Source organism: Phreatobacter oligotrophus (genome assembly GCF_003046185.1).
Classification (GTDB): domain Bacteria; phylum Pseudomonadota; class Alphaproteobacteria; order Rhizobiales; family Phreatobacteraceae; genus Phreatobacter; species Phreatobacter oligotrophus.
On the sequence record NZ_PZZL01000002.1, the window covers coordinates 278,912 to 335,369 of the forward strand.

The window sequence follows — 56,458 nt, forward strand, 5'->3', positions numbered from 1 at the left end:
CTGGGTCGGGGCGATGTTGTAGCGCGGCGGGAAGTTCGGCCGGTCATCGTAACCGAAGGCCTGCTGCATCACTTCCGGGATCGTCTTGATGGCGTAGCGCCCGCACATGAGGTCCTCGCGATCCGTCCCGCCTTGCGGTTCTGCCGCGACGGAAGGGCTTTAAGCCTTCCTTCACCGCACCCATGGCTCATAGACATCTAGGATCGGGGGTTTTCACTGTCTATGCTCGACGTCGTTCGCCAGGAGGCCGATAGCGCGTTGACGCCGGAACGGCTGCGCGCCGCCAATATCCATCCGGATACGTGGCTGGCCACCGACTACCTGAACCATTTCAACGAGGTCATCATGCTGCTCGAGCTGGTGCCCTCCATGCCCGATTGCCTCGAGGACGTGCTCACCTGGGAGCCGGCGACCTACGAGGAGCATTTCGTGCGCTCCAGCTATCGCGACAAGGACCTGGTGCTGGCCGCCTTCGCGGCGGCGCCGCCCGGCCCGAAGCGCCGTTTCCTCGTGCTGGTGGCCGAGATGGACACCATCATGCTGGATGCGTTGGCGCAGCTCCGGCTGCATGGCGGCACGCCGCTCGGCGGCGCGGTTGCCGAGGAAGCCGCCCACCTTCTCAAGCATCTCGTGACCCGCGCTGCCGGTGTCATGAACGGCATTGCCGGCGCCGACGAATCCTCGACCCAGGACGCGGTCGACGCGCTGATGACCCGGTGAGCACCGCCGCCGGCTCGGCCATGGCGGCCGATCGCGCCTATCCCGCCCGCCCCATCCTCGCGGTCTCAACCGCCGTGGTGCGCAACGGCAATGTCCTCGTGGCGCAGCGGGCGCGGGCGCCCGGCGCGGGGCTCTACAGTCTGCCGGGCGGGCTCGTCGAGGTCGGCGAGACGCTGGCCGAGGCCGCCGCCCGCGAGCTCATGGAGGAGGTCGGCGTGCTGGCCAGCCCGATCGGCCTGTGCGGGGCGCGCGACATCATCGCCCGGGACGCTGATGGCCGCATCGAGCGCCACTTCGTCGTCCTCACCTATGCCGCCCATTGGGAAAGCGGCGAGGGCCTGCGCTCGGACGAGGCGACGGACGTGCGCTGGGTGACCCTCGCCGGGGCCCGCGCCCTGCCGACGACGGACGGGCTCATCGCGACGCTCGAGGCGGCGATCGCCCTCGCGGCGCGCTGAGCGCCACCGTCAACCACCGGCGGAGCTTTTCGTTGCGGCGCGGCCCGGCCTGCCGCATATCTCCCGCATGACCCGGCTTCTCGCCACCCTCGCCATCGCGGTCCTCGCCAGCGCGCCGCTGGCGGCTCAGCCGGCCCGCGCGCCGGCGCCCGAGGCGGCCATGCCGCCTGCCGCGCTGCAGGCGCCCTACGAGCCGCAACTCCTCCGCCTATCCGAGATCATCGGCGCGCTGCACTACCTGCGCACGCTCTGCCAGGGGCCGGAGGAAGGCGCCTGGCGGCGCGAGATGCAGGCGCTGCTGGATGCCGAGGCGGCGGGCGGCGAGCGGCGTGAAAGGCTCGTCCAGGCCTTCAACCGCGGCTATGGCGGATTCGAGCAGACGCACCGCACCTGCACCCCCGCAGCGCGGGTGGCGACGCGCCGTTACGTCACCGAAGCCCGGCGCATCGTCGCGGACCTCACGAGCCGCTACGGCAACTGACGGCGTTGTACACAGGAGACACCGCCAGATTCTTCACGCACGTTAACCTTCTGGTCAGAAACGGATGCCGCCCGGGCGCCGCCATGCTACGGTCCGTGGACGAGACAGGCCCGATCAACGGGCCCGCCAGTGGACGTGATGATGTACATTTCTCCCGCGACGCCCGCCCGCTCGGCCGAAGCCGAGGACCAGCGCCACGCCGCCATGGGCTACGTCTCCGAGGCCTTCGCGGAGGCCCGGCTCGACGGGCTCGACATCGATTGCATCGCGCAGGCGGCGATCTTCGCCTCCTTCGTGGAAATGGTCGCGACCTATGGCGAGGAGGCGACGGCAACCTTCGCCGACCGTCTCGCCGAACGGGTGCGCGCCGGTGAGTTCACCGTGGACCGCTCCTCGCACTGAGCTGGTCTCGCTCCCCCAACGGCAGAGGCTCCGGGACGCAACGTGGACCCTCGCAGGCTGGCTCTTCTCACGGGACTTGTGACGACCGTGGTGCTCGGCGTCGCGGTTATCCGGATCATGCCGCGCGAGGCGCCGCGAATCGTCGAGCCGGCCGTCCCGGCGACGCCGCTGCGCGCCACCATCCGTGACGTGACGCCCGGTCCGGGCGACCCGCCGGCCTCATCCACCATCGCCGCACAGGCACAGCCCGCCCCGCCGCCGCCCCCCGCGGCAACGCAGGCTCCCTCGGCACCGATCTCCCCTCCTCCGGCAGCGACGCCAGTGCCGGCCCCGCCGGCGGCCAGCGCTCCCGTGCCGACGCCCAATGCCCGCCGCCCGGCCCCGCCGCGGCCGGCCTCGGTCGAGGTGCTTCCCGACAATGAGGACCTGAGGGAGCGCGTCGGATCGATGCGCGAGCGGCTGATGCTCGCGGCGCGCTCCGGCGATATCGGCCGGCTCGGCGTCGTCTTCCAGATGAACGAGACGCTGCCCGTCTTCACCCGGGGCGGCGAGCGCGACCCCGTGGCCTTCTGGAAGAAGGCATCAGGCGACGGCGAGGGCCGCGAGATCCTCGCCATCCTGCTCAACATCCTCGACCTGCCGCCCGCCCTCATCAACAAGGGCACGCCGCAGGAGATGTATGTCTGGCCCTATCTCGCCCATGTGCCGCTGGCGGACCTCTCGCCGCGCCAGTCGGTCGATCTCTACCGGCTGATGACGGCGCAGGACGTGCGGGACATGCGCACGCTGGGATCCTGGGTGTTCTGGCGGCTCGGCATCGGGCCGGATGGCACGGTCCACTTCTTCCTCGCGGGAGAATGACGGAGCGTTAACCCTGCGGATGACCTAGGGTCACGTGACGTCCCGGCGGCGGTCCCGCTTATGATGGCGTTAAGGGCCCGGGAGGTAGGTCGGTGGGGTCCGGTCGCACGCAGCGGCCTCGCGGGAATGCCGACATGCCCGATACATCGGCCCGTCACGTCATCGACGACATCGTCGCCCATCGCGCGCGCGAAGGCCTCACCGACAAGGTGAACCGCCTTATCGACACCTTCGCCGAGAACGCCGACAGCTACACGGCCGAGCAGGCGGTGACGGTGGACGAGGTCATCGCGCGGCTCATCGTCGACATCACGCCGGAGGGGCGCATCGCCATCGCCGAGCGGATCGCCGGCGATCCCAAGGCGCCGCGCCTGGTGATCGAGCAGCTTGCCGGCGACGACTGGGCCGAGGTGGCCTCACCGGTGCTGATGAAATCGCCCCAGCTCTCGGACGAGACCCTGCTGAAGATCATCGACAGCAAGGGTCACTCCCATCTGCTCGCCATCAGCCGTCGGCGGAGCATTACTCCCGCCGTGGCCGAAAGCCTGGTCGAGCGGGGCAACCGCACCGTCATCCGCACGCTCGCCCGCAACCCCGGCGTCGCGCTGTCGCCGCAGGCCCGGCATGACCTTGAAAAGCGGCAGAAGGCGCGGCTGGAAGAGTTGCGGAAGGCCCCGCGCAAGGCGGTGGAATATCCCGCCGAACTCCATCGCGAGGACGGCGAGAAGCCGGTGCGCTGCCGGCTGATCGATATTTCCAAGACCGGCGCGCGACTGACGCTGGCGGCCATGGCCCGGCCGACCGGCCGCCTCGTCCTCAGCTTCGCCAGTGCGGCCGTTCAGCGTCCCTGCGAGCCCGTCTGGCAGGATGGCCGCGACATCGGCGTGCGCTTCGTCTGACGCATCACGCCGAGGGCGAGAGGACCAGCACGGACCAGGTGACGCCCGGCCGCCCGAACATGTCGGGGCGGCTGGCCTCGAACAGGCTGCCCAATCCGCAACGTGACGCGAGCGCCACCGTCTCCGCCGCCGACACCTCGAACATGCGCCGGCCCTCAGGGATGGGCCCGTGGCGGAGCGTCATGACGATGCGGGCGCCCGGCTGTGCGAGATCGGCGAGCCGCGCCATGGCCTGCTCGCGTTCGGCGGCGTCGAGATGCATCCAGACGGCGGTGAGGAGGATCAGGTCGAAGCGCTCGGCCCGTCCGGCCAGCACGGCGAGATCCGGCAGGCCGTCATCGAGCCAGGTGATCGGCCGTCCCGCATGGATCCGCGCGCCGTGGGCACGCAGCTCCGCAGTGGGCTCGACCGCGACGACCGAAAAGCCGCGCGCGGCGAGCGCCGCGGCATCGCGGCCGGTTCCGGCGCCGATGTCCAGCGCATGGCCCGGCGCCTCGGGGAGCAGGTGCAGGACGGGGGCGTGGACCTGCTCGAAGGTGATGCTCTCGTACTGGACCGCGAGGTGATCCGCCTCGCGGCCATAGCCCGCCGTCGAGGCGGTGGTCACGGAGCGCGGTCCTGGAAGCGCACGGCCTCGCCGCCCGAGGGGGTCACCAGCTCGCCCTCCCACATCACCCGGCGGCCGCGGATGATCGTGCCGATGGGCCAGCCCTGCACGGTCTTGCCGTCATAGGGCGTCCAGCGGCTCTTCGAGGCGATCCAGTCGTTGGTGATGGTCACCTTGCGCTTCATGTCGACGATGGTGAAGTCGGCGTCATAGCCGGCGGCGATGCGGCCCTTGCCGGCGATGGCGAAGATGCGGGACGGGCCGTGGCTGGTGAGGTCGACGAAGCGCTCCAGCGTCAGCTTTCCGGCATTCACATGGTCGAGCATGGTCGGCACCAGCGTCTGCACGCCGGTCATGCCGGAGGGCGAGGCGGGATAGGTCTTGGCCTTCTCCTCCAGCGTGTGCGGCGCATGGTCCGAGCCGAGCACATCGACCACACCGTCGACGATGCCGCGCCAGATGCCGCGGCGGGCATGCTCGTCACGCACCGGCGGGTTCATCTGGGCGAGGGTGCCGAGCCGCTCGTAGCAGTCGGGGGCGACGAGGGTCAGGTGATGCGGCGTCGCCTCGCAGGTCGCGACGTCCTTGTGCCGCTCGAGATAGTCGATCTCCTCGGCGGTGGAGATGTGCAGCACGTGGATCTTGGCGTTGTGCCGGCGGGCGATGGTGACGAGCCGCTCCGTGCACATCAGCGCCGCGGTCACGTCGCGCCACACGGGGTGGGAACGCGGGTCGCCCTCGATGCGCTCGCCCTTGCGATCCCGCAGGCGATACTCGTCCTCGGAGTGGAAAGCCGCGCGGCGGCGGGTGTTCTTCAGGATCGAGGAGACGCCCTCGTCGTCCTCGACCAGCAGGGAGCCGGTGGAGGAGCCCATGAACACCTTGATGCCGGCTGCGCCCGGCAGGCGCTCCAGTTCACCCACGTCCTTGGCATTGTCGTGGGTGCCGCCGACCCAGAAGGCGAAGTCGCAATGCATCCGCGCCGTGGCGCGCTTCACCTTGTCGGCGAGGGCCGCCTCGGAGATCGTCAGCGGATCGGTATTCGGCATCTCGAAGACAGCGGTGACGCCGCCCATGACGGCGGCGCGCGAGCCGCTTTCGAGGTCCTCCTTGTGGGTCGGACCCGGCTCGCGGAAATGGACCTGGCTGTCGATGACACCGGGCAGGATGTGCAGGCCGGTGCAATCCACCACCTCGCCGGCCGAGGACTGCGACAGGTCGCCGATGGCCGCCACCTTGCCAGCCGTGACACCGACGTCGCGCAGCGCCGCGCCGTCCTGGTTGACCACCGTGCCGTTCCTGTAGATGACGTCGAAATTCGGCATGGCGCGGCTCCCGTTCTGCGCGCCGGACCTTGCCGCCGGCGCCGCCACGCTTATGTCGAAGAACCTGAGCCCTGCCAAGCAAGCGAATGCCGCATGCCCATGACCGGCCAGCGAGGACCATCGATGCCGAGCGCGTTCCTGTCTGATCGAGGTGTCGTCCGTGTCAGCGGCGACGATGCCGCGCGCTTCCTGCAGGGGCTGGTCACCTGCAATGTCGAGACGCTCCGCGCGGGCGAGGCCCGCTATGGGGCGCTGCTGACGCCGCAAGGCAAGATCGTCGTGGATTTCCTCTGCATCGGCGTCCCTGCCGACGAGGGCGGCGGCTTCCTCCTGGACACGCCGGCCGTGCTGGCGGCCGAACTCGCCAAGAAGCTCGGCTTCTACCGGCTGCGGGCGAAAGTCGTGGTCGAGGACCTGTCGGGACCGCTCGCGGTCACCGCCTTTTGGGGTGACGCGGCGCCGCCTGCGGCCGAAGGTCTCGCGGTGCGTGATCCGCGCCATCCGGCGCTCGGCTGGCGCGTCATCGGGCCGAAGCCAGCGGAGCCGCCTGCCGCGACCGGCGACTATGAGGCGCATCGCATCAGCCTCGGCATTCCGGCCGGCGGCCGCGACTTCGTCTATGGCGATGCCTTTCCGCATGAAGCCGACATGGACCAGCTCGCCGGCGTCGACTTCGCCAAGGGCTGCTATGTCGGCCAGGAGGTGGTGAGCCGGATGCAGCATCGCGGCACGGCCCGCACCCGGGTCGTTCCGGTGACCTTCGCCGATTTCCCGCCCATGGAGGGGCTGGACGTGATGGCGGGCGAGAAGCAGGTCGGCGTCATGGGCTCCTCTGTCCACGGCCGCGGCCTCGCCAAGCTCCGGCTCGACCGCGTGGCGGAAGCGGCGGAGGCCGGCGAGCCGATCACCGCCGGTGGCATTCCGCTGGTGCCGGTGAAGCCGGACTGGGCCAGGTTTGCATGGCCGGGCGAGGCGGAGGCCTGATCAAAGGCCCCACCCGCACCCTCCCCTCTGGCGAGGGGAGGGAGACCACGGTGCCGAGGCTGTTCCGACACGGTGGGGCCTGGCCCAGCCGGTGCCGTCAGTAGCGCGACGTCATGGTCCCCTCCCCTCGCCAGAGGGGAGGGTCAGGGTGGGGCATTCTTTTCCATGCTCACTGGTGGGGCCGTCCTGCCTCACAGGAAACTCTGCGGGTCGACGTCGATCTCCAGCCGGACATTGCCCCGCGGCGCCTCGACCGAGGAGAGCCAGCCGCGCATCCAGCCCGAGAGGTCGAAGGCCCGTGGCGAGCGCGCCAGCAGGCGGACCCGGTGGCGGCCACGCACCAGCGCCAGCGGCGCTTCCGCCGGCCCCAGCACCCGCACCTCCGGCGTCGGCGGCACGGCGCGCACCAGCATCCTTGCATAGGCCTGCGCATCCCCCAGCGCCTCGGCGGAGATGACCAGGGCGGCGAGCCGGCCGAAGGGCGGCAGTTCCGCAGCCTCCCGCATGGCGATCTCCGCCTCGTAGAAGCCCTCGCGGTCGCCCTTGACGATGGCCTGGATGATCGGGTGCTGCGGCTGGTGGGTCTGGATCAGCGCCCGCGAGCCGTCCTTGGCGCGGCCGGCGCGGCCGACCACCTGCTGGAGCAGCTGGAAGGTGCGCTCGCCAGCCCGCGGATCGGCATTGGAGAGGCCGATATCGGCATCGATGACCCCGACCAGGGCGAGGTTCGGGAAGTTGTGGCCCTTGGCGACGAGCTGCGTGCCGATGACGATGTCGGCCTCTCCGCGCGCCACCGCCTCGATCTCCTGCCGAATGCGCTCGACGCCGCCAGCCATGTCGGAGGACAGCACCAGAAGGCGCGCCTCGGGGAAGAGCGTCGCGCATTCCTCGGCAAGGCGTTCGACGCCCGGACCGCAGGCGACGAAGCTGTCGACCGCCTGGCATTTCGGGCATTGCTCCGGCGGGGCGGTGTTGTAGCCGCAATGGTGGCAGACGAGCCGGCGGCGGAAGCGGTGGTCCACCAGCCAGGCCGAGCAGTTCGGGCACTGGATGCGCTCGCCGCAGGTGCGGCAGAGGGTGAGCGGCGCATAGCCGCGGCGGTTGAGGAAGAGCAGCGTCTGTTCGCCGGCCTCGCGGGTGGCGCGGATCTCGCGCTCCAGCGCCGGGGCGATCCAGCGCCCGCGCTCGGGGCCGGCGGTGCGCAGGTCCACCGTGGCGATCTTCGGCATGGCATGGCCGCCGAAGCGCTCGGGCAGGACGAGGCGGCGGTAGCGGCCGCGGTCGGCATTGACGCGGCTCTCGACCGAGGGCGTCGCCGAGGCGAGCACGACGGGGATGGACTGGAGGTGGGCGCGGACCACCGCCATGTCGCGGGCGTGGTAGTGGACGCCATCGTCCTGCTTGTAGGCGCCCTCGTGTTCCTCATCGACGACGACGAGGCCGAGGTCGCGGAAGGGCAGGAACAGCGCTGAGCGGGCGCCGACCACCGCCTGGACCTCGCCGGAGGCAACGCCCGCCCAGACCCGGCCGCGCTTCGTCACGCCGACGCCCGAGTGCCAGGCGGCGGGACGATGGCCGAAGCGGGCGGCGAAGCGGTCGAGGAACTGGGTGGTCAGCGCGATCTCGGGGACGAGGATCAAAACTTGACGGCCGCGGCGCAGCGCCTCGGCGACGCCTTCCAGATAGACCTCGGTCTTGCCCGAACCGGTGACGCCATCGAGGAGCTGGACCGAGAACCGCTCGGCCGCCACCGCATCGCAGAGGGCGAGCGCGGCGGCGTGCTGGGCATCGTTGAGGGCGGCGACCGCATGGTCCGGCTCCAGCCGCGCCAGCACCTCAGGCGGCAGCAGGATCGCCTCCAGCACGCCTTCGTCGACCAGGCCGTCGACGACAGAGGCCGAGACGCCGGCCTCGCGCGCCGCCTCGCCCTTGGCGCGGGCGAGGCCATCGGCGAAATGGGCGAGGAGGCGGCCCCGGGCAGGGGTCATGCGGCCCGGGGTCTCGCCCGTGACGCGGATGCCGACCCGCGGCTTCGGCGGGGCGAGGTCATCGGGATCGCGCAGCGCCATGCGCAGCACCATGCCGCGCGGCGCCAGCGTGTAATCCGCCAGCCAGTCGCAGAGCCGGCGCACCGCATGCGGCACGGGCGGCACGTCGTAGCGCTCGGCAATGTCCTTCAGCCGGTTGTGCGAGACACCGCCGGGCTCGTCGCGCAGGCTCCAGACCGCGCCGATCGTGGTGCGGTTGCCGAGCGGCACGGCGACGACGTCGCCGGGCGCAAGCGTCATCCCCGCCGGGACACGGTAGCTGTAGGGCCGGTCGACGGCGACCGGAATCAGCACGTCGGCATAGAGCGGCGCGGTCATGGGGATGGCCTAGCGCGGCCGGGCCGCGAAGGGAATGGGCGGCGATGTCCGGCCAGCACCGGCGACGGACACCGGCGTTTCACCCTGGAATGTTTCCAATGTTTTCCCAACGGATTGCAGCCAGCGGTTGGCCGGAGTAAATAGCTGACTGTCGCAGTCAACTTTGCGGGCTGCGCCGGAGTTCGCCTTTGATCGTCTGCCACTGCAACGTGCTCAGTGACCGCGACATCCGCGCCTGCCTCGGCGACGGCCCGGACTGCCCGCGCGCGGTCGGCGAGGTCTATACCTGCCTCGGCTGCAGCCCGGAATGCGGGCGCTGCGCCCGCACCATCCGCGCCATCCTGCGCGAGGCCGGCGTCGGCGGTTGCGGCACCTGCCCGGTGGGCGATTGCGCCGGCCATGACGAGGCCGCGCCTGCGCTGATGATCGCCGCCGAGTGAGGCGACGCCAGGCCGCGGTGCGGCGGGTGTCCACCGGCTTGTCACATGCTTCTGGAACGGTGCTAGACTGCGGCGCGTTGGGTGCGACCGCACGACGTTGCACAGCCGGAGCAGGACCATGAAGGGCGACAAGAAGGTCATCGAATATCTCAACAAGGGCCTTCGCAGCGAGCTGACCGCGGTCAGCCAGTACTGGCTGCACTACCGGATGCTGCACAATTGGGGCTTCCTCGACCTCGCCAAGTACTGGCGCAAGGAATCGATCGAGGAGATGGTCCATGCCGACAAGTTCATCGACCGGATCCTGTTCCTCGAGGGCCATCCGAACCTGCAGGTGCTCGATCCGCTGCAGATCGGCCAGGATGTCGGCGAGGTCATCCAGTGCGACCTCAACGCCGAGATCGGCGCCCGCGCCCTCTACCAGGAGGCCGCGTCCTATTGCGAGACGGTGAAGGACTACCCCTCGCGCGACCTGTTCATCGAGCTGATGACCGACGAGGAAGGCCATATCGACTTCCTCGAGACGCAGCTCGAGATCATCAAGACCATCGGCGTCCAGCTCTACATCCAGAAGCACATGGGCCCGGTCGGCGGGGATCACTGAGGCGACGGGCTGCCGCCGGATCAGGACTGACACGACCATCGTCGCGTCATGCCCGCCCTTGTGGCGGGCATCCGCGATGAACATCCCGCGCGTGTTCCGCCCCCTCACCCGTCACCCCCGGCGAGGCCGAAGGCCGAGGGAAGGGGGTCCAGGGGCAGAGGCTATCCAGCCCTTCCAGTCTGCGGAGTGGGTAGACCGGTTCGGCGAGGGCGGTCCCTCGGCCCCTGGATCCCCGTCCCCTCACTTCGCTCGGCCGGGGATGACGGGATGAGGGACCGGCAAGGCCGCTCGTTGTCCGATGGCCTGGCCCCCGTTCACCGCCCATGAACCCGCGCCATGGCACTCTTACCCCCATGGCCGCCCCCTCCCCGCTTTCCCTCGCCATTCCCGGCGCCGCCGGCGACACCGCCACGGCGCTCGGCCAGTGGCTGCAGCACCTCGCCGCCGAGCGCGGCCTGTCGCCGAAAACGCTCGAGGCCTATGGCCGCGATGCCCGGGGCTTCATCGCCTTTCTCGCCGAGCATCTCGGCGGGGCCGTGACCCTCGGTGCGCTGGAAAGCCTTCAACCGCGCGACCTGCGCGCCTTCATGGCGAGGCGCCGCGCCGACGGGCTTGATTCCCGTTCCATTGCGCGGGCGCTGGCGGCGGTCCGCTCCTTCGCCCGCTTTCTCGAACGCGAGGGCCGCGGCCGGATGGCCGCCTTCGCCGCCGTGCGCACGCCGAAGACGGGGCGGCGCCTGCCGCGCCCCCTCGCCGTTGCCGCGGCCCGTGCCGTCGCCTCGGCCGAGATCCGCGAGCACGAGGACCAGCCGGCCTGGGTGCTGGCCCGCGACACCGCCGTGCTCGCCCTGCTCTACGGCTCGGGCCTGCGCATTTCCGAGGCACTGGGCCTCAGCCAGAAGGACGCGCCGCGGCCGGGTGGCGACGGCCAGATCACCGTGCTCGGCAAGGGCGGCAAGACCCGCCAGGTCCCAGTCATCGCGAGGGTGGTCGCCGAGATCGACCGCTATCGCGGCCTCTGCCCCTGGACGCTCGGGCCGGACGATCCGCTCTTCGTCGGGGTGAAGGGCGGGCCGCTGTCGCCGCGCATCATCCAGCTCGCCATGGCGCACTTGCGTGGCGCGCTGGGCCTGCCCGAGACGGCGACGCCGCACGCGCTGCGCCATTCCTTCGCGACGCACCTGCTGGGGCGCGGCGGCGACCTACGCTCCATCCAGGAACTGCTCGGCCACGCCTCGCTGTCGACGACGCAGATCTACACCGAGGTGGATACGGCGGCGCTGCTCAGGATTTACGAGAGCGCGCATCCGCGCGCGTAAGTGACGCTCAGGCCTTGCGGGCGAGGAGCAGGGCGCGCTCCTGACGGACCCGGCGGAAGCGGCGCAGCAGTTTCAGCGCGCGGTTGGCGCGGCCGCCCCGGATAATGCGCAGATGGGCGCGGATCCGCCGCTTCACCGGGTCGACCAGGCCATGGGCCCAGGCCAGCCAGCGGTTCCACGTCGCATAGAGACGCACGAAAAGCGGGATCTGCATCAGCTTCGGCTTGCAGGTGTCGAACAGGAAAGCCGTGACGCCGACGCCCACCACCTTGGCAAGGACGAGGACGAGGCCGCCGAGGACCAGATGGCCGGAGGCAAGCAGAGCAAGCGCCGCCAGCTTGAAGGGGAAGAGCAGCGCGGCCGGAATGGCGAAGACCGCCAGGGTCGCATAGGGCGGCAACCGCTCGATGCCGTCGTGGATCGCCTGCTTCAGCGCCGCGAAGGGCAGGAGCGCGACGATCCGGCCGATGAGCGGGCCGATGCGCTCCCACAGCCAGTTCTCCACCAGGATGACGATGGCGGCGAGGACGATGAGCGGACGCAGCAGGCGGTAGGCGGCGGGCTTCACGCGGATCTCCCGTGACACGGCGACAGTGCCGGCGGATCGTGGCGAAATGCCGTCACCGCTTCATGCCGTGCGGACGAGAAACGCGTTTCCTCGCGAGCGGCGCGACAGGGTCTCGTAGCCGAGGGCGGCGAGGCGCGGCCTGACATCGCCCTGCCAGTCCGAGGCGAGCTCGTCCTCCATGCAGATGGAGCGCGGCCAGAGCCCCTCGGGCGCGGTGTCGAAAAAGGCGGAGAGGACGCGGTCCTCCATGCCCTCGACATCGATCTTGAGGACGTCGATGCGGTCGAGCCCGGCCTCGGAGACGATGGTGGTCAGCGCCTTCATCGGCACGACCAGGTCCCCGGCCGCATCGGCGCGGGAGAGGGCCGTGTCGGCGGCGTTCACCGCGAAACGCAGTTCGCCATCGCGGTCACCCACCGCGCATTGAGCGAAGGTGATGCGATCGGAAAGGCCCGAGAGTTCGGCATTGGCGCGCAGGCGCCGCATCGGGTTGGCCGTCGCCTCCACGGCGACGACACGGCCAGCCGGGCCGACCGCCTCGGCGCCCACCAGCGTGTACTGGCCGACATTGGCGCCGCAATCGATGAAGACGCCGCCCGGCGGCAGGTGCGTGCGGACGAAATCGAGGCTCACCTGCTGGTAGAGCGGATCGAGCAGCAGGCCGACCTCGGCGGCATTGTCGCGAGGATCGAGCCGGTAGCGCAGGGCGCCGCGGGCGACGTCCACCGGGCCGGGACGCAGCGCCGAGACGAGCCGGGCCAGCGGCCGGCGGAAGGCGCCACGCCGCAGGATGGGGCTCAAGGGGCCGGACAGGCAGGCCTCGATGACGAGCCGCTGGGCCGTCGTCGGGGCATGGGTCCCGAAAGGCGGGGTATCGGTGATCAAGCGGGTGGCGCTCCGATGCGGCCGGCGCGCGCCGACGGCGTCTCCCTTTAGCAATCGCCGAAACCAAGCGAAACACCATCGCCGCAATCCCCGCTCCGCCGTTCACGGAACGGCCCAACTCCCGATCCACAGGGCCGGCATGGAGGATCCTCCACGTTCGAGGAGTTCAGTCCACCATGGCCGATTGGATGCAGACCACGCGCGCCTTCATCATCTCGCTGCCGCGCCTCAGGGCCCGCCGCGCCCATGCGCTGCGGCTCGCCGAGCGCATGCCGGTGGCGACCGTGGTCCTCGATGCGGTGGATGGCGCGGCCCTGTCGACCGCGCAGCGGAGCCAGTACGTCGCCGACCTGCACCGCCCCCGCTACCCCTTCGCCGCGACGGACGCCGAGATCGCCTGTTTCCTCAGCCACCGCCTCGCCTGGCAGGCCCTGGTCGACAGCGGCGCGGAGCAGGGCGTGATCCTCGAGGATGACGCGGTGCTGCGAGCACCGTTCGCCGAGAGCCTCGCGCGGCTGGCGGGGACCGAGACCGGCTGGTCCTTCGTGCAGTTGCACAGCCACGGTCGCCCGGAGCCGGGTGCGCCCTTCCTCGACCGCCGCCGGCTGCCGCAGGTCGAGATGGTCGGGCAGGTGGTGAAGGCGGAGGCCGCCCGGGCGCTGCTGCGCGCCAGCGAGCGCTTCGACCGACCGGTCGACAGCTTCATCCAGATGACCTGGCGCACGGGCGTGCCGATCCACCATCTCGGCGAGCCCGGCGTCGCCAATGGCGGCATCGGCCTCGGAGGATCGACGATCAGCCGCAAGCTGGGCTTCGGCGAGAAGGTGCGGCGGACGCTGGTGCGGCCTGTCTACCAGACCCAGCTCGCCTTGCAGGCGGCGCGCGAAGAAACAGGTGGAACGGAGCCCGCCGCTGCACCTCGCAAGCCGCTGGAGGCCTGACGGGCCCGGCAAACGAAAGAGGAGGCCGACCACGGGTCGACCTCCCCCTCAGCAGTCCTTTTGGAGCGCACTGCTCCCATGTCTTGCTCAGTACACGCGGGCCTTGGGCTCGATGTACTGGATCTCGTTGGTCATCGTGTAGGTGTGGACCGGACGGTCGTCGAGGGTCACCTGCTTCTTCGCGTCGTCGGCGAAGGCCAGCGTGTGCTTCATCCAGTCGCGGTCATTGCGATCCGGGAAGTCCTCGCGGGCATGGGCGCCACGGCTCTCGGTGCGGTTCGCCGCCGATTCCATGGTGACCACCGCCTGGGCGATGAGGTTGTCGAACTCCAGCGTCTCGATGAGGTCCGAGTTCCACACCAGCGAGCGATCGGTGGTGCGGATGTCGGTCGAGCCCTGCCAGACCTCGGCGATGAGCTTGCGGCCCTCTTCCAGCACCTCGCCGGTGCGGAAGACGGCGCAGTTCGACTGCATGACCTTCTGCATGCGCGAGCGCAGCTCGGCTGTCGCGGTCGAGCCGGAGGCGTGACGCATGGCGTCGAGGCGGGACAGCGCCAGGTCGGAGGCGTTGGCCGGCAGGTCCTCGTGCTTCTCGCCCGGGGTCACCGTCTCGGCGGCGCGCAGGCCGGCGGCGCGGCCGAAGACCACGAGGTCGATCAGCGAGTTGGAGCCGAGGCGGTTGGCGCCGTGGACCGAGACGCAGGCCGCCTCGCCGATGGCCATGAGGCCCGGGACCACCGAATCGGGATCGCCGTTCTTCTTGGTCAGCACCTCGCCGTGGAAGTTCGTGGGGATGCCGCCCATGTTGTAGTGCACCGTCGGGATGACCGGGATCGGCTCCTTGGTGACGTCCACGCCCGCGAAGATCTTGGCGCTCTCGGAGATGCCCGGCAGGCGCTCGTGGAGGATCTTCGGGTCGAGATGGTCGAGGTGCAGGTAGATGTGGTCCTTGTTCTTGCCGACGCCGCGGCCCTCGCGGATCTCGACGGTCATCGAGCGCGAGACGACGTCGCGCGAGGCGAGGTCCTTGGCCGAGGGCGCATAGCGCTCCATGAAGCGCTCACCCTCGGAATTGGTGAGGTAGCCGCCCTCGCCGCGCGAGCCCTCGGTGATGAGGCAGCCCGAGCCGTAGATGCCGGTCGGGTGGAACTGCACGAACTCCATGTCCTGCAGCGGCAGGCCGGCGCGCAGCACCATGGCGTTGCCGTCGCCGGTGCAGGTGTGGGCGGATGTCGCCGAGAAATAGGCGCGACCATAGCCGCCGGTGGCGAGAATGGTCTGGCGGCCGCGGAAGCGGTGGATCGTGCCGTCATCCATCTTCAGAGCGACGACGCCGAGGCAGCGGCCGCTCTCGCTCATCATCAGGTCGATGGCGAAATACTCGATGAAGAACTCGGCATTGTTCTTCAGCGCCTGGCCATAGAGCGTGTGCAGCATGGCGTGGCCGGTGCGGTCAGCCGCGGCGCAGGTGCGCTGGGCGGTGCCCTTGCCGAAATGCGTGGTCATGCCGCCGAAGGGGCGCTGGTAGATCTTGCCGCTCTCGGTGCGCGAGAAGGGCACGCCCCAGTGCTCGAGCTCGTAGACGGCAGCCGGCGCATTGCGGACGAGATACTCGATCGCGTCCTGGTCGCCGAGCCAGTCCGACCCCTTGACGGTGTCGTACATGTGCCACTGCCAGTTGTCCTCGCCCATATTGCCGAGCGAGGCGGCGACGCCGCCCTGGGCAGCAACGGTGTGCGAGCGGGTCGGGAAGACCTTGGAGATGCAGGCCGTCTTCAAGCCCGCTTGGGCGCAGCCGACGACGGCGCGCAGACCGGCGCCGCCGGCGCCGACGATGACGACGTCGTAGGTGTGGTCGGTGATCTCGTAGGCACGGCCATTGGCGGCGGGTGCGGCGGCTTCAGCCATCGGAGGGCTCCCGTGATGCGCGGTTTCGACGGTTATACGCCGAAAGAAATCTTCAGGATCGCAAAGACGCAGCCGATGCCGACCGCGAAGGTGAAGAAGGTGTTGGCCAGCAGCAGCGCCACCTTCGGGCCCTCGGCCGGCACGTAATCCTCGATGATGACCTGCATGCCGATCCGCATGTGCCAGGCCGCCGAAATGACGAAGAGCAGCAGCGGAATGGCGACGAGCGGCGAGCCGAGCGTCGCCTTGACGGCGGCGAAGTTCGAGCCGGCGGTGGAGATGATCAGGCCGATGACGAAGAGCGACAGCGGCAGGTTGGCGACCGCGGTGAGGCGCTGCAGCCAGAAATGCTCCGTGCCGGACTTGGCGGAGCCGAGGCCGCGGACGCGGCCGAGCGGGGTGCGCATCGAGGACTGGGACTGACCCATGGTTCCGCTCCTTCTCAGACGCCGCCGCGAACGGCGTAGGCGATGATCCAGGTCACCAGCGTGAGCGCGATCGAACCGATCAGCGTCGCGCGGGCGAGCCACTCGCGCTCGTTCACGCCAAAGCCGCGGCCGGTATCCCAGATGAAGTGACGGATGCCGCCGAGCATGTGGTGGAACAGCGCCCAGGTGTAACCGAAGAGGATGATGCGGCCGATGATCGAGCCGGCGAACCACTGGAAGGTGGCGTAGCTGGACGGGCCGGAGGCGACCGCGATCAGCCACCAGGCGAGCAGCAGGGTCCCGAAGAACAGGGCGGCGCCGGTGACGCGATGCACGATCGACATCATCATCGTCAGCATCGGGCGATAGATCTGCAGGTGCGGTGAGAGCGGACGCTCAATCACAGGCTTTGAATCGGCCATCTGGGGCATTCCTCGCAACCGGCGGCGGTCCATGTTGCGGTGCCCACCGGAAATCCAGCGCCTGTTTAAGGGACGGGGCGCGCCGACGCAACGAGTCTGGAATGAGACAAAGGAGGGACGAGACCCGCAGTTCCGCATGACCTCGGCCCCTTCTCAACGCTTGTCCGGGGCGAAATGGGCCATTATGGCGGTGCGTCATGCCCGACACGCTGTCCCGCTACCAGGCGCTCGTCGATTCCGGCGAGATCTCGTTCGACCCTGCCCAGGCGGCGGTGGCGCGGCGCCTGTCATCCCTCAACGAGAGCCTGGCGAGCTATCGCCTCGCCCGCCGCAAGAGCTCGGCCCTCGCCTGGCTGTTCTCGCGGGGGCAGAAGCAGGAGCCGGTGCGCGGCCTCTACATCTGGGGCGATGTCGGGCGCGGCAAGACCATGCTGATGGACCTGTTCATGGCCACCAGCCCGGTGCGCCGCAAGCGCCGGGCGCATTTCCACGAATTCATGGCCGACGTCCACGAGCGCATCCACGCCTACCGGCAGAAGCTGAAGGCGGGCGAGGTCAAGGGCGATGACCCGATCGCGCCGGTGGCCGCCGATCTCGCCGAGGAGGCCTGGCTGCTCTGTTTCGACGAGTTCTCGGTCACCGACATCGCCGACGCGATGATTCTCGGCCGGCTCTTCGGCAAGCTGTTCGAGGAGGGCGTGGTGGTGGTCGCGACCTCCAACGTCGTGCCGGACCTTCTCTACCGCGACGGCCTCAACCGGGCGCTCTTCCTGCCCTTCATCGCGCTAATGCAGCAGCGGATGGAGGTGGTGAAGCTCGAATCGCGGACCGACTTCCGCATGGAGAAGCTGTCGGGGCAGCCGGTCTGGCTGACGCCGCTCGGGCCGCAGAGCGACGCCGCCATGGACACGGCCTGGTCGCGGCTGGCGGGCGGGGCCGAGGGCACGCCGGCGACCCTGCAGGTCAAGGGCCGCAGCGTCGCCGTGCCGCTCCAGGCCCATGGCACAGCCCGCTTCTCCTTCGCGGACCTGTGCGAGAAGCCGCTCGGCGCGTCGGACTATCTCGCCATCGCCCATGCCTTCCACACGGTGCTGATCGATCGCATCCCGGTGATGAAGGGACTGGAGAAGCGCAACGAGGCCAAGCGCTTCATCAATCTCATCGACGCGCTCTACGACAACCAGGTCAAGCTGGTGGCGAGCGCCGGCGACGAGCCGACGCGGCTCTACCTGTCGGAAACGGGGACGGAGGAGTTCGAGTTCCACCGAACGGCCTCGCGACTCATCGAGATGCGCTCGGACGAATATCTCTCGCTGCCCCATGCGAGAAGGTCGCAGCCTTCCGCCGACACAGGTGGTATCGTCGAGACCTGAGGGCAGCCCATGGTCGACGATGCCGACGACGTCAGGACGACCCCGCACCTGCTCGGGCGGCTGGGTCCGGGGCTGGTGACCGGTGCGGCGGACGATGATCCGAGCGGCATTGCCACCTACAGCCAGGTCGGCGCCCAGTTCGGCTATGCGCTGTCCTGGACGATGCTGTTCTCCTTCCCGCTCATGGCGGCGATCCAGGCGGTGGCGGCGCGGATCGGCTGCGTCACGGGGCGGGGGATCGCCGCGAATCTGAGGCGACACTATCCGCGGCCCCTCCTGGCCGTCGTGGTGTTGCTGCTGGCCATCGCCAATATCTTCAACCTCGGGGCCGACCTCGGCGCCATGGCCGCGGCCGTCGAACTGCTGATCGGCGGCCAGGGGCTCCTCTACACCGTGCTGTTCGGCATCGCCTGCGCGCTGGCCGAGATCTTCATCAGCTATTCGCGGTATGCCCGCCTGCTCAAATGGGCGACGCTGTCGCTCTTCGCCTATGTGGCGGTGGTCCTGTCGGTCGGCGTGCCCTGGGGCGAGGCGCTGAAGGCTATTGTCGTGCCGCAGATGAGCTTCGACCGGTCGACCATGGTGGCGCTGGTCGCCGTGCTGGGCACGACCATCAGCCCCTACCTCTTCTTCTGGCAGGCGGCCCAGGAGACCGAGGAGCTTAGGCGCCGGCACGTCAAGGCGCTCTGCCTCACGCCGGCCACGGCCGGGCCGGAACTCGCCCGTATCCGCGACGACACGCTGGTCGGCATGGGCGTCTCCAACCTCATCGCGCTCTTCATCATCCTGGCGACGGCGGCAACCCTTCATAGCGCGGGGGTGACGCAGATCGACACGGCCGCCCAGGCCGCCGAGGCTCTGCGGCCGGTGGCCGGGCCCTTCGCCTTCGCGCTCTTCGCCATCGGCATCATCGCCACGGGCCTGCTCGCCGTGCCGGTCCTCGCCGGATCGGTCGCCTATGCGGTGAGCGAGCTCTTCGCCTGGCGCACCGGCCTCGACCGGCCGCCCGCCGAGGCCAAGCTCTTCTATGGCACCATTGCGCTGGCGACCCTGGCGGGGATCGTCGTCAACGTGGTCGGGCTCGACCCGATCCGCGCCCTCTACTGGAGCGCGGTGCTGAACGGCCTGCTCGCCGCCCCGGTCATGGCCGTGACCATGGTCATCGCCATGAATCCGCGGGTCATGGGCCGCTTGACCCTGCCGCCGCTGCTCATCGTCGGCGGCTGGCTGGCGACGGCGGTGATGGCGGCCGCCTCGCTTGGCTTCCTGCTGCTCTAGCCGTTGCATCGCGGGGCGCGATGGCGCCCAATCGCCCCACCCGTCTCGCCCTTGAAAGCGCTCCCGCCTGTGTCCCGCCGCCCGAACCGCCCGGCCGCCTTCGTCGCTCCCATCAGCGAGGACCGTGTCGAGGCGCGCCTCCTCGCCATCGCCGCCGACCATATCCGCCGTTTCGGGGCGGAGCGGGTGACCGTCGTGTCGGTCGCGCGCGAGGCCGGCATGAGCCACGCCAATGTCTATCGCTTCTTCCCTTCCAAGGCCGGCCTGATCGAGGCGGTGGTGGTGGCCTGGGCGCGCAGCGTCGAGATGATCCTCGCCGACATCGCCAGCGCTCCCGATCCGGCCGATGACAAGCTGGAGCGCTTCCTCACCGCCTGGGCGCGGGCCCAGCGTGACGGCCTCGACCGCGACCCGATCATCTATGCGACCTTCGCGAGCCTGTGGGAGGCGCGGCGGGACACGATCATGGCGCATCGCGCGCGCCTGCGAGGCTTCCTCGCCGCCATTGTCGACGAGGGCCTCGAGCCGGGTCCCTTCCGGGTCAAGGACGAGGAGCGCGCCGTCGCCTTCGTCTCCGACGCCATGCAGCGCTTCGTCCATCCGGCGCTGGTGACGGAGATGCGCGACCTGCCGCGCCAGCAGGTCGAGCAGCGGGCGGGCCTGCTCGCCCGCGTCATCATCCGCACACTCATCTCCGGCGGCGTGTAAAATCGCCATACCTCAGCGTTTGCGCGTATTCCCGTCGCTCCCCGGCCATGGCCTCCTCACGCAACCTGCCGGAGTGGGGGAAACCGCGATGTGCATGACCTGTGATGTGCGGCTCGGCCGCAGGGCCTTCCTGGGTGCGGCCGGCCTCGCAGTTGCCGCGACTGCCTTTGGGGGCTCCGGCCCCTCCTTCGCCGCCGATGGCCCGGGCTCCGGCCTCACCCCCGACCAGGCGCTGGAAAAGCTGAAGGCCGGCAACCGGCGCTACGTCACCGATGCCCAATCCTGCGTCGCCGACATGGCGCGCCGGCGCAACGACACGGCCAGCGGCCAGGCGCCCTGGGCGACGCTGGTCAGCTGTGCCGACAGCCGCGTGCCGCCCGAGCTCATCTTCGGCGGGCTGACGCTCGGCGAGCTCTTCGTCGTCCGCAATGCCGGCAACACCGTCGACACCGCCGCCATGGGCACCCTCGAATATGGCGCGGCGGTGCTGAAGTCGCCGCTGATCCTGGTGCTTGGCCATTCGAGCTGCGGCGCGGTGGCCGCCGCCTGCGACGTGGTTGCCAAGAACGCCACCTTCCCCGGCGCCATCGGACCGATGATCGAGCCGATCGTGCCTGCGGCCATCGCGGCGCGCGGCAAGGACGGCGATTTCATCGACAATGCGGTGCGCGAGAACGTGCGCCGCACGGTGGCCAAGCTGAAGTCGGCGGGTCCGATCATTGCCGAGGCGGTGAAGTCCGGGACCGTCAAGATCGTCGGCGGCCGCTACGACCTTGCGACCGGCGCGGTCGACATCTTCGCCTGAGGCCGGGACGACCCTGGCCTGATCGGTCGAGCCCGACAGGCCAGGGCGGGTGGCGGGGACCGGGTGCACTGCGAGATACAGATTACAGAAAATGAAATTTGTAATCTGCGCCGATCGCCGATTCCCTTGACGAACTGTTACCGAACCGTCCCGACGCCGGTCCGGACGGCCCCTCGGCCATGCTGCGGCGCAACGTCGCCATTCCCCTCAACCCCCTGCAATGACTTGCATTTCCGGCGCCCGGCGCCCGGCGCCGCATGGGGATGCGCGACTCACTGCATTGGGGTAACTTCGGAGCAAAGCATGGCTTGAAAGACCCGGGAAATTCTGGATTAGAGGGTGAGGCAAGCGGTGATACCGCTCCCGCAACTCGTTCAGCGAAAGACCTTCCCCATGGCGCGCAAGAAACTCGCGATGATCGGCTCCGGCCAGATCGGCGGCACCCTCGCCCTCCTGGCCGGCCTCAAGGAGCTCGGCGACATCGTGATGTTCGACATCGCCGAGGGCACCGCGAAGGGCAAGGCCCTCGACATCGCGCAGGCCTCGGCTGTCGAGGGCTTCGACGCCAAGATGAGCGGCACCGGCTCCTACGAGGCCATCGAGGGCGCCGACGTCTGCATCGTCACCGCCGGCGTGCCGCGCAAGCCCGGCATGAGCCGCGACGACCTCCTCGGCATCAACCTGAAGGTGATGGAGCAGGTCGGCGCGGGCATCAAGAAGTACGCCCCCAACGCCTTCGTCGTCTGCATCACCAACCCGCTCGACGCCATGGTCTGGGCGCTGCAGAAGTTCTCGGGCCTGCCCGCCAACAAGGTCGTCGGCATGGCCGGCGTGCTCGACTCCTCGCGCTTCGAGCTGTTCCTGGCCGAGGCCACCGGCGTCTCGATCGAGGACATCCATGCCTGGACGCTCGGCGGCCACGGCGACGACATGGTGCCGATGGTGCGCCACTCGACGGTCGGCGGCGTGCCGCTGACGCAGCTCGTCAAGTCGGGCTGGCTCACCCAGGAGAAGCTGGACGCCATCGTCGAGCGCACCCGCAAGGGCGGCGGCGAGATCGTCGGCCTGCTCGGCAACGGCTCGGCCTTCTACGCGCCGGCCGCCTCCGCCATCGCCATGGCCGAGAGCTACCTGAAGGACAAGAAGCGCGTCCTTCCCTCGGCGGCCTACCTGACCGGCCAGTACGGCGTGAAGGACATGTATGTGGGCGTCCCGGTGCTCATCGGCGCCGGTGGTGTTGAGAAGATCGTGGAGTTCGAGCTCGACAAGGGCGAGCAGGAGATGTTCGCGAAGTCCGTCGCCTCGGTGAAGGGCCTCGTCGACGCCTGCAAGACCATCGCCCCCGAGCTCGCGAAGTAAGTCGCGTTCAGTGGAGTGACCCGGCGGCGGGCGCCCGCGCCCGCCCGCTGCAGCATCCCAACAACCCGAGAGAGCGGCCCCGCCCGCCAGACAGAGGGTCTCAGATGAACATCCACGAATACCAGGCGAAAGCCCTGTTGAAAGAGTTCGGCGCGCCCGTCTCCAACGGCGTCGCCATCTTCAAGGCGTCGGAGGCCAAGGCCGCGGCGAAGAAGCTCGGCGGCCCCCTCTGGGTGGTGAAGTCGCAGATCCACGCGGGTGGCCGCGGCAAGGGCAAGTTCAAGGAGAAGGCGGCTGGCGAGAAGGGCGGCGTCCGCCTTGCCAAGTCGATCGAGGAGGTCGAGGCCTTCGCCAAGCAGATGCTCGGCAACACCCTCGTCACCGTGCAGACCGGCCCGACCGGCAAGCAGGTGAACCGCCTCTACATCGAGGACGGCTCGGACATCGAGAAGGAGTTCTACCTCTCGATGCTGGTCGACCGCGAGACCGGCCGCGTCGCCTATGTCGTCTCCACCGAGGGCGGCATGGACATCGAGGCCGTCGCCCACGACACGCCCGAGAAGATCAAGACCTTCTCCGTCGATCCGGCCACGGGTTTCATGCCTCATCATGCCCGCACGATCGCCAAGACACTGGGCCTCACCGGTGACCTCGCCAAGCAGGCCGAGGTGGTCGCCGGCATCCTGTACAAGGCGTTCGTCGCCAAGGACATGGCGATGCTGGAGATCAACCCGCTCATCGTCACCAAGCAGGGCCAGCTGAAGGTGCTCGACGCCAAGGTGTCGTTCGACTCCAACGCCCTCTACCGCCATCCCGACGTGGTGTCGCTGCGCGACATCACCGAGGAGGACGAGAAGGAGATCGAGGCGTCCAAGTACGACCTCGCCTACATCGCCCTCGACGGCACGATCGGCTGCATGGTCAACGGCGCCGGCCTTGCCATGGCGACGCTGGACATCATCCAGCTCTACGGCGAGAGCCCGGCCAACTTCCTGGACGTCGGCGGCGGCGCCTCGGAGGAGAAGGTCACCGCGGCCTTCAAGATCATCACCGCCGACCCGAAGGTGAAGGGTATCCTCGTCAACATCTTCGGCGGCATCATGAAGTGCGACGTCATCGCCCGCGGCGTGCTCGCGGCGGTGAAGACCGTCGGCCTCAAGGTTCCTCTCGTGGTGCGCCTCGAGGGCACCAATGTCGAGGAAGGCAAGAAGATCATCCGCGAGTCCGGCCTCAACGTCATCCCGGCGGATGACCTCGACGATGCCGCGCAGAAGATCGTCAACGCGGTGAAGGGCGGCAAGGCCCCGGCTCCGAAGGCCCCGGCCAAGAAGCCTGAGACCAAGAAGCCCGAGGCCAAGAAGGCCGAGAAGAAGCCGGCCTCCAAGGCTGCCGCCAAGTCGACGGGTTCCAAGACCTCGTCCAAGGCCCCGGCTGCGAAGGCTCCCGCTGCCAAGGCCCCGGCCAAGGCTGCCGCGAAGGCTCCGGCGAAGGCCGCTGCCAAGCCGGCCGCTCCGGCCAAGAAGGCCGAGGCTCCGAAGGCCGCCGCTCCCGCCAAGGCTGCCGCGAAGGCCCCCGCCAAGGCTGCCGCGAAGGCCCCCGCCAAGGCTGCTGCGAAGGCCCCCGCCAAGGCCGCTGCCGCCAAGGCCCCGGCCAAGGCTGCGGCCCCTGCCAAGGCCGCCGCTCCGGCCGCAAAGGCTCCGGCCAAGGCTGCCAAGGGCGCTGCCAAGGCTCCGGCGAAGGCTCCGGCCAAGGCGCCTGCGAAGGCCGCTGCCAAGCCGGCTGCCGCTGCTCCCGCCGCGGCCAAGAAGGCCGAGGCTCCGAAGGCCGCCGCTCCCGCCAAGGCTGCCGCGCCTGCGAAGGCTGCCGCGAAGGCTCCGGCCAAGGCTGCTGCCAAGCCCGCCGCTGCCAAGGCTCCGGCCAAGGGCAAGGGCAAGAAGTGACGCGCTGAAGGCGTGCCGGTCTCCGGCCGGCGCGCCGCATTTGCAGGATATCCGGAGGCGGCGCCCGCGCCCGGCGCGATCCCGCCTCCGCCATCCCGGCCTCGACGTCCGGTCCACCACGGACCCTCGCCGTCGCCGGATCGTCATCCGCGGACCGCAGGCTGACGGCCCTCACCGCCCGCCGACCGCCCGGTCCGCACAGGAGCTTTGAATGTCCATTCTGATCACCAAGAAGACCAAGGTCATCACCCAGGGCTTCACCGGCAAGAACGGCACCTTCCATTCCGAGCAGGCACTGGCCTACGGGACGAAGGTCGTCGGCGGCACGTCGCCCGGCAAGGGCGGTTCGACCCACCTGGGCCTGCCGGTCTTCGACACCGTCGCCGAGGCCCGCGAGAAGACCGGCGCCGACGCTTCGGTCATCTACGTTCCCCCGCCGGGCGCGGCCGACGCCATCTGCGAGGCCATCGACGCTGAGATCCCGCTCATCGTCTGCATCACCGAGGGCATCCCGGTGCAGGACATGATCCGCGTGAAGCGCTCGCTCGAGGGCTCGAAGTCGCGCCTCATCGGCCCGAACTGCCCGGGCGTGGTGACCGCCGGCGAGAGCAAGATCGGCATCATGCCGGCCAACATCTTCAAGAAGGGCAATGTCGGCATCGTCTCGCGCTCCGGCACGCTGACCTATGAAGCGGTGTTCCAGACCTCGCAGGAGGGCCTCGGCCAGACGACCGCCGTCGGCATCGGCGGCGACCCGGTCAAGGGCACCGAGTACATCGACATGCTGGAGATGTTCCTCGCCGACCCGAAGACCGAGTCGATCATCATGATCGGCGAGATCGGCGGCTCGGCCGAGGAAGAGGCTGCCCAGTTCATCAAGGACGAGGCCAAGCGCGGCCGGAAGAAGCCGATGGTCGGCTTCATCGCCGGCCGCACGGCGCCTCCGGGCCGCCGCATGGGCCATGCCGGCGCGATCATCTCGGGCGGCAAGGGCGGCGCCGAGGACAAGATCGCCGCCATGGAGGCCGCGGGCATCCGCGTGTCGCCGTCGCCGGCCCGCCTCGGCAAGACGCTGGTCGACGTTCTCAAGAAGCGTTGATCCGACCGATTCCGGAAATCGGCCCGATCAGGGCCGATTTCCGCCACCGACCCGGCGTCCAGTGACGCCCCGCATGACAGCGCGGACCCGGATCGCATCGGCGATCCCGAAGCTGCAGGAACCGACCATGGCACGCCAAGACGAGACCATCGCGCTCACGTCCTTCCTCTATGGCGGCAACGCCGCCTATATCGAGGACCTCTACGCCCGTTACGAGGCCGATCCGGCCTCCGTTGACGCGCAATGGCAGGCTTTCTTCTCCTCGCTCGGCGACGACCGCAAGGACGTTGTGAAGAACGCGGAGGGCCCGTCCTGGTCGAAGCCGAACTGGCCGATCGCCGCCAATGGCGAGCTCATCTCCGCCATGGACGGCAACTGGGCGCAGGTCGAGAAGGCCATCGGCGACAAGCTGAAGGCCAAGGCCGCCGACAAGGCCAAGGGCGCCGAGATCACCGCCGAGCAGGTGCAGCAGGCCACGCGCGATTCCGTCCGCGCGCTGATGCTCATCCGCGCCTACCGCATGCGCGGCCACCTGCACGCCAATCTCGACCCGATCGGCCTCGATCCGCCGAAGACCCACGAGGAGCTCGATCCGCGCTCCTACGGCTTCACCGAGGCCGACTACGACCGCAAGATCTTCATCGACAAGGTGCTCGGCCTCGAATTCGCGACGCTGCGCGAGATGGTCGCCATCCTCGAGCGCACCTACTGCCAGACCATCGGCGTCGAGTTCATGCACATCACCGATCCCGCCCAGAAGGCGTGGATCCAGGAGCGCATCGAGGGTCCGGACAAGGAAATCGCCTTCACCAAGGAGGGCAAGCGCGCCATCCTGCAGAAGCTGGTGGAGGCCGAGGGCTTCGAGAAGTTCCTCGACCTGCGCTACACCGGCACCAAGCGCTTCGGCCTCGACGGCGGCGAAAGCATGATCCCGGCGCTGGAGCAGATCATCAAGCGCGGCGGCCAGCTCGGCGTCCGCGAGATCGTGCTCGGCATGGCCCATCGCGGCCGCCTCAACACCCTCACCCAGGTCATGGGCAAGCCGCACCGCGCGCTGTTCCACGAGTTCAAGGGCGGCTCCTTCGCCCCCGACGACGTGGAAGGCTCGGGCGACGTGAAGTACCACCTCGGCGCCTCGTCGGACCGCGAGTTCGACGGCAATAAGGTGCACCTCTCGCTCACCCCGAACCCGTCGCACCTCGAGATCGTCAATCCCGTGGTGCTCGGCAAGGTGCGCGCCAAGCAGGACCAGCATGGCTGTCCGCCCGAGGACCGCACGGCCGTCCTGCCGCTGCTCATCCATGGCGATGCGGCCTTCGCTGGCCAGGGCGTCGTGGCCGAGTGCTTCGGCCTGTCGGGCCTGAAGGGTCACCGCACCGGTGGCTCGATCCACTTCATCATCAACAACCAGATCGGCTTCACCACCTATCCGCGCTACTCGCGCTCCTCGCCCTATCCGTCGGACGTGGCGAAGATGGTGGAAGCCCCGATCTTCCACGTGAACGGCGATGATCCGGAGGCGGTGGTCTTCGCGGCCAAGGTCGCGACCGAGTTCCGCCAGAAGTTCCAGAAGCCCGTCGTGATCGACATGTGGTGCTACCGCCGCTTCGGTCACAACGAGGGCGACGAGCCGGCCTTCACCCAGCCGCTCATGTACAAGAAGATCCGCGGCCTCAAGACCACCCTCGACAAGTACTCGGCCAAGCTCGTGGCCGAGGGCGTCGTCACCGAGGGCGAGGTCGAGAAGATGAAGGGCGACTGGCGCCAGCGTCTCGACGCGGAAATGGAAGCCGGCCAGGCCTACAAGCCGAACAAGGCCGACTGGCTCGACGGCAAGTGGGCCGGCCTCTCGGGCGGCCTGTCGTCGGACGATGATCCGCGCCGCGGCGCCTCGGGTGTCGAGAAGGAGCGGCTTGCCCGCATCGGCCAGGCCATTGCCAGCGTGCCGCAGGGCTTCAACGTTCACCGCACGATCCAGCGCTTCCTCGACAACCGTCGCAAGATGATCGAGACCGGCGAGGGGATCGACTGGGCCATGGCCGAGGCGCTCGCCTTCGGCTCGCTCGTCGAGGAAGGCCACCGCGTCCGCCTGTCCGGCCAGGACTGCGAGCGCGGCACCTTCTCCCAGCGCCATTCCGTGCTGATCGACCAGGAGACCGAGGCGCGCTACACGCCGCTGAACAACGTCTCCGAGGGGCAGGCCAAGTACGAGGTCATCAACTCGATGCTCTCGGAGGAGGCTGTCCTCGGCTACGAGTATGGCTATTCGCTGGCGGAGCCGAATGCGCTGACGCTGTGGGAAGGCCAGTTCGGCGACTTCGCCAACGGCGCGCAGGTGGTGTTCGACCAGTTCATCTCCTCGGCCGAGCGCAAGTGGCTGCGCCTGTCGGGCCTCGTCTGCCTGCTGCCGCATGGCTACGAGGGCCAGGGTCCGGAGCACTCCTCGGCCCGCCTCGAGCGGTTCCTGCAGATGTGCGCCGAGGACAACATGCAGGTGGCGAACTGCACCACGCCGGCGAACTACTTCCACATCCTGCGCCGGCAGCTGAAGCGCGAGATCCGCAAGCCGCTGATCCTGATGACGCCGAAGTCGCTGCTGCGCCACAAGCGCGCCGTGTCGCGGCTCGACGAGCTGGTCACCGGCACCTCGTTCCACCGCGTTCTGTGGGACGATGCGCAGGTGCTCCCGGGTCAGGAGACGAAGCTGGTGGAGGACAAGAAGATCCGCCGGGTCATCGTCTGCTCCGGCAAGGTCTACTATGACCTCTACGAGGACCGCATCAAGCGCGGCATCGACGACGTCTACATCATGCGCGTCGAGCAGCTCTATCCCTTCCCGCTGAAGGCGCTGGCGGGCGAGATCGGCCGCTTCAAGAACGCCGAGGTCGTCTGGTGCCAGGAAGAGCCCAAGAACATGGGCGGCTGGTCCTTCGTCGAGCCCTATCTCGAATGGGTCCTGACGACGGCCGGCTCGAAGTCGAAGCGCGCCCGCTATGTCGGCCGCCCGGCTTCCGCCGCCACCGCGACGGGCCTCCTGTCGCGCCACAACGCCCAGCTCCAGGCCTTCCTGGACGAAGCCTTCGCATGACGGGCCGGCCCGCGCCGCGGGCCGGTTCTCCATCCGCTTTCAAGAGACGAGAGGCCCGCAAGGGACTGACATCATGGCCACCGAAATCCGCGTTCCGACGCTCGGCGAATCCGTTTCCGAGGCGACCGTCGCCAAGTGGTTCAAGAAGCCCGGCGAGGCGGTGAAGCAGGACGAGCCGCTGGTGGAGCTGGAGACCGACAAGGTCACGCTCGAGGTCAACGCGCCCGCCTCCGGCACGCTCGCTGAGATCATCGCCGATTCCGGCACGACGGTGGGCGTCGCCGCCCTGCTCGGCCAGATCACCGAAGGCGGCGCCGCCGCTGCTGCCCCGGCCAAGTCCGAGGCGCCCAAGGCTGCGGCCCCGGCCCCGGCCCCGGCTCCGGCGCCGGCCGCTGCCGCTCCGGCCAAGGCGGCGTCCGCCGACAATGGCCCGGCAGTCGCCCGCATCGCTGCCGAGACCGGCGTCAATCCGGCTGCCGTCGCCGGCACCGGCAAGGATGGCCGCGTGACCAAGGGCGACATGCTCGCCGCCGTCGCCACCGGCGTGAGCGCCCCGGCGCCCGCCCCGGTCGTCGCCGCCCCGCGCCCGGCCTCCCAGCCGGTGGATGCGGCGCGCGAGGAGCGCGTGCGCATGACCAAGCTGCGCCAGACCATCGCCCGCCGCCTCAAGGAGGCGCAGAACACCGCCGCCATGCTGACGACCTTCAACGAGGTCGACATGACCGCGGTCATGACGCTGCGCAACCAGTACAAGGACATCTTCGAGAAGAAGCACGGCGTGAAGCTCGGCTTCATGGGCTTCTTCGTGCGGGCCTGCGTCCAGGCGCTGAAGGACATCCCGGCGGTCAATGCCGAGATCGACGGCACCGACCTCATCTACAAGAACTTCTGCCATGTCGGCGTCGCCGTCGGCACGGACAAGGGCCTCGTCGTGCCGGTGGTGCGTGACGCGGACCGCATGGGCATCGCCGAGATCGAGAAGACCATCGCCGATTTCGGCAAGCGCGCCCGCGACGGCAAGCTCTCCATCGAGGAGATGCAGGGCGGCACCTTCACCATCTCGAACGGTGGCGTCTACGGCTCGCTGATGTCGACGCCGATCCTCAACGCGCCGCAGTCTGGCATCCTCGGCATGCACAAGATCCAGGACCGCCCGATGGTCATCGGCGGCAAGATCGAGATCCGCCCGATGATGTATCTGGCGCTCTCCTACGACCACCGGATCGTCGACGGCAAGGAAGCCGTGACCTTCCTGGTGCGCGTCAAGGAGAGCCTCGAGGATCCGGCCCGCCTGGTCATGGACCTCTGAGGTCCGTGACGCTCTGAGGCTATTCGGGCCGCCGGTCGCCGGCGGCCGCCGCGGCGGGAGAAGCGCATGTCGAAGGGCGTCGTCATCGTCACCGGCTCGAGCCGCGGCATCGGGCGCGCCTGCGCCCTGCTCGCCGCCGAGCGCGGCTACGACGTGGTGGTCAACTACACCGCCAATGCAGCCGCCGCGCAGGAGGTCGTCGCCGGGATCAATGCCCGCGGCGCCCAGGCCATCGCGGTGAAGGGCGACATCGCCGAGGAGGCCGACATTCTCGGCCTCTTCGCCGCCGCCGACCGCCTTGGCCCCCTCGTCGGCCTCATCAACAATGCCGGCGTGGTCTCGCTCTCCGGCCGCGTCGAGACCTACACGGCCGACCGCCTCCACCGCCTTCTCAACATCAACGTGGTCGGCACCATCCTGTGCTCGCGCGAGGCGGTGAAGCGCATGTCGACCAAGCATGGCGGCAAGGGCGGCGCGATCGTGAACATCTCGTCGGTCGCCGCCGTGCTCGGCAGCCCCAACGAATATGTCGACTATGCCGCCTCCAAGGGCGCGGTAGACAGCTTCACCGTCGGGCTGGCCAAGGAGGTCGCGACCGAGGGCATCCGCGTCAACGCGGTGCGCCCCGGCATGATCACCACCGACATTCACGAGGCGAGCGGCGATCCCGGCCGCGTCGAGCGCATCCGTCCCACCATCCCGATGCAGCGGATCGGCGAGCCGCACGAGATCGCGACCGCCGCGCTCTGGCTCCTCTCGGAGGAAGCCTCCTACTGCACCGGTACCTTCATCACCATATCAGGCGGGCGCTGACGCGCCGGCCCCTCCCCCTCGGAGACTGACATGTCCTACGATCTCATCGTCATCGGCACCGGCCCTGGCGGCTATGTCTGCGCCATCCGCGCCGCCCAGCTCGGCCTCAAGGTGGCCGTGGTCGAGAAGCGCAAGACCCATGGCGGGACCTGCCTGAACGTCGGCTGCATCCCCTCCAAGGCGCTGCTGCACGCCTCCGAGCTGTTCGACGAGGCGGGCCATGGCTTCAAGGCGCTCGGCATCGACGTGCCGGCGCCGAAGCTCAACCTCAAGCAGATGATGGTGCACAAGCAGGAGACCATCGACGCCAATGTCGGCGGCGTCGCCTTCCTGCTGAAGAAGCACAAGGTCGATCAGCATTTCGGCACCGGAACGATCACCGCGCCGGGCAAGGTCTTGGTCGCGGCCGATGACGGCAAGGTCACGGAGATCGAGGGCAAGTCCATCGTCATCGCCACCGGCTCGGACGTCGCCCAGCTGCCGGGCGTCGCCATCGACGAGAAGCAGATCGTCTCCTCCACCGGCGCGCTCGAGCTCGCCAAGGTGCCGTCCAAGCTCGTGGTGATCGGCGCCGGCGTCATCGGCCTCGAGCTCGGCTCGGTCTGGCGCCGCCTCGGCGCCGAGGTCCATGTCATCGAGTATCTCGACCGCATCCTCCCGGGCATGGATGCCGAGGTCGCCAAGCAGTTCCACCGCATCCTCGGCAAGCAGGGCTTCACCTTCCAGCTCGGCTCCAAGGTGACCGGCGCCAAGGCCTCGAAGAAGGGCGTCAGCCTGACCGTCGAGCCGGCGGCTGGCGGCGCGGCTGAGACGATCGAGGCCGAGGTGGTGCTGGTCGCCATCGGCCGCCGCCCCTACACGGACGGGCTCGGCCTCGAGGCGGTCGGCGTCGCCACCGAGCGTGGCCGTGTGATCATCGACGACCACTTCAAGACCAACGTGCCCGGCATCTATGCCATCGGTGACGTGGTGCGCGGTCCGATGCTCGCCCACAAGGCGGAGGATGAGGGCGTCGCCGTTGCCGAGATCATCGCCGGCAAGGCCGGCCACGTGAACTACAACTGCATTCCCGGCGTGGTCTACACCTATCCGGAGGTCGCGACGGTCGGGAAGAGCGAAGAGGACCTCAAGGCCGCCGGCATCGCCTACAATGTCGGCAAGTTCCCCTTCACCGCCAATGGCCGCGCCCGCGCCAATCGCGCCACGGACGGCTTCGTGAAGGTGCTGGCGGATGCCGCCACCGACAAGGTGCTCGGCGTCCATATCGTCGGCGCCGGCGCTGGCGAGATGATCCACGAGGCCGTGGTGCTCATGGAATTCGGCGGTTCGTCCGAGGACCTCGCCCGCTCCACCCACGCCCATCCGACCATGTCGGAGGCGGTGAAGGAGGCGGCCCTCGCCGTCGACAAGCGCGCCATCCACATGTGAGGCCGAGGGCGCACCCGCCCTCCCCTGCCCTGCCTTCGAACCCCGGCCTCGTGCCGGGGTTTTTCATTGGTGTCACCGCGGGGCGTGAACCGTTTCCGTTGTCACAGCGACCCATGGACATGGAAAGCGACCGCAGGCCGCGGCGCTCCACCACCAGGAGGAAATCACCATGTCCATCACCTTCCGCAAGCTTGCCGCCGCTGGCGGCCTCGCCCTCGCCCTCTCCGGCGCCTTCACCGGCTTCGCCCAGGCCCAGTCCGCCGGTGGCGGCGGCGGTGGCAGCGGTGGCGGCGGTGGCGCCGGCGGTATCGCCGAGGCTGTCATCACCCATGCGATCGCTGTGCCGAACCCGACGCCGCCGCGCCGCGGCCGGGGCGGTGCGGGCGAAGCGGGCGCGCCCGGCGCCTGCCAGTACTCGGCTCTCTACGGCATGGTGGTCTGCGACCGTCGCCGCTGAGCCGATCGCCACTCCCACCCAACGCAAGACCGGCGGAGCCCCAGGGCTCCGCCGGTTTTCGTGTGTTCGGCCTGCAAGGAAGGCGAACGCGGCTCAGTCGGTGGTGACCTTGCCCGGCTTGCCCGGCGCGACGGTCGCCTGGCGCGGAGCGGCCCCCGGTTCCGTCGCCGGCGGAGCCTCGGCCGTGGCGCCCGGGACCACCGGAGCGTCGGGGGCCGGCGTGACCGGCGGCGCTGCCACCATCGGAGCCGAGGAGGCGTCCGGGCGGACGGCCGCGTTCAGGGCGGGGACAGGATCGGCAAGGCCGGCGCCGAGCTGCGGATCGGCCGCCGCGCCGCGGCGCGCGGTCTCTCGGAGGATCTGGCGCAGCTGCGCCGGGTCGATGTCGGGCTGGCGCTCAATGAGCAGCGCCGCGATGCCGCTCACATGGGCGGCGGCGACGGAGGTGCCCGACGACATCTGGTAGCCGCCGCGGGGCGCCGGCAGGATGATGTCGACGCCGGGGGCGGCGACCGTCACATGGCCGCCGCGGGACGCCGCCTGGAAGAGCTGGCCCGCCTGGTCGGTGGCCGTGACGGCGATGACGTCCGGGTCGGCGGCGGGATAGGAGATCGGCGCGCCGGGGCCCTCGTTGCCCATGGCCGCGACCATGGCGATGCGGCGCGAGGCCGCCACCTGGATGGCGCGGGTCATCATCGGATCGCGCGGGCCGGCAAAGCTCATGTTGATGACGCGGGCACCCTCGCGGATCGACCAGTCCATGGCCTTGAGGATGTGGAAGCTGGTGCCCGAGGCCCCCGTGCTCTGGCCGGGGGCGAAGGCGCGCGCGGCAAAGATGTTGGCGCCCGGCGAGATGCCGGTGAGCTGGGCATGGGCGACGATGGCGCCCGCCATGCCGGTGCCGTGCTCATGCGACTGGAAGGGGCCACCCACCGCATCGAAGGTCTTGGCGATCCGGCCGGTCATTTCGGGATGCGTCGCCTCGACGCCGGAATCGATCACCGCGATCGGCACCTGCGCGCCGCGGGAGAGGAGATGAGCCTCGGGCAGGCGGAGCTGCTCGACGACATATTGCAGGCTGGCGCCGCCGCCCTGGGTGGTGGAGGCGCTCTGCAGGCGGAAGACATAGTTCGGCCGCTCGAACAGATAGTTCGGCTGCACATAGCCGACGCCGCGCACGGCGGACATGGCGCGGACCGCCGCCGGCACGGTGGTCCGGTTGGGAATGCGATAGCGATGGACCGTGGCGCCGACGAGGTCGAAGCGCTCCTCGGCGATCAGCGTCAGGTTGAAGCGACGTACGACATTGCGCAGCGTCGGCGCCGGAGCATTGGGCGCGAGGACGAAGAGCACCTCGTCGGGCAGGTAGCGGCGCTCGTTGGGATCGGGAAGGCCCGGAACGTCGCGCGGCTCGGGCGCGGCGCGGGCGGCGGAAATGAGGGCCGGCGCGCCGAAGACGGCCGCGGCGCCTGCGGCAGCCGGACCAAATCCCGGACCGCGCGGCGGCAGGCCTCCGCCCCCGGGGGGCGGGCCGACGGGCGGCAGGCGACCGCCGCCGCCGGGCGGCAGGACGATCACCGGAGGCGGCAGGCCGACGACGACGGGCGGGCGTGCTCCCGGCGGGCGGCCATCGGGTGGGCGATTGCCGGGGGGACGGGTGCCCGGGGGGCGCGTGGCGGGGGGACGGGTCGCCGCCGAGCTGCCACCGGGACGCTGGGCGCCCGGACGAACCGTGCCGGCATCATCGCCATAACGGCCTGGCGACGCCACGCGGCCCGGGCGTTGGCCACGGACGGGACCATCGACGAAACGGCCGCCACGTCCGCCATCGATGACGCGGCCACCCTCGATGACGCGACCGCCACGCGGCATGGCCATGCCGGGGACGCGGCCGCCGGGAATGCGCTGGATGGCGGGAGCGCCGCCCGCGGGGAGGCCGATGCGGGGACCACGGCTGCGCAGGCCCCCACCGCCGATGCCGATGCCACCGATGGAGATGCCGAACTGCGCCTGGGCCGGCCGGCTGTCGGCCGCGACCAGCATGGTCGAGGCGGCGAGCACGGCGAGGAACCCGGCAAGGACGCCGCGGGTCGGGCGGAGCGGTCGATCGTCTGACGGCTGAGGCATGGCGCGATCCTGCCGGACGAATGCCGGCCCTTCAGCTCAAGGGTCGGCTTTGCGTGTTTCTGTTTGGCGACATCCCGGCGGATGCCGCGTCACGTCAGGTCGCCGGGCCAACGAAGCGGACGAGGGACGACTGGCGGCGCAGCTCGCCGACGATGCGATCGATCTCGGCCTGGGCCATGCCGGCCTCGCCGATGCGCACGCGGTAGAAGCCGCCGGGGCGCGGGCCCTCGACGATCGAGCCCTTCACCTGTTCCAGCAGCCGCTGCATGTCGGCGGCGGTCGCCGTGCCGGCAAAGCCGACGAGGAGATGGGTGCCATCGCCGCGGGGGGCGGTGGAGGTCGTGTGCGAGGCCGTCTGGTACTGGGCGGGGCCGCCCATGAAGGAGGAGCCGATGAGGCCGGCCTGGATGACCAGGGCGAGGGCCGCAGCGCCCGCCGCATAGGCAAGGGTGCGCGGCGAGAGCAGGGCGAGCTTCTCGCCGAGCCAGTCGGCAAAGCCGGCCTTGGCGCGGGCGGCGACGTGGGAGAGTTTCGCCGGCTCGGCCTCGACGCGGCGCATCAGCTCGTCGAGGACGCGGGGCGAGGGACGGGGGGCGGCTTCGGCGAGGGCGAAGCTCGCGTCCTGGTCCTCGCGGACGATCTCGAGCTCATCGCGGAGCGTCGGGTCGGCGGCAAGCGCCGCCTCGACACGGGCAGTGTCGGAGGCGTCGAGGGTTCCGGCCGCGTACCAGGGCAGCAGCTCGGAGACCGCACGGCGCTCGGCATTGTCATTGGGGCTGCGCGTCGTCATGGCCAACCTCGATCGACTCCGGCGCTCTGCATGAGCTCCTGGAGCCTCTTGCGCGCATAGAACATGCGCGTCTTGACGGTGTTCTCCGGGATCTGGACGATCTCGGCCACTTCGGAGATGGATTTCTCCTGGTAGTAGACGAGATCGACAATTTCCCGGTGCTCGGGCGAAAGCTGGTCGATGCAGCGGCGGATGGCCTTTGCCTTGTCCAGCTTCTGAGACACCGTCTCGGGTGTGTCCGCGTCGTCCGCGATGGCGGCGGCTTGCTCCTCGTCGAGCTCCGCTTCGGTCGTCTTCCTCAACGAGGACAACGCCTTGAAGCGGGCCATTCCAAGGATCCAGGTCGAGACGCTGGAGCGCCCCTCGAACCGGTCGGCCTGCCGCCACACGTCCAGGAAGACTTCGCCGATCAGATCCTCGGCCTGCACTTCGTCCCTGACGAACCGGAGAATGAACCGGAACACGCGGACATTGTGGCGGGCATAGAGGGTCCGAAAGGCGAGACGATCGCCTTTGGCAACCCGGAGGATGAGATCCTGGTCGCTGTCAGACTGCATCGTCACTCCCGAGCCGGTGGGCTCGCCCCATCAGTCGCGGCAGCCGGCGAAAAGGTTCATGGGGCATCGCGGAATCTGCAGCGTGGCGCGGTCGGCATGCCCGCGTAACATGACGAAACACGTCAGGAGGTCAACTGGCCTGCCGCGATGGCGGCTGCGCGCGCCCGCAGCGACCGCGATCAGGGTCAACGGGGAATGAGCGCCCAGTAGTCGAGATCGAGGATTACCGCGGGGTCGTAATCGTCCCCCGCCTTCAGCGGATAGTCGCCGCAGGGGCGGTCCTTGGTGGCGACGGTGCGGATGCGCAGGGCGCCGACATCGTCGCGGCCGGGAAGCTCCTCGACGGCGAGGATCTGCGACCAGGCGAAGACGGTGTTGCCGGCGAAAAGCGGGGCGACATGCCGCCCGCCATTGATCGCCGCGATGTGGAAGGCGTTGGCGAGGCCGTTGAAGGAGAGGGCGCGGGCGAGGGAGATGACGTGGCCGCCATAGATGAGGCGGCGGCCGAAACGGCCCTGGCCTTCCGTGAACTGGTTGAAATGGACCTTCGCCGTGTTCTGGTAGAGGCGCGTCGCCAGCATGTGCTCGGCCTCCTCCACGGTCATGCCGTCGACATGGTCGATGCACTCGCCGGCGACATAGTCGTTGAGGCGGTGGCGCTGGCCGGCGAGCACCGTGTCATAGGCCTCGGGGTCGATCACCGGGCAGGCATCGCCGAGCTGGTCGGGCTCCAGCGCCTTCGGCAGGGCCGGCACATGCTCCTCCGGCGCGGGCGCGGCCTCATCGCGCTTCCTCACCATGACCCAGCGCACATAGTCCAGCACGGTGTCGCCGTGCTGGTTGGTGCCGACCGAGCGGACATAGACGACGCCGGTCTTGCGGTTGGAGTTCTCCTTCAGGCCGATGACCTCGGAGACGGTGGAGAGCGTGTCGCCGGGATAGACGGGCGCGAGGAAACGGCAACCGGCATAGCCGAGATTGGCCACCGCGTTCAGCGACACATCCGGCACGGTCTTGCCGAAGACGACGTGGAAGACGAGGAGGTCGTCGAGGGGGCTCTTCGGATAGCCGATGGCGCGGGCGAAGGCGTCGGAGGACTGGACGGCGAAGCGGGTGCCGTAGAGCGCCGTGTAGAGCGCGGCATCGCCCGTCGTGACGGTGCGCGGGGTGGCGTGGACGAGCCTGTCGCCGAGGCGGAAATCCTCGAAGAAACGTCCGGGATTGGTCTTCGGCATGGGGCCCTCCTCGCGTCGCTCATCTATGCCGTGCTGCGCTGCGAAGTCCAACCGGACGAAGGAAGGGGGCGGGGGAAGTTCAGGACCTTGGGCGTTCCTTGATCGCCCCCCTCACCCTTCCCTCTTCCCGCCGGGGAGAGGGGGCAACAGCGTCGCGTCCCGCTCGGCATCCTCTCCGCTTGGCATGACGGTGGAGTTCGGTCGCGACGTCGAAGTCCCCCTCTCCCCGCCTGCGGGGAGAGGGAAGGGTGAGGGGCCGATGAGCTCCACCGGTTCACAAGGCCCGCCGCATCGGGTATCGAACCCCACCACCCCGCATCGTCCGCACCAAGGCGCCCATGGCCCCCACTCCCGTACCCGGCCGACCCAAGCTGGTCCTCGCCTCGGCCTCGCCGCGCCGCCTCGCCCTGCTGCAGCAGGCGGGGATCGAGCCGGACACGCTGGTGCCGGCGGAGATCGACGAGACGCCCTTCCCGCGCGAGAGCCCGCGGAAGCTCGCCCTGCGCCTCGCGCGCGAGAAGGCCGCCGAGGCCGCCCGCCGCCTGCGCGATGATCCGGACTGGTCGGGCTCCGTCATCATCTCCGCCGATACGGTGGTCTGCGTCGGCCGCCGCATCCTGCCCAAGGCCGAGACGGTGGAGGAGGCCGCCGCCTGCATCCGCCTGCTCTCGGGCCGCGCGCACCGCGTCTATACGGGCCTCTGCCGCGTCGACCAGGCCGGCCGCGTCAGCACCAAGCTGGTCGAGACCCGCGTGCGCTTCAAGCGCCTCTCGGGCGCCGAGATCGACGCCTATCTCGGTTCGGGCGAATGGCGCGGCAAGGCCGGCGGCTATGCCATCCAGGGCATTGCCGGCGCCTTCGTCCTGTCGCTCGTCGGCTCCTACACCAATGTCGTCGGCCTGCCGCTCGCCGAGGCCGTCGGCCTCATCGGCGCGACGGGCTATCCGGTGACCCTCGGCTGGATCGCCAAGGGTTGACCCTTTTCGCAGAAGCCGACGGGCCCCATCTTCGCTGCCATGAATCCTGTCAACGACAACGACCGACCGCTCGACCCGCCCAAGGCCTGCAGCATCTGCGGCAAGCCGGCGACCGTGCGCTACAAGCCCTTCTGTTCGAAGCGCTGCGCCGATATCGACCTCAACCGCTGGTTCAGCGGCACCTATGCCATCCCCGTCGCCGAGGACCCTGACGAGGATGGCGAGGACGCTGACCGCCGCTGACCGGCGTCAGATCATCTCCAGCGAGCGCTTGCGGGCGGGCGGCGGGAAGGCGCGGTCGATCTCGGCCATGTCCTGGTCGGTGAGGGTCAGATCGACCGCCGGCCGGTTCTCGGAGATGTGCTCGGGGCTCGCCATCTGCGGAATGGCGATCACCCCGCCCCGCCGCAGCGTGAAGGCGAGGGCCACCTGCGCGGCGGTCGCGCCGGGATGGCGGGCGGCGATGGCCGCGAGCACGGGGTCGCGCGTCAGGCGCCCCTGTTCCACCGGCGAATAGGCCATGACCGGAATGCCGCGCTGGGCCTGCCAGGGGAGGAGGTCGAACTCGATGCCGCGCCGCAGGCAGTTGTAGAGCACCTGGTTCACGGCCACCGCGGCGCCGCCCTCGTCCAGCAGCTCCTCCATGTCGTCGCGGTCGAAGTTGGAGACGCCCCAGGCGCGGATCTTGCCGGTCTCGCGCAGCCGCTCGAAGGCCGCGACCGTCTCGGCGAGCGGGATCGAACCGCGCCAGTGGAGGAGATAGAGGTCCAGCCGGTCGGTCCCGAGGCGGCGCAGCGAGCGCTCGCAGGCCTCGATGGCGCTGCGCCGGCCGGCATTGTGCGGATAGACCTTGGAGGCGAGATAGGCCTCGTCGCGGCGGCCGGCGATGGCCTCGCCGATGAGCTCCTCGGCGGCGCCGTCGCCATACATCTCGGCCGTGTCGATGAGGGTCAGGCCGGCATCGAGGCCCGCCCGCAGCGCCGCCATGGCTGAGGCGCGCCGCGCCGGGCGGTCGGCGATGGTCCAGGTGCCCTGTCCGAGCACGGGGACGGCGGTGCCGTCCGGCAGGCGGATGGTTGGAACGGTTCCCATGACCGGCTCCCTCGCCGGACAGGCTCCGGCTATTGCTGCTTCGGGATGTTGGCGTCGGCCACGACCTTAGACCATTTCGCCGTCTCGGCCTTCAGGAAGGCGCCGAATTCCCGCGGCGTCTGCGGAGCGGGCTGGGCGCCGAAGCGCTCGAACTTTTCCTTCGTCTCCGCCTCCTTCAGCGCCCGCGTCATGGCGGCGTTGATGGCGGTGACGACATCGGCCGGCGTGCCTTTGGGCGCGACGATGCCGGACCAGGAATAGGCCTCGTAGCCGGGAAGGCCCGCCTCGCCCATGGTCGGGATGTCCGGCAGCAGCGACAGCCGCGCCGGGCTGATGCCCAGCGCCTTGACGGTCTTGGACTGCACCTGCGGGACCGCCGTTGGCCCATCGGCGAACATCAGCTGCACGTGGTTGCCGAGGAGGCTGTTCATGGCCGGCGCGCTGCCGCGATGGGCGACATGCAGGAGGTCCGTGCCGGTCATGCTCTTGAACAGCTCGCCGGCAAGGTGCGTGCCGCCGCCAACGCCGGCCGAGCCATAGGCGAGCTTGCCCGGATTGGCCTTCGCATAGGCCGCGAGCTCGCCCACCGTCGAGACCGGCAGCGAGGGATGGGCGCAGACGATGATGGGGAAGATGCCGGCGCCGCTCACCGGCACGAACTCGGTGAGGAAGTCATAGGGCAGGCTGGCCTTGAGGCTCGGATGCACGGTGTGGTGGATGGCGCAGACAAGGAGCGTATGCCCGTCCGGATCGGCGCGCTGGACGGCCTGGGCGCCGATCACCGCATCGGCGCCCGGACGGTTCTCGATGATGACCGCCTGGTTCCAGTATTCGGAGATTTTCTGGCCGATCTGCCGGGCCGTGAGATCGACCGGCCCACCCGGCGGGAAGGGCACGAGCAGCGTCACGCGCTTGGAGGGAAAGGCCTGGGCCCGCGCCGGCAGGATCGAGGCCGCGGCGACGCCGCCCATGGCGGCGAGGACGGAACGGCGGCTGGTGGCGGACATGGCATTTCCCCGGATCATTGTTTCCGGGAATGAAACGCCATTTCACGAACCGCCACAACCCGGCCGGTCGGCGGGGGCGAGCCCTCCCCCGCCGCAGGCCATGCGTCAGTCGACCTTGGCGCCGGCGGCGCGGACCACTTCGGCCCAGCGCGGGATCTCGCGGGCCATGCGCGCCTGCAGGACCTCGGGGCCCTTCATGGTGGCGAGCGCGCCGAGCTCCTCGAAGCGCTTCACGAAGGCCGGGTCCTGGCCGACCTTGATATGGGCGGCGACGAGCCGCTCGACGATTGGGGCGGGCACGCCCTTCGGCGCGATCATGCCCGACCAGGAGGTGACGTCGAAGTCGGGCACGCCGCCCTCGATCATCGTCGGCACATCGGGCAGGCCCGGCCAGCGCTTGGCGGTGGAGACGGCGATCGGCTTGATCGCCTTGCCCTGGATCTGGCCGATGATGGTCGGCAGGTTGTCGAACATGAAGTCGATGCGGCCGGCAATGAGGTCCTGCACCGCGACCGAGCCGGTGCGGTAGGGCACGTGGAGCGGCTGCATGCCGACGCGGCGGGAGAGGAACTCGGTCGACAGATGCGCCGTGGTGCCAAGGCCCGGCGTGCCGTAGGAGGCCTTGCCCTCGCCCTTGGCCTTCACCCAGGCGATGAACTCCTGCACCGTGTTGGCGGGGTTCTGGAGGTTCACGACGAGGACGTTGGGAATCTCGTAGATGTCAGCGAGATAGGTGAAATCGGTCAGCGGATTGAAGGGCAGCGTGCGGTACAGCTCGATATGGGCGGAGAGCGGACCGATGGTGGAGACGCCGATCGTGTAGCCATCCGGGTCCGCCTTGGCGATGGCGTTGACGCCGACATTGCCGGCCGAGCCCGGCCGGTTCTCGATGACGACCGTCTGGCCGAGCTCCTTGCCGAGATGCTCGCCGATGACGCGCGAGAGCACGTCGGTGGAGCCGCCCGGCGGGAAGGGCACGATCATGCGGATGGGGCGGTTCGGCCAGGCGCCCTGGGCATGGGCGCCATGGATGGCGGGCGTCGCCAGCGCACCGGCAAGGCCGGCCAGGACCGTACGGCGGTCGATGGTCATGGGATTTCCTCTGTTCTGCTGTGTTTTGGCGCCGTCGGCGACGCGATCGTTGCGCAAGGTAGACGCTGCGCGCAAAGCCCTGCAAGCACGACGCCTGCGTGATCCTGCCTCACGCCAATGTGGATGGCCCTGTCTTCCGACAGCCCTTATGTCAGGCGCCTTCCGAGGGCCGGCCGCCCTGCTCGCCGCCCTCCCCGCAACCTGTCCATGGTGCCATGACGACCGCCTCCCCACCGGCCACCGGACCCTATCCGGGGCTGGGCTTCCGCTCTTTCGTCGCGATGATCGCCGCGCTCATGGCGGCCAACGCGCTGGCCATCGATTCCATGCTGCCCGCCCTGCCGGAGATCGGCGAGGCGCTGGGCATCGGCACGGCCAATGACCGGCAATGGGTGGTGACGTCCTATCTGCTGGGCTTCGGCGCCTCGCAGCTGATCTATGGTCCGCTCGCCGACCGCTTCGGGCGCAAGCGCATCCTGCTCATGGGCCTTGCCATCTATGTGATCGGCAGCCTCGGCGCGACGTTGGCGACCAGCTTCGACGCGATGATGGTGGCGCGCGTGGTGCAGGGCGTCGGGGCGGCGGCGACGCGGGTGCTCGCCGTCTCCATCGTGCGCGACACCTATTCGGGGCGACAGATGGCGCGGGTCATGTCGCTCGCCTTCATCGTCTTCCTCGCCGTGCCGATCCTCGCTCCCTCGATCGGGCAGGTGATCATTCTCGTCGCCCCCTGGCGCTGGATCTTCGCGCTGCTCGGCCTGTTCGGCGTGGCCGTGGCGCTGTGGGTCGCCCGCAAGCTGCCCGAGACGCTGCATCCGGAGGACCGCACGCCCATCGCCCTGGCGCCGATGGTGAAGGCCTTCGCGACCTGCCTCACGACCCGCCTGTCGGTCGGCTACATGCTGGCCATGACCTTCGTCATCGGCAGCCTGTTCGGCTTCATCAATGCGGCGCAGCAGCTGTTCGAGGTGACCTTCCGGGCCGAGGAGCTGTTCACGATCATCTTCGCGGTGATCGCAGGCTTCATGGCGGTGGCCTCGTTCCTCAACTCGCGCATCGTCGAGCGCTTCGGCATGCGCCGCGTCTCTCACACCGCCCTGCTCGGCTATCTCGCGGCCACGCTCGCCCATGGCGCCGTGGCGCTGGCGGGCCATGAGACCATGGTGACCTTCGCGCTGTTCCAGTGCGCCACCATGTTCTGCTTCGGCCTCATGGCCTCGAATTTCGGCGCCATGGCCATGGATCCGCTCGGCCACGTGGCCGGCACGGCCTCGTCAGTGCAAGGCTTCGTCTCGACCGTCGGCGGGGCGCTGATCGGCTTCTTCATCGGCCAGCATTTCGACGGCACGGCGCTGCCCATCGTGCTGGGCTTCGGCGGCTGCGGGCTGGCGGCCCTGGCCATGGTGCTGATCGCCGAGAAGGGACGGCTGTTTCGACCGACCCGCGTGGCCTGAGCCGGCCACAGAAAAAGTGGCGAGGTGTGCGCATTTTTTATGCAATTTTACCGTGAACTTTATGTCGAATTAACTTCTCCTGAACGGGTCTGTGGTTTCCGTGAGGTCAGATACCGCTCAGGAGAAGACCCATGGCATGGCTTTCGAAGATCAGGATCACACCGAAGATCCTCGGTCTTGTTCTGGCTTTGAACGCCCTGATGCTCTGCCTCGCCGGCGTCGGCATGTACGCGCTGTCCAGCGTCTCGACGGACGCTGAAACCGGCATCGAATCCGGCGCCCGTGCCACGGCCGCCTCCCGCGTCACGTCGGCGGTCACCTTCGTGGGTCGGGCAGAGGCGGTCGTCGCCTTGAACCCGACGCCGGAGATCATCCGTGAGAACGTCGAGGCCATTACCGCCCAGCGCCGGTCGATCACCGAGAACCTCCAGCGCATTCGCACCAGCCGCGCCGAGGTCGTCCAGACCGCCGCCAACAAGGCGGAAGCCGGCATCAACCGCTATCTGACGGCGCAGGAGGGCGTGCTCACGCTCGCCCGTTCCATCACCGGCGAGCCGACGGCTGACCAGCGCCGCGAGCTCGCACAGCTCGTCATCGCCAACCGCCCGCTCTATCTCGAAGGCCGCCGCGAGGTTCAGGCCCTGACCGCCGTGCTGCTTGAGCGCGGCGAGATGTATCGCAACCAGCTCAAGACAACCGGCTCCGACATGAGCCGCCTCATGCTGATCCTTGCCGGCATCGGTGTCCTCGTCGGTGTCGCCGCTGGCCTGCTCATCGGCCGCAGCGGCATCGCCACCCCCATCCGCACCCTCTCCGAGCAGTTGCAGGACCTCGCCAAGGGCCGGTTCGACATCACGGTCGCCGGCACAGAGCGCCGCGACGAGGTGGGCGACATCGCTCGCTCGGCGGAGATCTTCAAGGCGAACGGCCTCGAGGCCGAACGCTTGCGCCGCGAACAGGCCGAGGCCGAGGCCCGCGCCGAGGCCGAGAAGCGCGCCATGCTCGACCGCCTGGCCGGCGAGTTCGAGGCGGCCGTCGGATCGGTCGTCGCGTCGGTGTCGCAGTCGGCCGAGCAGTTGAAGGGCGCGGCCACCAGCCTGTCGAGCGCCGCGGCCGAGTCCGGTTCGCAGTCGAACGCCGTCGCCGCCGCCTCCGAGCAGAGCTCCGGCAACATCCAGACGGTGGCCTCGGCCACGGAGGAACTGGCCGCCTCGGTGCGCGAGATCGCCTCGCAGGTCGCCCATTCCGCCCAGATGTCCTCCACCGCCGTGCAGGGCGCCGACCAGTCGGCGGCCCAGGTTCAGGACCTCGCCCACAAGGTCCAGAAGATCGGCGAGATCGTCGAGCTGATCAGCGGCGTCGCCGCCCAGACCAACCTGCTGGCGCTCAACGCCACCATCGAGGCGGCGCGGGCCGGCGAGGCCGGCAAGGGCTTCGCGGTTGTCGCCGCCGAGGTGAAGGGCCTTGCCGACCAGACGGCCAAGGCCACCACCGAGATCTCCAAGCAGATCGGCGCGATCCAGGAAGCGACAGCCTCGTCCTCGGCCTCCATCGACATGATCGCCCGGACGATCCGCGAGATGGACCACGTCGCCACCGAGATCGCCGCGGCGGTCGAGGAGCAGACGGCGGCCACCGGCGAGATCGCCCGCAACGTCCAGCAGGCCTCGGCCGGCGCCACGGAGATCAGCTCCAACATCAGCGGCGTATCGGCTGCGGTCGGCGAGACCAGCGCCGCGGCGACCCAGGTCCTCGCCTCCGCCGAGGGGCTGTCGACCCAGGCCCGCCAGCTCCGCACCGAACTCGACAGCTTCCTGGTGCGCTTCCGCGCCGCCTGAGCCAGGCTCCGACCCTGCAACCCTCTCGAAGGCCGGCCCGCATCCCGGGCCGGCCTTCGCCGTTTCGCATTACTGGTTGGTTACGCCGCAGGGGATGCGACCTTTGACATCTCGGCAACCATGAGTGGGAGGCCGTCCAAACAAGTCGCAATTTGTCTCAAAAATCAGACGAATTTACCGCGTTTCCGCGGTGGATTTAACGTCTCATGAAGGAGCTGGGGCGAAGGGTGGAGCGACATTTCACCACAGGACGCGTCCCCATGGCCTGGCTCTCCCGTTTCCGCATCACCCCGAAGGTTCTCGGGCTCGTCGGCCTTCTCAACCTGCTCGCCCTCGCGCTGGTCGGCATCGCCATGTATGCGCTGTCGAGCGTCACCGGCGATGCCGAGCAAGGCATTCTCGGCGGTCAACGCGCGACCGCCTCGTCCCGCCTCACCTCCGCCCTCACCTATATCGGCCGGGGCGAGGCGACGATCGCGGTCAATCCGGCGCCGGACGTCATCCGCGACAACGTCGCTATGGTCAGCGAGCAGCGGCGCGGCATCGAGGGCTACCTCGCCGAGATCCGCACCAGCCGCGCGGAGGTCGTGCAGCAGGCCCTCGCGAAGGTGGAGACCACGCTGAACGGCTATTTCGCCGCCGAGGAGAAGACGATGGCTCTCGCCAAGTCCATCACCGGCGAGGCGACGATGGACCAGCGCCACGAACTCGGCCGCATGGTCGCAGAGAACCGCACCGCCTTCCTCGCGGCCCGAAAGGAGGCGCAGGATCTCACCGCCCTGCTGCTCTCCCGCGCCGCCACGTTCCGCGACCAGCTTCACGCGACCGAGACCAGCATGTCGCGCCTGATGATGGCGCTGGCTGGCGTCGGCATCCTCTTCGGTGGCAGTGCAGGCCTGGTGATCGGCCGCGGTGGGATCGCCACCCCGATCCGGGCGCTGTCCGGCCAGCTCGAGGATCTCGCCAAGGGCCGTTTCGACATCGCCATTGCCGGCACGGAGCGCCGCGACGAGGTGGGCGACATCGCCCGCTCGGCGGAGGTGTTCAAGGCCAATGGCCTGGAGGCCGAACGCCTGCGCCGCGAACAGGCGGAGGCCGAGGCCCGCGCCGAAGCCGACAAGCGCGCCCTGATCGAGCGCCTCGCCAGCGACTTTGAATCCGCGGTCGGCAGCGTCGTCCAGTCGGTGTCGACCTCCGCCGAGCAGCTGAAGAGCGCGGCCACGAGCCTGTCGAGCACGGCGGCCGAGTCCGGTTCGCAGTCGAACGCCGTCGCCGCCGCCTCCGAGCAGAGCTCCGGCAACATCCAGACGGTGGCCTCGGCCACGGAGGAACTGGCCGCCTCGGTGCGCGAGATCGCCTCGCAGGTCGCCCATTCCGCCCAGATGTCCTCCACCGCCGTGCAGGGCGCCGACGCCTCCGCCGCCCAGGTGCAGGAGCTCGCCCTCAAGGTCCAGAAGATCGGCGAGATCGTCGAGCTGATCAGCGGCGTCGCCGCCCAGACCAACCTCCTGGCGCTCAACGCCACGATCGAGGCGGCGCGTGCGGGCGAGGCCGGCAAGGGCTTCGCCGTGGTGGCTGCCGAGGTGAAGGGCCTTGCCGACCAGACGGCCAAGGCCACCACCGAGATCTCCAAGCAGATCGGCGCGATCCAGGAAGCGACAGCCTCGTCCTCGGCCTCCATCGACATGATCGCCCGGACGATCCGCGAGATGGACCACGTCGCCACCGAGATCGCCGCGGCGGTCGAGGAGCAGACCGCCGCCACCGGCGAGATCGCCCGCAATGTCCAGCAGGCCTCGGCCGGCGCCACGGAGATCAGCTCCAACATCAACGGTGTCTCGGCCGCGGTGGGCGCCACCAGCGCGGCGGCGGCCCAGGTGCTGTCCTCGGCGCAGGGCCTCTCGGGCCAGGCCCAGGATCTGCGTCAGGAGCTGGATTCGTTCCTCACCCGCTTCCGCGCGGCGTGACGCGCAGCCGCGGCGCGGCAATTCTCCCCCGCAGCGCCATCGGTTGACGGCGCTGCGCTCCCAACGCCAGACGGGCGGGTTCCCATGGAGCCCGCCCGTGTCCCATTCCGTTCCCCATCCCCGCGGCACCTGGTGCGACCCGACCACGGGACAGGCCCTCGATGAGCGGCGCCTGATGGAAGGACTGTCCCGCCAGCAGGTGGTGCTCCTCGGCGAGACGCACGACGTCGCCGAGATCCATCGCTGGCAGGCGAATGTCGTCTCGGTCCTGCACCATCTGCAGCCGCGGCTGGCCGTCGGCCTCGAAATGATCCCGCGGCGGCTGCAGCCCGCTCTCGACGACTGGATCGATGGTAGGCTGACCACGGCCGCCTTTCTCGTCGCCGTCGACTGGGATCGGGTCTGGGGATTTCCGGCGGATCTCTACCTGCCGATCTTTCACCTCTGCCGGCAGAACCGCATTCCGCTGCTGGCGCTGAACTGCGAGAGGCCGCTTGTCAGCCGCGTCGGCCGCGAGGGCTGGGACGCCATTCCCGAGGCGGAGCGCGACGGGCTGACCCCGGCGGCGCCCGCCACCGCGGCCTATCGGCGGCATCTGTTCGACCTCACAGGCGGCGGCGCGGGCGGGCGTGCGCAGGGGCCGGACGATCCGGCCTTCGACCGGTTCGTCCGGGCCCAGCAGACCTGGGACCGGGCTTTCGCCTGCAACATCGCCCGGGCGCTGGAGGGCGGACGCGCCGATCTGGTGGTGGGCATCATCGGCCGCGGCCATTGCGACTATTTCGGCGGCACGCCCCACCAGCTCGCCGATCTCGGGATCACGGCCGTTTCGGTGCTGGCTCCGAACCAGGACGAGACGCTGCGCATCGAGCCGGAGCAGAAACTGGCCGACGCCGTCTTCCGGCTCGACCAGCCCGATCCGCCGCTGCCCCGCCGAATGCGCGCCCGGCTCGTGGCGGACTAGGCGGGCCGGCTCAGCGCGGCGGGTGTCGCGGCCGCGGCTGGGGCTGCGGCATGGCGACGGGCCGATAGGGCGCCACCATGGCGATCTCGCGCACCGGACCGCGCGCCATCATCTCGCGAACGACGTCGAGCCGCGACGTCCTGTCGAAGACATCGCTCGCCGCCGTCGGCGCGATGCCGGCGACGCGCAGGCGCGGACCGAGCGAGGCCTCCTCGATCTCGCGAACCCGCTGGCGCAGGTCCGGCGACAGCCGGCCATAGGCCTGGGCGGTGACGAAATCGCGCGGCTGGTAGGGGAAGCGCCCGCCGTCGCGGAACACGCGCACGCCGCTCTCCATCACCACGACATCGCCGGTCCGCAGCGTGTGGTCCTGGGCGAGCGCGAGGCGCGAGAGGCCCTGGGTCACCGAGCCCTGGCAGGAGCAGGCGGGCACGAGGCTTTCGCGATAGCGGAAGGCCGTCGCCGTGGCGGTGTAGAGCTGGCCGCCATCGGTGCGCGCCGTCTCGATGCTGCCGTTGCGGCTGGAGAACAGGCGCATCGTGGCGCCGGGGCACATGGCATCGCAGGCGGCCGCCTGGGCCTGCCGGCCCTCGCCGCGGGCCGAGGCACCGATGGGGAAGAAGTAGCCGTCGCAGGAGCGCACGCAGTAGCTGCGGGACGAGCCGTCGGCGGAGGCCATGGCGGCGGCCTGGCGGTTCTGGCGGGGCCCCATCTGGCGGGGAGCGGTGCCGGGCACATGGGCGACGGTCGGCGCCGCTACCGGGCGGCCCCACCACCCGCCCGACGGCGCAGCCGGACGCGGCCGGCCGTAATCGCCACGGGCAATGGCGTAGAACTCGTCGCGGTCCTCGGCCTCGCTGCCCGAAATCGAGAGCAGCGCGAGGCCCAGAACGGCGCACATGCCGAGAACGCGAAACATGGCTGGCACCGGTAACGGAATGGTGAGGTTACGCTAGGGCAGTCTTAACCCTCTGGCAACCATCGGATGAGTGCGGACCCCGGTTAAGGTTGATCGCGCGAACCCGGCTCACGAACCTCGCAAACATGCGGGGTCCGCCGTCGATTTTCCGTCACGTAAGACCAAGGAAGGGACCGGCCGTAAAATACGTATAACCGCGACAATCCACCTCACTTGTCTGCAATTTTTGCGCGATGTTTCGAACACCCGGGTAAGGTCCCGTTAGGGTGATGCTGGCGTTCTTAGGTACGTCGGCACCTGCATGTCGGCGTCCACCCCTGCCAACGATACTGGAGAAGGGCCATGTCCCCCGCTGGCACCACCCCCGCTCGACCGACCACGGGTTCGCCCTCCACAAAGGATGCGGGCCTGTCCGCCCGCCTCCGCTTCCATGGAATTGACTCCGCCGTCAGCGCCGCCCTCAAGAAGCACCGCGACATGGTGCTGGAGGAACTGCCCGGCGTTCTCGATGGCTTCTACGCCCTCGTCGCCGATGTGCCGGAGACCGCCGCGTTCTTCCGCTCGCGCGACCACATGAACCACGCCAAGGCCATGCAGGTGAAGCACTGGGGCGTCATCCTCGAGGGCCGTTTCGACGCGGCCTACGAGGCCTCCGTCACCCGCATCGGCGAGATCCACAACAAGCTCGGCCTTGAGCCGCGCTGGTATATCGGCGGCTACAATGCGCTGGTGACCGGCGTGCTCGGCGCCATCGAGAAGCGCATGCCGACCTCGCTGATGGACCGCGCCCGCACCGCCGAGCGCCGCGCCCTGCAGGCCGCGGTGACCAAGGCCGCCATGCTCGACATGGACCTCGCCATCGCCGTGTACATCGAGGCCGGCCGGCGCGACCGCCGCGAGACGCTCGACCGCCTCGCCAATGATTTCGAGGGCACGGTCGGCGGCATCGTCAGCGTCGTGGCCGAGAAGTCCGGCGAGATGCAGGCCACGGCCCGCCGCCTCACCCAGTCGGCCAGCGAGACGGCCCGCCAGTCCGGCATCGTCGCCACGGCTTCCGAGAACGCCACCGGCAATGTGCAGACGGTGGCGACCGCGACCGAGGAGCTCGGCGCCTCCATCGCCGAGATCGGCAAGCAGGTGAACGATTCCGCCGCCATCGCCCGCCGCGCCGTGGCCGATGCCGACCGCACCGGCGGCGTCATCCGCCAGCTCGCCGAGAATGCCCAGAAGATCGGCGACATTGTCGGCCTCATCAACAACATTGCCGGCCAGACCAACCTGCTGGCGCTCAATGCCACGATCGAGGCGGCAAGGGCCGGTGAAGCGGGCAAGGGCTTCGCCGTCGTCGCCCAGGAGGTGAAGAGCCTCGCCGAGCAGACCGCCAAGGCCACCACCGAGATCGCCGCGCAGATCACCGGCATCCAGCAGGCGACCAACGAATCCGTCGGCTCCATCGACGGCATCACCGAGGTCATCCGCCGGATGGACCAGATCGCCGCCGCCATCGCCGCCGCGGTGGAGCAGCAGGGCGCCGCCACCGCCGAGATCGCCCGCAACGTCGCGCAGGCGGCGAGCGGCACGGCCAGCGTCTCCTCGACGATCCAGAACGTCACCGCGACGGCAGAGATGACCGGCAAGTCCGCCGGCGAGGTGCTGAGCTCCTCGACGGAGCTCTCCACCCAGTCGGAGCAGCTGAAGTCTGCGGTGCACCAGTTCCTGTCGACCGTGAAGGCGGCCTGACGGAACGCCACGCTTTCCCGTTCCCCCGGGACAGGCCCGCCGCGGCAACGCGGCGGGCCTTTTCGCGTCGGCCGCGCCGCTGCGCACTATAGATCGTCGGCGGCGCCTATTGTCCTGTAACGATCTGTATTTGAGGTATCATCATCCCCTTTTCTTTTCCCAGATTGACTGTCATCGTGACTATAACGAATCCGATCATCTTATTTGTCTTATGTTAATTACCAATACTGACCGAACCCGTCAGGATCAGCAGGACCTTGATACATCCCGGCCCTGGCTCGTCTTGGCCATTGGGCTCGGGATCTACGCCCTGATCATGGCCACGGGCACGCGGCTGCTCGACGATCCCGATAGCCACTGGCACGTCCATGTCGGCGCGCGCATCCTCGCCGAGGGCCATTTCCCGCAGACCGATCCCTATTCCCACAGCTTTGCCGGCGCGCCGTGGATCGCCAAGGAATGGCTGTCGCAGGTGCTCTTCGCGGCGGCCCACCGCATCGGCGGCTGGTTCGGCGTGGTGGCGCTCACCGCCCTCGCGGCCGCACTGGCCATCGCCCTTCTCTCGCGGGAACTGCTGGCGCGGCTGCCGCTGGTGCCGGCGCTGGCGCTGACAGGCTTTGCCCTGCTCTGCACCATCCAGCACCTGCTGGCGCGGCCGCATGTGCTGGCGATGCCGGCCATGGTCCTGTGGTTCGTGCTGCTGTTCCGCGCCGCCGAGGCGGCGCGCGTGCCGTCCCTTGCCGCCCTGCCGCTGATGGCGTGGTGGTCGAACCTCCACGGCAGCTTCACCTTCGGCCTCGCCTTCGGCGGGCTGCTGGTGATCGAGGCGGCGATGCGCGCCGCCCCGGCCGATCGGCTGCGCCTCGTCCTGGGATGGGGCGCCTTCGGCCTCGCGGCGCTGGCGGCGGCCTGCCTCCACCCCTATGGCCCGGAGGTGATCGTTGCAGCCTTCCGCGTGCTCGACCTCGGCGCCGCCAAGACGGTGATCATGGAATGGCGGCCGCAGGACTTCTCCTCCTTCGGCCTGTTCGAGGCCTTCCTGCTGGCGGGGCTCGGCCTGGCGCTGGTGCTGGGCCTCAGGCTCTCGCCCTTTCGCACGGTGCTGCTGCTGCTCCTCCTGCACCTGGCGCTCAGCCATTTCAGGCACGTCACGACGCTCGGTTTCATCGCCCCGCTGGTGGTGGCCCCAGCCCTGGCGCGGCGGCCGGCGCCCGTCCCGGCCGGACCCACCGGCGCCCGGCTCGCCGCGGCAATGGCCCTCGGCCTTGCCGGTCTGGTGGCGGTGACCGGGTTGACCGCCGCTGCCGGCCGTCACTTCACGCCGGCGCCGCGCTGGATGCCGGAGGCGGCGCTGGCCGCGGCGCGGGCGGCCGGGCTCACCGGCCCGGTGCTCAACGACTATGCCTTCGGCGGCTTCCTCATCGCCCGCGGCGTGCCGACCTTCATCGACGGGCGAGCCGAGCTCTATGGCGGACCCTTCGTGGTCGAGACGATACGGGCCATGGGGCTGAAGGACGTGGCGCGGCTCGACGCCATCCTCGATGGCGGGCAGGTGCAGTGGACGCTGCTGGAACCGTCGACGCCGGCGGTGGCCTATCTCGACCGGCGGCCCGGCTGGCGGCGGGTCTTCGCCGACGAGGTGGCGGTGGTCCATGCGAGGGAGGCGAGGCGGTAGGCGGCGAGGAGCCTCGCCGAAAGCTGGCCGGAACCACCACCCGTCATGCCCGGGTTTAGCCCGGGCATCCACGACTTCTCTTCAAGCTGCGGTGGTCAAGTCGTGGATGCCCGGCACAAGGCCGGGCATGACGCGGCAAGGGCGGTGGGTTGCCGGAGGAGGCACCGCTCTGTACCTCGCCCCGGCCTCGCTCCGGAACCTCCCACCGTCATCCCCGGCCGAGCGAAGCGAGGGGAAGGGGATCCAGGGGCCGACGCACGAGCTCTTCTGCCCTGGACCCCCTTCCCTCGGCCTTACGGCCTCGCCGGGGGTGACGGGACGAGGGTCAGCAGGAAGGCCTTGCCGGGGGTGACGGGGCGAGGGTCAGCAGGAAGGCCTCGCCGGGGTGGCGGGGGATGGTTCCCGCAACAGTGCGACGAGAGGCCGAAAGCTCTATCATCCTATCCTAGGAATTTTTGCTTGACACCACACTCCACCTCCGGCATTCTTCCGTCGTCCTGACAGGAGGGTCGCATGCGGATCGTCATCGTTGCTGTGCTCGCCCTCATCGCCGCGGCCCTCGGCCCCCTCGCCTCCCCCGCCCGCGCCGACGAGGCGGTGGCGCTCTCCGGCGGCTACGGCCTCTTGAACGCGCCGCGCGCGCCCCGCGCCGCGATCGTCCTCATCCCCGGCGGCAACGGCTACCTTGGCATCCGCCCCGACGGCAGCTTTTCGAGCCTCCAGGGCAACCAGCTGGTGCGCACCCGCAAGGCCTATGCGGCGGCGGGCGTCGCCTCGCTGGTCATCGATTCCGGCGTCTCGGTCGGCTACGCGGTGACGTATCTCCGCCAGCGCTACGGCCGCCCGGTGACGGTGGCCGGCACCTCCCGCGGCTCGCTCCGGATGGGCGAGGCGCTGGGCGCGCGCCCCAACGGCCTCGTCATCACGGCGGGCTTCCTCGATCAGGTGCGTGGCCAGATCGGTTCCCCCGCCGCCCTGCCGCCGGTGCTGGTGGTGCATCACCGGCAGGATGGCTGCCGCGTCACGCCGCCCGCCGCCGTCGAGCCCTTCAAGGCCTGGGGCGGGGCGCGGGTCCGGGTGGCCTGGATCGACGGCGGCACCGATGCCGGCGATCCCTGCCAGGCGCGCGGGTTCCATGGGTTTGCGGGGAATGACGGGCGTGTGGTGGGGCTGGTGGCGGGCTTTGTCAAGGGGGTGAGGTAGGCGTGTCGCAGGCCCCCTCACCCGGCGCCTGACGGCGCCACCCTCTCCCACAGGGGGAGAGGGACGCGCCGATGGCTCGGTTCCATTCGGCTGAATCGTGACCGCCACGCTGCCAACCCTCTCCCCTCGTGGGAGAGGGTGCCCGCGGCAGCGGGCGGGTGAAGGTCCCGAGGGCGAGACCCGGCAGGTCACGCCTCCTTGTGGCAGCAAAGCTGCTGCCATATATTTGGTCAGGTTTTTCCGCTTGAGGACCTGACACCGATGACGGCACGGACGAAGAAGGCCGCTTCGCACCAAGCCAGAACCGCCAAGGCGGTGGCGAGCGTGGAGCCGGTCCGGCGGGGCCCGTCCCGCATCGCCGGCTATTTCGACGCCGAGGGGCTGATCGTCATCGACCGCGTGGCCGACCGTTTCGGCGTGTCGAAGGCGCAGCTTGCCGACACGATGGGCGTGAGCCCGGAGACCTTCCACCGCGCCGCGCGGGCGAAGGCGCCGAAGACGCAAGGGCGCGCCACCGAGATGATCGAGATCGTGGCGCGGGTCAGCGACTGGGCCGGCGGCGAGAAACAGGCCCTCGCCTGGTATCGCGCCGAGCCGCTGCCGGCCTTCGGCGGGCGGACGGCGGAAAGCCTCGTCAAGGACGGCAAGGCGGCGGCTGTGCGCGACTGGCTCGACCATGTGGCGACGGGCGGCTTCGCCTGAGGGTGCAAGGCACGGGCGGGGTAGGCGCAGGAGCCCGAACAGGCTCACGAACCTCTACCCGTCATCCCCGGCCGAGCGAAGCGAGGGGAAGGGGATCCAGGGGCCGACGGGCGGAGGCCTTCCGCTCTGGACCCCCTTCCCTCGGCCTCGAAGCGTCCCGCTTCGGGCCTCGCCGGGGGTGACGGGGTGAGTTTCCAGTTGGGCCGCCTCGCCGGGCGCGACGGCGGTGGGTCCGGAGAGAGGCCGGTGAGGCTTTGGACGATGGTGGCATGACCCGGTGACAGCGTGACACCCCTCCCCCTCACCCGCTATCGCGGCCTCGCCTACCGGGCGCATGACCCGCGCTGGGCCTTCGCGCCGACCTCCGGCGCGGGCGCGGCGATCCATGGCGGGCGGTTCAACCCGAAGGGCATGGCGGCGCTGTACCTCGCGCTCACCATCGAGGGCATGTTCGCAGAAGTCTCCCACGGTTTCGCCCACCGCTTCCCGCCGCTGACGGTGGTGACCTACGACGTGGACTGCGCTGACATCCTCGACCTCACGACGGAGGCGGGCCGCGCCGCCACCGGCACGGACCTCACAATCCTCGGCTGCGCCTGGATGCTGGAGCGGGCCGAGGGCCGCACCCCGCCCAGCTGGACGCTGGCGCAGCGGCTCATCGCCGCCGGGGCCGCGGGGGTGCTGGTGCCGAGCTTTGCCACGGGCGCGACGGAGGGGATGCGGAACCTCGTGCTGTGGCGGTGGGGCGGGGAGCAGCAGCGGGTGGTGCCGTGGGATGAAGAGGGAAGGTTGGGGTGAGGCCGGGCGGCGGAGCCGCGGGACCGCCTTTGAGCCCCTCACCGGACGGCCTCCCGACCCTCCGCGTTATGCCCGGGCTTGGCCCGGGCATCCACGACTTCCCTTCAAGCTGCGGTGGTCAAGTCGTGGCGTGGGATGAGGAGGGGCTGCTGGGAATGAGAAAGAGCATCTTGATTCAGCAACTACCCTGCGTTGCGTTTTGTCGATCCGGATTCGATTATGCAGGTTAACACACTGTGAGTCTGCTCTCGATGACCTCGCACGCGCGTCTCGCTCGGTTACTTGCCTATGGATTCTATCCCGTCGAATTGCCTCCACCATTTCGAACTCGCCGCTTCTCAGCGCTTGCAGGCAGCCTCTCAGCTCCGCCGGGCTACTACGCCTCCACGACATTCTTTGACGGGGCCACGTTCCGAGGCTCCCTGCGTAGTTTCGGCGTGATTAACCCAATAAACTTCTACATGCTCTCCGACCACATTGCATCGGCATGGGACGATATTGTCAGTATTTATCAGTTGAGCCAGTGCTCAGGCGCAAAGCCACATTTCCCTACACGAGGTGGCAGTAGCCGCGCTATAGAAACATCTAACATATCCATAAAGCGGAGAAGCCAAAGCCATCTTGCTAGTGCTTATCCGATGATACTAAATTTGGACATCAACCGTTTTTACGGATCCATATACACTCACTCGATTCCTTGGGCCGCTCTAGGAAAAGAAACTGCCAAAAGTCAACTTAAGACTAAGAATCTATCGTCACATTGGAGCGACACACTCGACGTTCTCGTTCGAAACTGCAACCAAAAACAAACAGTTGGAATACCAATTGGTCCAGACACATCACGCATTATCTCAGAACTTATTTTATCGCGGATAGATTACGAAATAATTAGTTCGGCTGGAAACCTTATAACAGAGCAGATTTATCATAATATTGACGATTACCAGTTCGGAGTCTCTGATCTTAGTCAAGCCGAGGCCGCAGAGACAAATTTTGTCCGCACACTGGCAAAGTATGAGTTGAGACTAAATGATTTTAAGCGCTCGCTAAAGAGTGGCCTCGATTTCGCGCCCTCAAATTTTCAGCGCGCCTTCGACATTCTTGGCAGTCAAAGCGACAAGCGGTTTGTTGAGCACTTTTTTGATATTCTTTACAGTGTATCAAAGGAAAATCCAGAATCTAATGTAATAGGCTACGCCCTTAAACGCTTCGGAAAGATACTGGCCGCCAACAAATACAGGGATCTAGTACGTGAGTACATTCAACGTCTAGTTTTTGCCGCTCCGCATCATGCTAGATGGGCATTCCCTGTACTGCTCGGAATATGCCGTCAAACAATAACGAAACCAGAAGTAAAACGACTAATAAACTGGGGAATTGAAACGACAGCACGACGCAATGATGTAGGTAGTTTGCTTTGGTTTTTGTACACAGCCCTTTTTCTAGATACGAAAATCGACTCATTGCATTGCCGATACCGCATTGATGTATCGAATGAACTTGTTGACGTCATGCTCATTCATGGATTTAACAAGGGTATATTTGATATCGATATACAGGCAATACGTGACCGATATGCACCAACTGATTTCCTGTCGTCTGCTTGGTTACCCCTGTACGAGATTGAGAGGCGCAACTGGGATAGATCCCCATCATTCAGAAAAATGGGCACCGCGAACGATCCAGACGACCTCTACAACAAGCTAAATGAGAAAAACGTCGAATTCTACATTACACGACCGAGTGCGTTCGAAGTATCGGCCTTCGAGGGCTGGCAACTTACGCAGGCTGACTTTGACCACACAAGGCCCGAGAGAGAGGCCAAAATGAACTGGGCTATGCACAGTGAAGCTGAAAATTACGGGTAGCAGGCCGTCTACGGTTTGTATGCCCCGCGCTTGACACCCCCCTTCACCCTCCCCTATGGTCCGTGCCTCAATCCAGCGGAGCCGCACGCCGTGCGTTTCATCCTTATTGTATCCGGGGCGCCATCGACGGACGTGTGATCACTCACACGGCGGCCGAACGGTGGCGCTCAACACAAGG

Annotated in this window: 51 protein-coding genes and 1 pseudogene (1 of these 52 only partly in view); 35 read left to right on the forward strand and 17 right to left on the reverse strand. The window is 68.9% G+C overall.

Annotated elements, in window-relative coordinates; translation table 11 throughout:
- Positions 1-108: the 5' end (the start) of an SOS response-associated peptidase gene (locus tag C8P69_RS05290; protein WP_108174822.1), read on the reverse strand. 639 nt of this gene lie to the left of the window's left edge; the window shows 108 of its 747 coding nt (coding positions 1-108); the start codon lies at positions 106-108; its stop codon lies beyond the left edge, outside the window.
- A gap of 114 nt (positions 109-222) precedes the next feature.
- Here C8P69_RS05290 and C8P69_RS05295 point away from each other — a divergent pair, with 114 nt between their 5' ends.
- The 6 genes from C8P69_RS05295 (at position 223) to C8P69_RS05320 (ending at position 3,821) form a co-directional block, all read left to right on the forward strand.
- Positions 223-720: a hypothetical protein gene (locus C8P69_RS05295; protein WP_108174823.1), complete on the forward strand. Its 498-nt coding sequence runs from the start codon at positions 223-225 to the stop codon at positions 718-720.
- Complete coding sequence (locus tag C8P69_RS05300) at positions 717-1,178, forward strand: NUDIX hydrolase (protein ID WP_245901876.1); 462 nt, start codon at positions 717-719, stop codon at positions 1,176-1,178. Before C8P69_RS05295 ends, C8P69_RS05300 begins: the two co-directional genes overlap by 4 nt.
- Before the next feature lie 67 nt (positions 1,179-1,245).
- Positions 1,246-1,659: a TIGR02301 family protein gene (locus tag C8P69_RS05305; protein ID WP_108174824.1), complete on the forward strand. Its 414-nt coding sequence runs from the start codon at positions 1,246-1,248 to the stop codon at positions 1,657-1,659.
- Between the two features lie 141 nt (positions 1,660-1,800).
- Entirely contained in the window at positions 1,801-2,061 is a 261-nt protein-coding gene (locus C8P69_RS05310; RefSeq protein ID WP_108175537.1) for a hypothetical protein, read from the forward strand.
- Positions 2,062-2,103: 42 nt separating this feature from the next.
- Positions 2,104-2,922: a hypothetical protein gene (locus C8P69_RS05315; protein WP_146167289.1), complete on the forward strand. Its 819-nt coding sequence runs from the start codon at positions 2,104-2,106 to the stop codon at positions 2,920-2,922.
- Positions 2,923-3,056: 134 nt separating this feature from the next.
- A complete protein-coding gene (locus C8P69_RS05320) occupies positions 3,057-3,821 on the forward strand; it encodes a DUF2336 domain-containing protein (RefSeq protein WP_108174826.1) in 765 nt (254 codons plus the stop codon).
- A 4-nt stretch (positions 3,822-3,825) separates the two neighbouring features.
- On the opposite strand, the gene C8P69_RS05325 is transcribed toward C8P69_RS05320, so the two are convergent.
- Positions 3,826-4,428 carry a class I SAM-dependent methyltransferase gene (locus tag C8P69_RS05325; protein WP_108174827.1) on the reverse strand — a complete coding sequence of 201 codons (603 nt, stop codon included), beginning with the start codon at positions 4,426-4,428 and terminating at the stop codon, positions 3,826-3,828.
- Positions 4,425-5,753 carry a dihydroorotase gene (locus tag C8P69_RS05330; RefSeq protein WP_108174828.1) on the reverse strand — a complete coding sequence of 443 codons (1,329 nt, stop codon included), beginning with the start codon at positions 5,751-5,753 and terminating at the stop codon, positions 4,425-4,427. The genes C8P69_RS05325 and C8P69_RS05330 overlap by 4 nt, the downstream gene beginning before the upstream one ends.
- Positions 5,754-5,876: 123 nt before the next feature.
- Here C8P69_RS05330 and ygfZ point away from each other — a divergent pair, with 123 nt between their 5' ends.
- Positions 5,877-6,737, forward strand: coding sequence for a CAF17-like 4Fe-4S cluster assembly/insertion protein YgfZ (gene ygfZ / locus C8P69_RS05335; RefSeq protein WP_108174829.1), 861 nt, complete (start codon positions 5,877-5,879; stop codon positions 6,735-6,737).
- A gap of 191 nt (positions 6,738-6,928) precedes the next feature.
- Here the strand turns inward: ygfZ and C8P69_RS05340 are convergent, their stop codons facing one another.
- Positions 6,929-9,103, reverse strand: a complete 2,175-nt coding sequence (locus C8P69_RS05340; protein WP_108174830.1) for a primosomal protein N' — start codon at positions 9,101-9,103, stop codon at positions 6,929-6,931.
- A 188-nt stretch (positions 9,104-9,291) separates the two neighbouring features.
- On the opposite strand from C8P69_RS05340, the gene C8P69_RS05345 reads away from it, so the two are divergent.
- From C8P69_RS05345 to C8P69_RS05355, 3 genes are all read left to right on the forward strand, one after another.
- A complete protein-coding gene (locus C8P69_RS05345; protein WP_245901877.1) occupies positions 9,292-9,543 on the forward strand; it encodes a (2Fe-2S)-binding protein in 252 nt (83 codons plus the stop codon).
- Positions 9,544-9,661: 118 nt separating this feature from the next.
- Positions 9,662-10,147 (forward strand): bacterioferritin, encoded by a 486-nt coding sequence (bfr, locus tag C8P69_RS05350; protein WP_108174831.1) that lies wholly within the window; start codon positions 9,662-9,664, stop codon positions 10,145-10,147.
- A 353-nt stretch (positions 10,148-10,500) separates the two neighbouring features.
- Positions 10,501-11,466, forward strand: a complete 966-nt coding sequence (locus C8P69_RS05355) for a tyrosine-type recombinase/integrase (RefSeq protein ID WP_108174832.1) — start codon at positions 10,501-10,503, stop codon at positions 11,464-11,466.
- Between the two features lie 7 nt (positions 11,467-11,473).
- Here the strand turns inward: C8P69_RS05355 and C8P69_RS05360 are convergent, their stop codons facing one another.
- On the reverse strand, positions 11,474-12,034 hold the full coding sequence (locus tag C8P69_RS05360) for a hypothetical protein (RefSeq protein ID WP_108174833.1): 561 nt from the start codon (positions 12,032-12,034) through the stop codon (positions 11,474-11,476).
- A gap of 60 nt (positions 12,035-12,094) precedes the next feature.
- Positions 12,095-12,919, reverse strand: a complete 825-nt coding sequence (locus C8P69_RS05365) for an FkbM family methyltransferase (RefSeq protein ID WP_108174834.1) — start codon at positions 12,917-12,919, stop codon at positions 12,095-12,097.
- Positions 12,920-13,095: 176 nt separating this feature from the next.
- Between C8P69_RS05365 and C8P69_RS05370 the strand changes: the two genes are divergently transcribed.
- A complete protein-coding gene (locus C8P69_RS05370; protein ID WP_108174835.1) occupies positions 13,096-13,860 on the forward strand; it encodes a glycosyltransferase family 25 protein in 765 nt (254 codons plus the stop codon).
- Positions 13,861-13,947: 87 nt separating this feature from the next.
- Here C8P69_RS05370 and sdhA read toward each other — a convergent pair whose 3' ends face one another.
- From sdhA to sdhC, 3 genes are read right to left on the reverse strand one after another with little or no spacing between them, the layout of a single operon-like run.
- Positions 13,948-15,768 (reverse strand): succinate dehydrogenase flavoprotein subunit, encoded by a 1,821-nt coding sequence (sdhA, locus tag C8P69_RS05375; RefSeq protein WP_108174836.1) that lies wholly within the window; start codon positions 15,766-15,768, stop codon positions 13,948-13,950.
- A 32-nt stretch (positions 15,769-15,800) separates the two neighbouring features.
- Positions 15,801-16,196, reverse strand: a complete 396-nt coding sequence (gene sdhD / locus C8P69_RS05380) for a succinate dehydrogenase, hydrophobic membrane anchor protein (protein ID WP_170118126.1) — start codon at positions 16,194-16,196, stop codon at positions 15,801-15,803.
- A 14-nt stretch (positions 16,197-16,210) separates the two neighbouring features.
- Complete coding sequence (gene sdhC, locus C8P69_RS05385; protein WP_108174837.1) at positions 16,211-16,618, reverse strand: succinate dehydrogenase, cytochrome b556 subunit; 408 nt, start codon at positions 16,616-16,618, stop codon at positions 16,211-16,213.
- A gap of 197 nt (positions 16,619-16,815) precedes the next feature.
- Between sdhC and zapE the strand changes: the two genes are divergently transcribed.
- The 12 genes and pseudogenes from zapE (at position 16,816) to C8P69_RS23770 (ending at position 32,275) form a co-directional block, all read left to right on the forward strand.
- Positions 16,816-17,991, forward strand: a complete 1,176-nt coding sequence (gene zapE, locus C8P69_RS05390; protein ID WP_108174838.1) for a cell division protein ZapE — start codon at positions 16,816-16,818, stop codon at positions 17,989-17,991.
- 9 nt (positions 17,992-18,000) lie between these two features.
- Positions 18,001-19,269: an NRAMP family divalent metal transporter gene (locus tag C8P69_RS05395; RefSeq protein ID WP_108174839.1), complete on the forward strand. Its 1,269-nt coding sequence runs from the start codon at positions 18,001-18,003 to the stop codon at positions 19,267-19,269.
- Between the two features lie 69 nt (positions 19,270-19,338).
- A complete protein-coding gene (locus tag C8P69_RS05400) occupies positions 19,339-19,977 on the forward strand; it encodes a TetR/AcrR family transcriptional regulator (protein WP_245901879.1) in 639 nt (212 codons plus the stop codon).
- Between the two features lie 88 nt (positions 19,978-20,065).
- Positions 20,066-20,782 (forward strand): carbonic anhydrase, encoded by a 717-nt coding sequence (locus C8P69_RS05405; RefSeq protein ID WP_108174840.1) that lies wholly within the window; start codon positions 20,066-20,068, stop codon positions 20,780-20,782.
- Positions 20,783-21,175: 393 nt separating this feature from the next.
- Positions 21,176-22,141: a malate dehydrogenase gene (mdh, locus tag C8P69_RS05410; protein ID WP_108174841.1), complete on the forward strand. Its 966-nt coding sequence runs from the start codon at positions 21,176-21,178 to the stop codon at positions 22,139-22,141.
- A gap of 104 nt (positions 22,142-22,245) precedes the next feature.
- A pseudogene (sucC, locus tag C8P69_RS24070) lies at positions 22,246-23,436 on the forward strand (ADP-forming succinate--CoA ligase subunit beta); the annotation flags it as partial.
- An 856-nt stretch (positions 23,437-24,292) separates the two neighbouring features.
- Positions 24,293-25,180, forward strand: a complete 888-nt coding sequence (gene sucD / locus C8P69_RS05420) for a succinate--CoA ligase subunit alpha (RefSeq protein ID WP_108174842.1) — start codon at positions 24,293-24,295, stop codon at positions 25,178-25,180.
- Between the two features lie 127 nt (positions 25,181-25,307).
- The gene (locus tag C8P69_RS05425) at positions 25,308-28,268 is read left to right on the forward strand and encodes a 2-oxoglutarate dehydrogenase E1 component (protein WP_108175543.1); all 2,961 of its coding nucleotides are present in this window, start codon (positions 25,308-25,310) and stop codon (positions 28,266-28,268) included.
- Positions 28,269-28,341: 73 nt separating this feature from the next.
- The gene (odhB, locus tag C8P69_RS05430) at positions 28,342-29,577 is read left to right on the forward strand and encodes a 2-oxoglutarate dehydrogenase complex dihydrolipoyllysine-residue succinyltransferase (RefSeq protein WP_108174843.1); all 1,236 of its coding nucleotides are present in this window, start codon (positions 28,342-28,344) and stop codon (positions 29,575-29,577) included.
- Positions 29,578-29,643: 66 nt separating this feature from the next.
- Complete coding sequence (locus tag C8P69_RS05435) at positions 29,644-30,390, forward strand: SDR family oxidoreductase (RefSeq protein WP_108174844.1); 747 nt, start codon at positions 29,644-29,646, stop codon at positions 30,388-30,390.
- A gap of 30 nt (positions 30,391-30,420) precedes the next feature.
- On the forward strand, positions 30,421-31,818 hold the full coding sequence (gene lpdA / locus C8P69_RS05440) for a dihydrolipoyl dehydrogenase (protein WP_108174845.1): 1,398 nt from the start codon (positions 30,421-30,423) through the stop codon (positions 31,816-31,818).
- Between the two features lie 169 nt (positions 31,819-31,987).
- Positions 31,988-32,275 (forward strand): hypothetical protein, encoded by a 288-nt coding sequence (locus C8P69_RS23770; RefSeq protein ID WP_170118128.1) that lies wholly within the window; start codon positions 31,988-31,990, stop codon positions 32,273-32,275.
- Between the two features lie 93 nt (positions 32,276-32,368).
- Here the strand turns inward: C8P69_RS23770 and C8P69_RS05450 are convergent, their stop codons facing one another.
- The 4 genes from C8P69_RS05450 to C8P69_RS05465 form a co-directional block, all read right to left on the reverse strand.
- Complete coding sequence (locus C8P69_RS05450; protein ID WP_108174847.1) at positions 32,369-34,402, reverse strand: S8 family peptidase; 2,034 nt, start codon at positions 34,400-34,402, stop codon at positions 32,369-32,371.
- Between the two features lie 94 nt (positions 34,403-34,496).
- On the reverse strand, positions 34,497-35,192 hold the full coding sequence (locus C8P69_RS05455) for a hypothetical protein (protein ID WP_108174848.1): 696 nt from the start codon (positions 35,190-35,192) through the stop codon (positions 34,497-34,499).
- Positions 35,189-35,749, reverse strand: a complete 561-nt coding sequence (locus C8P69_RS05460; RefSeq protein WP_108174849.1) for a sigma-70 family RNA polymerase sigma factor — start codon at positions 35,747-35,749, stop codon at positions 35,189-35,191. Before C8P69_RS05460 ends, C8P69_RS05455 begins: the two co-directional genes overlap by 4 nt.
- A 185-nt stretch (positions 35,750-35,934) precedes the next feature.
- Complete coding sequence (locus C8P69_RS05465; RefSeq protein ID WP_108174850.1) at positions 35,935-36,984, reverse strand: MaoC family dehydratase; 1,050 nt, start codon at positions 36,982-36,984, stop codon at positions 35,935-35,937.
- A 338-nt stretch (positions 36,985-37,322) separates the two neighbouring features.
- On the opposite strand from C8P69_RS05465, the gene C8P69_RS05470 reads away from it, so the two are divergent.
- Positions 37,323-37,961, forward strand: a complete 639-nt coding sequence (locus tag C8P69_RS05470; RefSeq protein WP_108174851.1) for a Maf-like protein — start codon at positions 37,323-37,325, stop codon at positions 37,959-37,961.
- Positions 37,962-38,000: 39 nt separating this feature from the next.
- Positions 38,001-38,204 (forward strand): DNA gyrase inhibitor YacG, encoded by a 204-nt coding sequence (yacG, locus tag C8P69_RS05475; RefSeq protein ID WP_108174852.1) that lies wholly within the window; start codon positions 38,001-38,003, stop codon positions 38,202-38,204.
- 6 nt (positions 38,205-38,210) lie between these two features.
- Here the strand turns inward: yacG and C8P69_RS05480 are convergent, their stop codons facing one another.
- From C8P69_RS05480 to C8P69_RS05490, 3 genes are all read right to left on the reverse strand, one after another.
- Positions 38,211-39,053 (reverse strand): aldo/keto reductase, encoded by an 843-nt coding sequence (locus C8P69_RS05480; RefSeq protein WP_108174853.1) that lies wholly within the window; start codon positions 39,051-39,053, stop codon positions 38,211-38,213.
- Positions 39,054-39,082: 29 nt separating this feature from the next.
- Positions 39,083-40,060, reverse strand: a complete 978-nt coding sequence (locus tag C8P69_RS05485; RefSeq protein ID WP_108174854.1) for a Bug family tripartite tricarboxylate transporter substrate binding protein — start codon at positions 40,058-40,060, stop codon at positions 39,083-39,085.
- 105 nt (positions 40,061-40,165) lie between these two features.
- Positions 40,166-41,152 carry a Bug family tripartite tricarboxylate transporter substrate binding protein gene (locus tag C8P69_RS05490; protein ID WP_108174855.1) on the reverse strand — a complete coding sequence of 329 codons (987 nt, stop codon included), beginning with the start codon at positions 41,150-41,152 and terminating at the stop codon, positions 40,166-40,168.
- Between the two features lie 215 nt (positions 41,153-41,367).
- Between C8P69_RS05490 and C8P69_RS05495 the strand changes: the two genes are divergently transcribed.
- The 4 genes from C8P69_RS05495 (at position 41,368) to C8P69_RS05510 (ending at position 47,375) form a co-directional block, all read left to right on the forward strand.
- Positions 41,368-42,606, forward strand: a complete 1,239-nt coding sequence (locus C8P69_RS05495) for a multidrug effflux MFS transporter (RefSeq protein ID WP_211353805.1) — start codon at positions 41,368-41,370, stop codon at positions 42,604-42,606.
- A 131-nt stretch (positions 42,607-42,737) separates the two neighbouring features.
- Positions 42,738-44,444 (forward strand): methyl-accepting chemotaxis protein, encoded by a 1,707-nt coding sequence (locus tag C8P69_RS05500; protein ID WP_108174856.1) that lies wholly within the window; start codon positions 42,738-42,740, stop codon positions 44,442-44,444.
- Between the two features lie 260 nt (positions 44,445-44,704).
- Complete coding sequence (locus C8P69_RS05505) at positions 44,705-46,411, forward strand: methyl-accepting chemotaxis protein (RefSeq protein WP_170118129.1); 1,707 nt, start codon at positions 44,705-44,707, stop codon at positions 46,409-46,411.
- A 97-nt stretch (positions 46,412-46,508) separates the two neighbouring features.
- Positions 46,509-47,375 carry a ChaN family lipoprotein gene (locus C8P69_RS05510; RefSeq protein ID WP_245901880.1) on the forward strand — a complete coding sequence of 289 codons (867 nt, stop codon included), beginning with the start codon at positions 46,509-46,511 and terminating at the stop codon, positions 47,373-47,375.
- A gap of 10 nt (positions 47,376-47,385) precedes the next feature.
- On the opposite strand, the gene C8P69_RS05515 is transcribed toward C8P69_RS05510, so the two are convergent.
- Positions 47,386-48,294 (reverse strand): DUF2865 domain-containing protein, encoded by a 909-nt coding sequence (locus tag C8P69_RS05515; RefSeq protein WP_108174859.1) that lies wholly within the window; start codon positions 48,292-48,294, stop codon positions 47,386-47,388.
- Positions 48,295-48,636: 342 nt separating this feature from the next.
- On the opposite strand from C8P69_RS05515, the gene C8P69_RS24420 reads away from it, so the two are divergent.
- From C8P69_RS24420 to C8P69_RS23450, 6 genes are all read left to right on the forward strand, one after another.
- Entirely contained in the window at positions 48,637-50,034 is a 1,398-nt protein-coding gene (locus C8P69_RS24420) for a globin-coupled sensor protein (protein WP_108174860.1), read from the forward strand.
- A gap of 316 nt (positions 50,035-50,350) precedes the next feature.
- The gene (locus C8P69_RS05525) at positions 50,351-51,709 is read left to right on the forward strand and encodes a hypothetical protein (RefSeq protein ID WP_146167290.1); all 1,359 of its coding nucleotides are present in this window, start codon (positions 50,351-50,353) and stop codon (positions 51,707-51,709) included.
- A gap of 513 nt (positions 51,710-52,222) precedes the next feature.
- On the forward strand, positions 52,223-52,912 hold the full coding sequence (locus C8P69_RS05530) for an alpha/beta fold hydrolase (protein WP_108174862.1): 690 nt from the start codon (positions 52,223-52,225) through the stop codon (positions 52,910-52,912).
- A gap of 315 nt (positions 52,913-53,227) precedes the next feature.
- Complete coding sequence (locus C8P69_RS05535; protein ID WP_425440745.1) at positions 53,228-53,614, forward strand: antitoxin Xre/MbcA/ParS toxin-binding domain-containing protein; 387 nt, start codon at positions 53,228-53,230, stop codon at positions 53,612-53,614.
- Between the two features lie 285 nt (positions 53,615-53,899).
- Positions 53,900-54,412 (forward strand): RES family NAD+ phosphorylase, encoded by a 513-nt coding sequence (locus C8P69_RS05540; protein ID WP_108174864.1) that lies wholly within the window; start codon positions 53,900-53,902, stop codon positions 54,410-54,412.
- A gap of 251 nt (positions 54,413-54,663) precedes the next feature.
- Complete coding sequence (locus C8P69_RS23450) at positions 54,664-56,280, forward strand: RNA-directed DNA polymerase (RefSeq protein WP_146167291.1); 1,617 nt, start codon at positions 54,664-54,666, stop codon at positions 56,278-56,280.
- The last annotated feature ends 178 nt before the right edge of the window (positions 56,281-56,458 follow it).

What these genes read in the sequence shown, in the direction of transcription:
- C8P69_RS05405 (WP_108174840.1), top strand. Translation starts at nt 20,066, where the DNA reads ATGTGCATGACCTGTGATGTGCGGCTCGGCCGCAGGGCCTTCCTGGGT.
- C8P69_RS05495 (WP_211353805.1), top strand. Translation starts at nt 41,368, where the DNA reads ATGACGACCGCCTCCCCACCGGCCACCGGACCCTATCCGGGGCTGGGC.
- C8P69_RS05370 (WP_108174835.1), top strand. Translation starts at nt 13,096, where the DNA reads ATGGCCGATTGGATGCAGACCACGCGCGCCTTCATCATCTCGCTGCCG.
- odhB (WP_108174843.1), top strand. Translation starts at nt 28,342, where the DNA reads ATGGCCACCGAAATCCGCGTTCCGACGCTCGGCGAATCCGTTTCCGAG.
- C8P69_RS05505 (WP_170118129.1), top strand. Translation starts at nt 44,705, where the DNA reads ATGGCCTGGCTCTCCCGTTTCCGCATCACCCCGAAGGTTCTCGGGCTC.
- sdhC (WP_108174837.1), bottom strand. Translation starts at nt 16,618, where the DNA reads ATGGCCGATTCAAAGCCTGTGATTGAGCGTCCGCTCTCACCGCACCTG.
- bfr (WP_108174831.1), top strand. Translation starts at nt 9,662, where the DNA reads ATGAAGGGCGACAAGAAGGTCATCGAATATCTCAACAAGGGCCTTCGC.
- C8P69_RS05340 (WP_108174830.1), bottom strand. Translation starts at nt 9,103, where the DNA reads ATGACCGCGCCGCTCTATGCCGACGTGCTGATTCCGGTCGCCGTCGAC.
- C8P69_RS05470 (WP_108174851.1), top strand. Translation starts at nt 37,323, where the DNA reads ATGGCCCCCACTCCCGTACCCGGCCGACCCAAGCTGGTCCTCGCCTCG.
- lpdA (WP_108174845.1), top strand. Translation starts at nt 30,421, where the DNA reads ATGTCCTACGATCTCATCGTCATCGGCACCGGCCCTGGCGGCTATGTC.
- sdhA (WP_108174836.1), bottom strand. Translation starts at nt 15,768, where the DNA reads ATGGCTGAAGCCGCCGCACCCGCCGCCAATGGCCGTGCCTACGAGATC.
- C8P69_RS05455 (WP_108174848.1), bottom strand. Translation starts at nt 35,192, where the DNA reads ATGACGACGCGCAGCCCCAATGACAATGCCGAGCGCCGTGCGGTCTCC.
- C8P69_RS24420 (WP_108174860.1), top strand. Translation starts at nt 48,637, where the DNA reads ATGTCCCCCGCTGGCACCACCCCCGCTCGACCGACCACGGGTTCGCCC.
- C8P69_RS05310 (WP_108175537.1), top strand. Translation starts at nt 1,801, where the DNA reads ATGTACATTTCTCCCGCGACGCCCGCCCGCTCGGCCGAAGCCGAGGAC.
- C8P69_RS05450 (WP_108174847.1), bottom strand. Translation starts at nt 34,402, where the DNA reads ATGCCTCAGCCGTCAGACGATCGACCGCTCCGCCCGACCCGCGGCGTC.
- C8P69_RS05515 (WP_108174859.1), bottom strand. Translation starts at nt 48,294, where the DNA reads ATGTTTCGCGTTCTCGGCATGTGCGCCGTTCTGGGCCTCGCGCTGCTC.
- yacG (WP_108174852.1), top strand. Translation starts at nt 38,001, where the DNA reads ATGAATCCTGTCAACGACAACGACCGACCGCTCGACCCGCCCAAGGCC.
- C8P69_RS05465 (WP_108174850.1), bottom strand. Translation starts at nt 36,984, where the DNA reads ATGCCGAAGACCAATCCCGGACGTTTCTTCGAGGATTTCCGCCTCGGC.
- C8P69_RS05480 (WP_108174853.1), bottom strand. Translation starts at nt 39,053, where the DNA reads ATGGGAACCGTTCCAACCATCCGCCTGCCGGACGGCACCGCCGTCCCC.
- C8P69_RS05490 (WP_108174855.1), bottom strand. Translation starts at nt 41,152, where the DNA reads ATGACCATCGACCGCCGTACGGTCCTGGCCGGCCTTGCCGGTGCGCTG.
- C8P69_RS05425 (WP_108175543.1), top strand. Translation starts at nt 25,308, where the DNA reads ATGGCACGCCAAGACGAGACCATCGCGCTCACGTCCTTCCTCTATGGC.
- C8P69_RS05305 (WP_108174824.1), top strand. Translation starts at nt 1,246, where the DNA reads ATGACCCGGCTTCTCGCCACCCTCGCCATCGCGGTCCTCGCCAGCGCG.
- mdh (WP_108174841.1), top strand. Translation starts at nt 21,176, where the DNA reads ATGGCGCGCAAGAAACTCGCGATGATCGGCTCCGGCCAGATCGGCGGC.
- C8P69_RS05355 (WP_108174832.1), top strand. Translation starts at nt 10,501, where the DNA reads ATGGCCGCCCCCTCCCCGCTTTCCCTCGCCATTCCCGGCGCCGCCGGC.
- C8P69_RS23770 (WP_170118128.1), top strand. Translation starts at nt 31,988, where the DNA reads ATGTCCATCACCTTCCGCAAGCTTGCCGCCGCTGGCGGCCTCGCCCTC.
- C8P69_RS05395 (WP_108174839.1), top strand. Translation starts at nt 18,001, where the DNA reads ATGGTCGACGATGCCGACGACGTCAGGACGACCCCGCACCTGCTCGGG.
- C8P69_RS05525 (WP_146167290.1), top strand. Translation starts at nt 50,351, where the DNA reads ATGGCCACGGGCACGCGGCTGCTCGACGATCCCGATAGCCACTGGCAC.
- C8P69_RS05530 (WP_108174862.1), top strand. Translation starts at nt 52,223, where the DNA reads ATGCGGATCGTCATCGTTGCTGTGCTCGCCCTCATCGCCGCGGCCCTC.
- C8P69_RS05460 (WP_108174849.1), bottom strand. Translation starts at nt 35,749, where the DNA reads ATGCAGTCTGACAGCGACCAGGATCTCATCCTCCGGGTTGCCAAAGGC.
- C8P69_RS05330 (WP_108174828.1), bottom strand. Translation starts at nt 5,753, where the DNA reads ATGCCGAATTTCGACGTCATCTACAGGAACGGCACGGTGGTCAACCAG.
- C8P69_RS05485 (WP_108174854.1), bottom strand. Translation starts at nt 40,060, where the DNA reads ATGTCCGCCACCAGCCGCCGTTCCGTCCTCGCCGCCATGGGCGGCGTC.
- sucD (WP_108174842.1), top strand. Translation starts at nt 24,293, where the DNA reads ATGTCCATTCTGATCACCAAGAAGACCAAGGTCATCACCCAGGGCTTC.
- C8P69_RS05295 (WP_108174823.1), top strand. Translation starts at nt 223, where the DNA reads ATGCTCGACGTCGTTCGCCAGGAGGCCGATAGCGCGTTGACGCCGGAA.
- sdhD (WP_170118126.1), bottom strand. Translation starts at nt 16,196, where the DNA reads ATGGGTCAGTCCCAGTCCTCGATGCGCACCCCGCTCGGCCGCGTCCGC.
- C8P69_RS05500 (WP_108174856.1), top strand. Translation starts at nt 42,738, where the DNA reads ATGGCATGGCTTTCGAAGATCAGGATCACACCGAAGATCCTCGGTCTT.
- C8P69_RS23450 (WP_146167291.1), top strand. Translation starts at nt 54,664, where the DNA reads ATGACCTCGCACGCGCGTCTCGCTCGGTTACTTGCCTATGGATTCTAT.
- ygfZ (WP_108174829.1), top strand. Translation starts at nt 5,877, where the DNA reads ATGCCGAGCGCGTTCCTGTCTGATCGAGGTGTCGTCCGTGTCAGCGGC.
- zapE (WP_108174838.1), top strand. Translation starts at nt 16,816, where the DNA reads ATGCCCGACACGCTGTCCCGCTACCAGGCGCTCGTCGATTCCGGCGAG.
- C8P69_RS05320 (WP_108174826.1), top strand. Translation starts at nt 3,057, where the DNA reads ATGCCCGATACATCGGCCCGTCACGTCATCGACGACATCGTCGCCCAT.
- C8P69_RS05435 (WP_108174844.1), top strand. Translation starts at nt 29,644, where the DNA reads ATGTCGAAGGGCGTCGTCATCGTCACCGGCTCGAGCCGCGGCATCGGG.